The sequence below is a fragment of the Thermoactinomyces intermedius genome, assembly GCF_013912365.1.
Taxonomy (GTDB): domain Bacteria; phylum Bacillota; class Bacilli; order Thermoactinomycetales; family Thermoactinomycetaceae; genus Thermoactinomyces; species Thermoactinomyces intermedius.
In genome coordinates, this window is sequence record NZ_JACETT010000038.1 from 1 (window position 1) to 57283 (window position 57283).

The following is a 57283-nucleotide window of genomic DNA, read 5'->3' on the forward strand; positions in this document are numbered from 1 at the left end:
ATAATATTTATTATGATTCTGCTAAATATTATTATTTAATAAATAAGGATAATAGAAAAGTCCAAAATTTGTGTAAATACGAACAAATGATGTTTTATTGAAAAAGATGTTTTATAATCAGTAAAGAGAATGATGGTTCATTCATTAAAAAATTTTAACCGTTTTCAATAAAGGTAGTGTCCCACATGGCATAGATCTTTGAGTAAAGGAGCGATCATATGACGGTTGCAAAAGGTCTTGAAGGTATCGTGGCGTGTTCTTCCGAGATCAGTTCGATTATTGATGGGGTTTTAACATACCGTGGATATAACATTGATGACCTGGCCGATAACGCAACGTTTGAAGAAGTGGCTTTCTTATTGTGGAAAGGCCATCTTCCGACACGGTCGGAGTTGGACGAGTTAAAGAAAAATTTTGAGGATTATGCAGAGATCCCGGATGTCATTTATGAACAATTGAAAGCGTATCCGAAAGATGTCCACCCCATGGGAGTGTTGCGCACGGCTGTTTCCACATTGGCCCTGTATGATGAGGAAGCCGATGATAATAGTCTGGAAGCAAATCAAAGAAAAGCGATCAAATTAACAGCTAAAATCCCGACCATTATTACAGCCTTTGCCAGAATCCGCCAAGGACTGGAACCGGTTACTCCCAAAAAAGGATTAAGCTTTGCGGCAAACTTCCTGTATATGTTAACGGGCGAAGAACCTTCTGACGTATCGGTGAAAGCGTTTGATAAAGCGCTTGTGCTCCACGCCGACCATGAGCTGAATGCTTCCACGTTTGCCGCCCGGGTGACCACGGGAACGCTTTCTGATATCTATTCGGCGGTGACCACAGCGATCGGAACCTTAAAAGGACCGTTGCATGGCGGTGCCAATGAACGGGTTATGGCCATGTTAGAAGAAATCGGAAGTCCGGATCGCATCGAAACGGTGATCCAAGACAAATTGGACCGCAAAGAAAAAATCATGGGCTTCGGTCATCGTGTCTACAAAAACGGGGATCCGCGCGCCAAACATTTGCGGGAAATGTCCCGTCAATTGTCCAGTCAACACGGGGACAGCAAATGGTATGACATGTCCACCTCCATCGAGAAACTGGTGACGGAGAAGAAGGGACTCAAGCCCAATGTCGATTTCTATTCCGCTTCGGTTTACACTTATCTGGGCATTCCGCGGGATCTTTTCACGCCAATTTTTGCCATGAGCCGCGTGACCGGATGGACCGCTCACATCTTGGAGCAATATCGGGATAACCGTCTCATCCGTCCCCGTGCGGAGTATGTGGGGCTGACCAACCAACGTTATGTTCCGGTTGAAAAACGGTAAAAGGCATTTCTATTCATTCCGGCATCATCCCCATCCCGTGAATGCGGATGGCGGGATGGGGCAGGACCTCCCCACCTCGCAAGATCCACTGAATTTTGTTAAAATAAAATGGTGAAGGCGGACGGGTGGCCGGTTTTTCTCTGAATCGATGCTTGCCAGCACCTGTTCAGTGGGATGTTCGGGCAGGACGGGCCATTTTCTCCTGTCCCTTTTCGGATTATTGTAAAGGAGTGTGAAAGATGGCATTGTTTAAACAGTTAGAAGCGCCAACGAAAGGTGAACCCATTAAAGTACAAAACGGAAAGCTTCAAGTCCCCGACAATCCGATTATTCCTTTCATTGAAGGTGACGGAACCGGTCCCGATATCTGGGCGGCGGCCAAACGGGTTTTGGATGCCGCGGTTGAAAAAGCATATCAAGGAAAAAAAGAAATTGCCTGGTATGAAGTGTATGCCGGCGAAAAAGCTTACAACCAATGGGGAGAGTGGTTGCCGGAAGACACGTTGACGGCCATTCGTGAATATTTGGTTGCCATTAAAGGCCCGTTGACCACACCCGTGGGTGGCGGAATCCGTTCATTGAACGTGGCTTTGCGACAAGAATTGGATTTGTATGTATGCTTGCGTCCGGTTCGTTATTTTGAAGGCGTTCCTTCTCCCGTGAAAAAACCGCAAGATGTGGATATGGTCATCTTCCGGGAAAATTCCGAGGATATTTATGCCGGAATCGAGTGGGAAGCCGGAAGCGAAGAAGTGAAAAAAGTCATCCAATTTTTACAAGAAGAAATGGGCGTGAAAAAAATCCGCTTCCCGGAAACGGCCGGAATCGGGGTCAAACCGGTTTCTTCGGAAGGAACCGAGCGCTTGGTGAAAGCGGCCATCGATTATGCCATTGAACATGGACGGAAAAGTGTCACTTTGGTACATAAAGGAAATATCATGAAGTTTACCGAAGGGGCCTTTAAAAACTGGGGTTATGAAGTAGCCGAGCGTGACTACAAAGATCAGGTGTTCACTTGGGCCGAGTATGACCGCATCAAAGAAGAGAAAGGAACGGAAGCGGCCAACGAAGCGCAAGCCAAAGCCGAAGCGGAAGGAAAAATCATCGTAAAAGATGTGATTGCAGATGCCTTCTTGCAACAAATCCTGACACGTCCTGCCGAATATGATGTCATCGCCACCTTAAACCTGAACGGGGATTACATTTCCGACGCATTGGCGGCACAAGTTGGCGGAATCGGAATTGCGCCGGGAGCCAACATCAACTACAAAACCGGGCACGCCATTTTCGAAGCGACACACGGCACGGCTCCCAAATATGCCGGAATGGATAAAGTCAACCCGGGTTCGGTGATCTTGTCCGGCGTCTTGATGCTGGAACATCTGGGATGGCAAGAAGCAGCGGATCTCATTTACCAATCCATGAGCAAAACCATCAGCAACAAAACCGTTACGTATGACTTTGCCCGCTTAATGGATGGAGCAACGGAAGTCAAATGTTCTGAGTTTGCAGACCACCTGATTCAAAACTTGTAAGATTTGAGGAGGATGCCAAATGGCCATACGACGCAGAAAAATTTCTGTCATCGGTGCGGGATTTACTGGCAGTACAACAGCATTAATGCTTGCACAAAAAGAATTGGGTGACGTTGTACTTGTGGATATCCCAAAAGCGGAAAACCCCACGAAGGGAAAAGCGTTGGACATGTTGGAAGCCAGTCCTGTCCAAGGATTTGACGCCAACATCATCGGAACCAGCAACTATGAAGACACCAAAGATTCGGACTTGGTGATCATCACGGCCGGAGTGGCGCGCAAACCGGGAATGAGCCGGGATGACCTGGTCAACATCAACGCCGGAGTCGTCCGTTCCGTGACGGAACAAGTGGTCAAATATTCCCCGGATTGCATCATCATTGTGTTGACTAACCCGGTGGATGCAATGACCTATGAGGTTTACCGTACCTCCGGTTTCCCGAAACATCGTGTGATCGGACAATCCGGCGTGTTGGACACGGCACGTTTCCGCACTTTTGTTGCCCGGGAATTGAACGTGTCGGTGGAAGACGTCAGCGGATTTGTTTTGGGAGGCCACGGGGACGACATGGTGCCTTTGGTGCGTTACTCCTATGCAGGCGGCATCCCGTTGGAGAAACTGATTCCCAAAGACCGTCTGGATGCCATTGTGGAACGGACACGCAAAGGCGGCGGGGAAATCGTCAACTTGCTGGGGAACGGAAGCGCGTATTATGCGCCGGCCGCTTCGCTGGTCCAAATGGCCGAAGCGATTTTGAAAGACAAAAAACGCATTTTGCCGGCGGTTGCTTATCTGGAAGGCGAGTACGGTTACAACGATTTGTATCTCGGGGTGCCGACCATTTTGGGCGGAAACGGTTTGGAAAAAGTGATCGTTCTCGATTTGACGGAAGAGGAAAAGAAAGCCCTGGACAAATCGGCGGAATCGGTGAAAAGCGTGATGAAAGTTTTACAGCAATAACAAGCGCCTTTGCCCGGAGTCGGACGATGCTCCGGGCATTTTCTTTACCAAAAAACGGCGGTGGGATGCATGAAAAAACGGTGCGGCAGGGAAAACTAGGCATAAACAAGATCATCAAGCTGCCCGCCGGCATGGATAGGTCTTTTTTGAAGTCTTTTTGCTTTTCTATGAATTTTCATTCAAGTATGCTAAAATGAAAGCGGATACATAGGGAGGGGTTCGCTTGGACTTTGGAAAATTAGTGACCACAGGAAAAGGTTGGAACGAAATACAAGTGGGCGACGGGATTCAAGTCAAGAAAAAGGTGATTTTGCGTGATATTTTTGCATATCTGGGAGCGGCAGACGACTGCAATCCCATTTACCTGAAAGAAAGTTATGCGGCTCAGATAAGATACCGCCAGGTGATCGTTCCGTCCGGACTCATTGTCAGTTGGATATCCGCATTGATTTCTTCAGAGCTGCCGGGTCCCGGAAGCGTTGTGAAAGAGATGCGTTTGTCTTTTCCTGAAACCTTTCACCCGGAAAATGAAATTTCTTTTTCACTGACGGTGAAGGACAAGAATCCGGCGGACCGGAACATTACTTTACAGGTTCGGGTCACCGGCGATGAGCGCACCATTGCGGAAGGAGAAATCGATGTATTGCCGCCGCAACCCTTAAATCCCATGATGGACAATCTGTTGGATAATTTTTGATAAAGGACGAAAGCACCTTCTTATGGGAAGGTGCTTTTTTTACTTTTTCTTAACTTTGTTATGTTATGATTTGCTTTGTAAATAAAAGATGAAATAATTTGGAATAATTCATGACGAGAATAAAAGGGGTGAACGGTAATGAGCAAAAAAATCCTAGTGGTGGATGATGAACCGTCCATTGTGAAGTTGGTGCAATTCAATCTGAAGAAAGAAGGGTATCAGGTTGAGGTGGCGTATGACGGGGAAATGGCGTTGGAGATGGCGGATCAATTTCATCCGGATCTGGTGGTGTTGGACTTGATGTTGCCCAAAATGGACGGGTTGGAAGTCTGCCGCAGGCTCAGGCAGGAGAAAAGGCATATTCCCATTTTGATGCTGACGGCCAAAACGGATGAACTGGATAAAGTGCTGGGGCTTGAGCTCGGTGCCGACGATTATATGACCAAACCATTCAGCCCGCGGGAGCTTTTGGCACGTGTCAAAGCCATTTTCCGCCGGATTGAGGTGTTGAGAAAGGAAGCGCAGGAACGCGGGAACCCGTCGGTGATGCGGATCGGGAATTTGCAAATCGATCCGGAAGGATATGTGGTGTTAAGGGATAACCAGGAAATTGATTTAACCCCGAAAGAATTTGAGTTGCTCTTATACCTGGCCTGCCACCGTGGAAAAGTGCTGTCAAGGGATCAATTGCTCAATGCGGTGTGGAATTATGATTATGTCGGCGATTCCCGGATCGTGGATGTTCATGTCAGCCATTTGCGCGACAAGATCGAGGCGGATTCGCGCAACCCCGTCTATATCAAAACCGTTCGCGGAATCGGATATAAATTTGAAGGGCCCAAAGAAAAATGAGATCACTGAGAGCGAAAATCACATGGTCTTTTTTGATTTTGATCGGGTGCTCCGTGCTGGGAACCGGGGTTTTTGTGGCTTTGCTGCTCCGATCTTCCTATTTGGATTCATTAACCGACCGCTTGGAAAAAGAAAGCAAAGTGCTGGCTGAAACCGTGCAATGGACGGATCAGCAAGCATTGAAGAAGCAAAAAGAGTTGTATGAGCGGACGTTGGGAGTGCACGTCGATTTCTTTGACGTCCATGGCAGGCCGCTTGGCAAAGCGTCATTGGATTCAAAAACAGGGCCGCAATTTCCCGAAGTGAAAAATGCATTGGCAAGCGGGAAAGACGGGGGTGTGCGAACCGCGATCCGGGATGATTATTTGCATGCTGCCGTTCCGGTTCAAAAAGGAAAAGAAGTGGTCGGGGCAATCCGGCTGTCTTTGGATATCAAAGTTGTGAATCAGTCACTGCACCAAGTGTGGGTTTCCCTGGTGTTGGGACTTTTGATTGCTTATGCTTTGGCCGCTTTTTTCAGTTCCCGCATTGCCAGCGGAGTCACCCGTCCGTTGGAAGAAATCACCCAAGTGGCGGTCGACATTGCCCGCAAAAATTTTCATCGCCGGGTCCGGCATGAAAGCGGGGATGAGATGGCGCATTTGGGGCAAGCGATCAACCGGATGTCCCACAGTTTGCAAAAACAGATGGAAATGATCCGGAAAAACGAACGCCGGTTAAACAGCATCATCGAATCGATGGAAAGCGGCTTGATCATGATTGATGCTACCGGCAAAGTAAGTCTGGCCAACCGGGCGTTTGAGCGGATGTTCGGGATTCCCGAAAGTGATTTGATCGGCCGTTCTTTTAAGCAATTAACTTATCCTTATGACATTCGCTCGCTCATTACCGAATGTGCCGAAAAAAACATGCGAATCCGTAAAGAAATCCATTTGTACTATCCGGAAGAAAAGATGCTGGAAGCCAACCTGGCACCGATGTGGGTGGAAAAAAACGGAGTCGGCGTGGTAGTGGTTTTTCATGATTTGACCGCCATCCGGCGTCTGGAACAATTGCGCAAAGATTTTGTGGCCAATGTGTCCCATGAATTGAAAACACCGATCACTTCCATCCGGGGATTTGCCGAAACATTGTTGGATGGAGCGATGTCCGATCAGGAAACATGCCGGGAATTTCTTGGGATTATTCATGGAGAGAGTTTGCGGTTGGAACGGCTGATTGGCGATTTGCTGGAATTGACGCAAATCGAATCAAAAAGGATGATTTTGAAATTGGAGCAGGTTCCGGTTAAAAACCTGCTTGAAAATGTGAGCAAGACGGTCAAAGACCGGATCTTCAGCAAAGGGCTTTCCTTTTCCATGGAAATTCCGAAACCTTTTGAGGTGGAAGTGGATCAGGACCGGTTCAGGCAAATTTTGTTGAATCTGCTTTCCAATGCCATGAACTACACTCCACGAGGCGGGTGCATCACCGTCCGGGCCACCGGCGATGACAAAGAATGGACGCTTGTGGTTCGCGATACGGGAATCGGCATTCCGGCCGAAGATTTGCCGCGCATTTTTGAACGCTTTTACCGGGTGGACAAAGCCAGATCCCGCGATTCGGGAGGCACCGGGCTGGGATTGGCCATTGTGAAACATTTGGTGGAAGTGCACCAAGGGAAGATTGATGTGGAAAGCCAGGTGGGACAAGGCACGACATTCCGGTTGACTTTTCCCCTGCACCTGAAGGAGGACGAAATCGTGTGAATCAAAACAGCTGTGAGAGATTAACAGAATCTTAACAGCTGTTTTATTTGTATATAAAAGAAAAAGATTAAAGTTCAAAGTGTTAAACGGAATCATTCCTGACGGTAGGGGGACTTTTACCATGCTGAAAAAAGGATTTTTACTTGCAGGTGTTTTGCTTTTCGCCCTCGGAACTTTGACCGGTTGTGGAGGCAACGGCCAAGGCGAGGGCAACGGACAGTTGTCCGGCACGTTGACCGTGGTGGGTTCCACCGCCATGCAACCGCTCGTCGATGAAGCGGGCAATGCCTTTACCGCCAAGAATCCCGGCGTGCAAGTCAATGTTCAGGGCGGTGGAAGCGGAGCGGGATTCAGTGCGGTCATGAATGATACGGCCGATATCGGAAATTCCGATGTCTTCGCTGAAGAAAAAGAAAAAATCGATCCCAATCAAGTCGTTGATCATAAAGTGTTCGTTGTCGGGATTGCACCGGTTGTCCATCCGGATATCGGGGTCGGTGATGTGACCCGGCAACAACTGATTGATATTTTCACAGGCAAAATCAAAAACTGGAAAGAGCTTGGCGGAAAAGATCAGCCGATTGTCCTGGTGAACCGTCCGGCCAGCTCCGGGACACGGGCGGCCTTCACCAAATACGGATTAAACGAAAATCAGGAATTCCGCGGTGAAGGCGGCATTGAGGAAGAATCATCCGGAACGGTTCGCAAAATCGTCTCGGAAACGCCCGGAGCCATCGGATATCTCGCCTTCTCTTACGTGGATGATTCGGTGCGGGCATTGAAAGTGGATGGTGTCGAGCCAACCAATGAAAATGTGTACACCAATCAATGGAAAATCTGGGCGTATGAACACATGTACACCCATAAAAACGGCAAAAACAAAGAGTTGGAAGAAGCTTTCATCCAATATATCCAGTCCGATGAAGTGCAAAACGGATTGGTGAAAAAACTGGGGTATATCCCCATCAGCGAAATGAAGGTGGAGCGGGACGTTGAAGGCAAGGTGACACCGATCCAATCATAAATTTCCGGCATCCTGACGGGACAGGGGTTTGCAAACTCTGTCCCTTTCATTGGACAGGAAGGAGATGGAAGATGGAACAAGTTGCTTCCGCAAACCGTTCGCTGAAAGAAGAACTGATTCAGCCCGAACGGAAAATGTTGAGAATTGAAAAACGAGGAAAAATCATCACGCTTCTTTGTGCGTGGATTTTAATCGTGACCTTATTTTCGCTCATCTGGTTTATTGCTTCCAAAGGAATTGCCCCGTTTTTCCGAAACGAAATCACCTTGTCTGAATTTTTTTCATTGCAATGGGGTCCCGCCATTTCACCGGAGCAAGGCGGCCCTTTTTACGGAGTGCTTACTTTTGTGGCCGGTTCGCTGGCGGTTGCCGCGGGTGCGGTGATCATCAGTGCCCCGCTCGGGATCGGTGCAGCCATCTTTATGACGGAAATTGCGCCGGGTTGGGGGAGGAAAATTTTGCAGCCGGTCACTGAAATGTTGGTGGGAATTCCGTCTGTCGTTTACGGATTCATCGGCCTGACGGTCATTGTTCCATGGATACGCAGCGTGGCCGGCGGTTTGGGATTCGGCTTGTTATCCGGAATGCTGGTTTTGGCCGTGATGATTTTGCCCACCATCATCAGTGTCGGGGCAGATGCCATTCAAGCCGTCCCCAAAATGGTTCGGGAAGGCTCTTATGCACTGGGGGCCACCCGCTGGCAAACCATTTCCCGGCTGGTGGTTCGTTCGGCGATGCCCGGATTGATGACCGGAGTGGTTTTGGGAATGGCCCGGGCGTTCGGGGAAGCCTTGGCGGTCCAAATGGTGATCGGAAATGCCCCCAATTTGCCGGTCAGCTTCACCACCCCCATCAGCACCCTGACCAGTGTGATCACTTTAAACATGGGAAATACCGTCCAAGGAACAACCGAACATGATGTGCTGTGGTCGATGGCACTGATTTTGCTTCTCATGACCCTGATTTTTATTTTTTTGATCCGTTTTATTTCCCGAAGGAGAGAAGATTGACATGAACGCAAAAGTTACCGACCGGATCGCAACCGCGATCTTTTATGCGATCGCCGTTTTGATCGTCGGAATGTTGCTCGGACTGATCGGTTTTATATTGATGCGCGGTTTGAAAGTGGTGGATTGGGCGTTTATCACCGAAGCGCCGGGTTCGGTTTTGACCGGTGGCGGAGGTGTCGGGCCGCAGTTGTTCAATTCCTTTTATCTTCTGGTGTTGACGATGTTGATCACCATCCCGTTGGGGCTGGGTGGCGGCATTTACATGGCGGAGTATGCCAAACCCGGCAAACTGACCGGTTTCATACGCCTGAGTATCGAAGTGTTGTCTTCCCTTCCTTCGATTGTGGTCGGTCTTTTCGGCTTGTTGGTGTTTGTCCAATACACCGGATGGGGATATTCGCTTCTGGCGGGGGCGCTGGCTTTGTCCGTCTTTAACCTGCCTTTGATGGTGCGGATTGTGGAACAGTCTTTGGCCTCGGTTCCCCGGGAGCAGAAGGAAGCCAGTCTGGCTCTCGGAGTGACGCATTGGCAAACGATTTGCAGAGTGTTGCTTCCTGCTGCATTGCCGGGGATCATCACCGGGACCATTTTGGCCTCGGGCCGTGTGTTTGGGGAAGCCGCCGCTTTGTTGTTTACCGCGGGAATGACTTCGCCTCCGCTGGATTTTACCCATTGGGATGTCACCTCACCGGCTTCACCGATCAATCCGTTCCGTCCGGCATCAACGCTGGCGGTTCATATTTGGAAAGTCAATGCCGAAGGGATCATTCCTGATGCCAAGGAAGTGGCTGCCGGGGCTTCTGCTTTGCTGGTGATCGCTGTTTTGATTTTCAATCTGCTTGCCCGTTGGTTGGGGCGGTGGATTCATGCACGCCTTACATCCAGTCGATAAGGGGGAATGCGGGATGTTACAAACGGTCGGGTTGCCTGTGAAGGAAAAGAAAAAACAGGGCCGGCAACCGGAAACGAAAAACCGGGTGGTTCAGTTGGAAACCGTCGGTTTGAACGTTTATTACGGCGAAAATCATGCGGTGAAAGATGTGAATCTCCCTTTCCATCAACATCATGTCACGGCATTGATCGGCCCTTCAGGATGCGGGAAGTCCACCTTTTTGCGATGCTTAAACCGGATGAATGACACGATTCCGGGCGCCCGTGTGGAAGGAAAAATTTTGGTGGAGGGCATTGACATCAACGACTCGGGGATCCATGCCAATGCCTTGCGGCGCCGGATCGGGATGGTGTTTCAACGCCCCAACCCGTTTCACAAATCGATTTATGAAAACATTGCTTTTGCTCCCCGGATTTACGGAGCCAAGAAAAAAGAGCTGGACGGACTCGTTGAGGACAGCTTGAAGAAAGTCGGGTTGTGGGAGGAAGTCAAGGATCGTTTGCATCAGTCTGCCTTGACGCTTTCCGGCGGACAGCAACAACGGTTGTGCATTGCCAGAGCCATTGCCATGAAACCGAAAATCCTTTTGCTGGATGAGCCCACTTCCGCGCTGGATCCGGTATCCACGGCCAAAATCGAGGAGTTGGTCCGGGAATTAAAAGAAGAGTTCACCATTGTCATGGTGACCCACAACATGCAGCAGGCTGTCCGGGTTTCCGATTATACGGCTTATTTTTATATGGGGCGTTTGATTGAATGGAATGAGACCCGAGAGCTGTTTACCCGGCCCGGGAAGAAAGAGACCGGGGATTATTTGACCGGACGATTTGGTTGAAGGAAGGGGAGTCAAATGGCGGACAAAATCTCCATTAAACAATTCAATCTCTTTTATGGGGAGAAGCAGGCGTTGAAAAACATTCAATTCAATATCAGGAAAAACAAAGTCACAGCATTGATCGGTCCCTCCGGGTGCGGGAAGTCCACCTTGCTCCGGAGCATCAACCGGATGAACGACATGATTCCGGGGGTGAAGACTTCCGGCCGGATTTTGATCGACGGGAAAAACATTTATGAACCGGAAGTGGACTTGGTGCAACTCCGGAAAAAAGTGGGGATGGTTTTTCAACAACCCAACCCTTTCCCCGTTTCCATTTACGATAATGTGGCGTACGGGCCCCGTGTTCACGGGGTGAAAGAAAAAAAGAAGCTGGATGAGATTGTGGAACGGACATTGACGCAAGCCCATTTATGGGAGGAAGTGAAGGACCGGCTTCACCGGTCGGCCATGGGGTTGTCGGGAGGACAGCAACAGCGTTTGGTGATTGCCCGCGTGTTGGCGGTGGAGCCGGATATCATTTTGATGGATGAACCGGCTTCCGCCTTGGATCCGGTTTCCACCGAACGCTTGGAAGAGTTGGTTGTCCAGTTAAAGGAAAATTACACCGTTGTGATGGTCACTCACAATATGCAACAAGCCGCCCGGGTGTCGGATCAAACCGTGTTTTTCTTAAACGGAGAAGTGTTGGAAGCAAATGACACCCGGCAACTGCTTACCCGGCCCCGGGATCGCCGGACGGAAGAATATATTCAAGGCCGGTTTGGCTGAGGAAAGGAGAGGGTCCTTCTTGGCCCGCCCGTTGGATCAAGAATTCCACTTCAGTAAAGCTTGTGCCCAACCTAACTTTAATTCCTTCTGGGATTATATGGATCTTGAAAAACTCGAACACCTGAAAATTCAATATACACAAAAACTGAAGCACATTGCTTGACCTGCAAAAGAGCAGGTTTATTTTTTTTAATTAAAAATGTAAATGCAATTTGTTAAAGATTAGTTAGAAATTCAATTGTCTAGGAGCCGGATATTTTTTAAAATTAATAATTGTTTCTTGTACAATATATCTAAAGAAATAAGAAAGGAGGAAACGGGGTTACGGATTTTCGTACCCGTCGAATGTATGGGAAAACATTTTGTTCGGTTTCTCCTTTTGTTTATGATCATCACGGTGGGAAAAAGGTTCCTGGGTTCATGCCCTTGTTCATGCTGACGGGGGTTTTGATGTTCCTGAAATCAATGATGATTTTAATCAATTTGAGCAAAAGACCCCGGTTCAGAAGGAACAACCCGTTCAGCCTACACCGGTTAAGCAAGAGAAAGGATTTTTCGATTCTGTTACCGAATCATTGTCAAAGGCAGGAGATTGGTTCGGGGACAAAATTTCCGGAGCATGGGAATGGACTAAAGAGAAAGCAGCCGCCTTTTGGGATTGGTTTACTGAAATTTGCTCCAAAATAGCAGAAGTCGTAATTGATACACTGTCTGCAGTTTGGGACTGACTGGATCGTCAAATTTAAGGAATACATAGCGTTTGCCGGTGTCCTGATTTTGGGCATTGTCTTGTGCATCTTTGCCACACCGTTAGGGATTGCCGCACTCAGTGGTATGGCTTTGTCATTTGTGATCAGTATGGCCCTGAATGGTTGGGAAATTAACAAAATGACCTTCTTGGAAGCAGCCATTGGCGGCCTCTTGGGATTGATCGGAGGAGGCATCACGGCAGGAGCTTCCCGGGGATTGGCGAGTGGCATCGGGCAAAAACTGATCATGGGTGCCAAGAATTCCAAAGTTTTAGGTCCTGTTCTTCGCGGAGGACAAAAACTGGTTTCCAAATTGCCGGCACCTCTCCAGAAAATGTTTGGCAAAGGAGGAGCCATCGGAGCCGTCGAGGGTGCCGGAACCAGTGTGGCAGACGATATCCTACATGGGCGGAAGATCAATTGGAAAAATCCCATTTTGGCAGGAGTATTTGGAGCCGGCTCTGTCGCTGTGGTTCACTTTGCCCAACCAGCGATTAATAAAGCCGTTGCATCACTGGAACCGGTACTGGCCAAAACCCCGATTGTCAAAAATGTTTTCAACAAAGTTGGCGATTGTGTTGCGGTTCGGCAAACGGGGGGATATCACGCTTTAATTGATATTCCATTTTCTAATTGTTTTCATGCTCCAGATGGAGTAACTTCAGGTGGAAATTCTTCATCTGCAAAGCCACTCTCTCTGGAACAAAGACGAGAAAATGTAAAACATATAGCAGAATATACAGATTTAAGTAAAGAAGGGTTAAAAGGAAAAGGATATAAACTTAAAAACGGTGCAATTATTAAAGGACAGAAAATAGTGAAGGTAAATTCAATAGAAAAATATAGAAAAGCGGAAGGAAAACTAAGCTTAGAATATGTTGCTAAATTAAGAAAAGAATTAGGAATCCCGTCTTTAAAAGAGGATAACTTGTTAATAGAAAATGATATATTGAAGAGTGGAAATACCGTCGCAGTACTTGAATCGGATGGAGTACAAATTTGGGGAAGAAGTGGATGGGGAATTGCACATGGTCCGCAAAATGGACGGTCTACCACTAATGTGGCTTTCCCACCTAGTATCTTTTTGCTCTTTCTATACTTATATAAATGCCAAAATACATCGCCTTCTGCATGAGTATAGGTTTGTCCATTTGTAGCAAATTTCTCCCGGGAAGTACCTAGTTTTCCTATTTTTCCTTTTGCCCATTCCTTCCTCAATTCTGAATACCCTCCTACATCATCGGTAGGTGGTATATATTGAAAAATTATGAATTAAGTATTCAAAATAAATCAAAAGTAATTTCAAATCCAACTTGGGAAAAAGTTTATGAAGTCTTGGAAAGTCTGGATGGCAAGAAAGTGAGTCAAGCAAGTCTAAAAATAGAAGATGTTGGATTTATGACAGTAGCGGGTGGAGAGTTTATTGAAGAGAAAGGACAAAGGGTATATATTGTTGAGTTCTTTGATGAAAATGGTGATTTTAATACCTTGCTTAACCCAAATGGAGACCCTGATGAATACTTTTTTTTAGCTACAGGTCAAATTGCAACAGATATAGCAGATATTCATCTGGGGGGTTTTCAAGAAGTAGTCCATGCGATGAAGTATTTTTACCAAACGAGAGAGCTTTCCAATGATCTGGATTGGGAATGATTTTTAAATGAAAGCATCACTTATTGAATCTTAATTATGGGATTGATAAAAAACTTTAAGCTGGGAATACGCCTGCTTAAGCCATTATGTATATGGAAGAAAGCAGGCGTATGATTTATAAATAGAACAATTCAATGGATTATTAAGAAATTAGTGCTTGGGATGTGATCCATGGCGATGCCAATAGCTGGGCGGAATGGTGTGGTTATGCTTTCTATTGAGATTGTTGATGATGAAATGATAAACGCGTTTACACAAGAAATTAAAAAAGTAGACGGATACCAAGAAGAATGGGCAGATCGTTTAAAACAATACCTATTGGAAAATTATCCGGCAGGCAGTGATAGGAAAATTAGGAGAGAAGAATTGTTGAACTTGATTGCATAAAGATTATGAAGTGGAACATTTCCGCTATATTTTGCGTGATATATGAAGGGGATTTCCCCTTTTAATCGTCCCAATTGCACAAAAGCAATTGAGTAAAAAGACTTTTTTGATGATTTCCAAAGCCAATACTCTGAAGTCTTTCACGACTTCCAAAGCCGAAGTTGAATGAATGAAGAATTTTTATTTTAACTCTTTTCTCTCTGGAGTCCATGTTGTTGAAGATGGGGGAGCAGGTGGAAATTTCGATTCACAAAGCGCTCAAGGCTTTTGAGTAAAGAGAAGTCACGGTGGCGCAAGAAGTGATCCGGGAAGACCACCATGTCGATGAGATGGAAAAAAATCGATGATACCGTGGTCAAACTGATTGCAACCCAACAACCGGTGGCCACCGATCTCAGAAAGATACTCATGGCGATGAAGATTGCATCCGACTTGGAAAGAATCGCGGACCATGCCACCAATATTGCCGAAAGTGTTGTATATATGGAAACCGGTAAACAAATGGATTTGAATTAACAGTTTTTTTCGGCCTCTTTGCGGGATTTTTCGAAGCCGGAAGGGACCGGAAAAAGCAAGAAGGACAGGCAGGGGACGGTGATGTTCCCTGTTTTTTCATTTGTGTTTTGCTCCCGTTGTCCCAAAAATGGTTCAAGGGGGATGTTTTGGAACATTTTGCAGTTTATAATGTCTCATGTCAACGATGAATGGAGGTCATGCATGATGCTTTTTTTAGACATCCCCGAGCCGATGGACGGGAAATTGAGGCAGAAGATTTTGAGAAGGCAAAAATGGAAAAGAGCCGTGAAATGGGGGATCGCCGCTTTTGTTGTCGTGCTCTTATTCATCAATTTCAAATTTTTTATTTCCCCCCATACCAAGGATTTTTTCAAATCCCTCGGGCTGGATCCGGAGGCTTTGAACAGTCCGGAGGTATATGGAGGAGCGATACAGAGTTTGGTGACAGCGCTCACGGTGGTCACAACCTTTTATATTTACAACCGGTCGAAAACGGCTGTCATGAGCCAGAAAGTGTATGATCAAAAGTTTGAGGCATACAGCCGGATTTGGGAGAAGGTGCAGAAGATTGAACAGGAGTTTGAGCGAACGGCCGTCCGGCCGGCTTATCATGATGCACTGGCAAATTTGAAAAGGGAAATCGAGCATTTTTACCAGTTTTGCAGAAGCAAATACCTGGTCGTCTCCCCCACGGTGATGGACCTGTTGGGAAATTGGACGGCAAGTTGCTATTTGGAAGTGACAAGCAAAATCAATATGGGCAGGAGACACTATGGAAATGTCCCTTTGGAGCAGATCACGGAGTGGCATGAATACAGGAAAGCTTCCAAAGCAAGGAAAGTCAGCTTGGAACAGCTGGTGATTGCCATGAAAATGGATCTGGGCTTGTTGGTCTTGGAAGAGGAGATCGATGAGTCGTTTGGCAAGGTTTCCGAAGAAATTAAGGGAACGATCGATGAAATCGAGAAATTCTACCGGAAAACCGGACTGATCGATCCTGAGGAAACCAATCTTTTTGAGCTCAAAAACAAAGTGAAAGAGAAGAACCAAAGGCTTCTCAGGCAACGATTGATGGATGTGTTGAATCCCAGAAAGAGGGCGGAAAGAGGTGCCGGTGAGCGGATGAAAGAGTAGCCGCCGGTTTCAAAAGCATAAACTTGGCGAGGAGGAGATGGACGGATACGGATAAGAAAAAACAGATCGGAGTACTGGTGGACGGTTGTGTTTTTGCCAATGACCAAAATCAAAACGTGGATCTGGATGAGTTTGTGGATGCTTTTCTTGAATGGGTGGAGTCAAAAGGATGGCATTTTGGAGGAGGTGTGAGGCAGGTGGATGAGGATGGGGAGCCTGCAAGCTGCGGGAAAAGAGAGAGCTGAAAAGCCCTCTCTTTTTTTATGAAACTGTCAAGCTGATGATACAAAATAATCTAAAAATACATTGATTTCAAACATAATTGCAATTATACTAAAAGGTAAGAAAGCGTTTGCAAGAAAAGAAAGGGAGGGGATAAAGAGGACGAAGGGAGTCGGATGGGGTTAACCTTTTCTTTTTTGTCTTTAAGTTAAGCGCTTTACTTATTGTAAATCAAGCGTTTTCTGTTTTTTTGTCCACACAACGGATCTTTTCAGGGGATGTTTTTGCAGATTGTGTCAAAAAACAAGCAGAGGAGAGAGACGACTTGTTTTATTTCTCTATTCTGTCTTTCATCTTGGTCATCGCAGCCATCTGGATTTTTGCCTACAAGAGAAGCCGCATCGTTGACAATACCAGCTCCGAAGGGTACTTTCTCGGCGGACGCAGTTTGACGGGAATCACCATCGCCGGTTCCATTCTCATGACCAATTTGTCCACGGAGCAGATTGTGGGGCAAAACGGACAGAGTTACATGGCGGGGATGGAAGTCATGGCTTGGGAAGTCACAGCGGCGGTTGCGATTGTTTTGCTCGCGTTGGTTTTTTTGCCGAAGTATTTGAAGTATGGAGTGGATACCGTATCCGATTTTATTGAGAAACGCTATGACACCACCACCAAACGAATCGTTTCCATCTTGTTTATTTTCACTTATATGATTTCGTTTTTGCCTGTCGTGTTGTATTCCGGCTCTCTGGTGTTTAACAAAATTTTTCGCGTGAATCAGTCCCTGGGCATCGATGCTTTGGCGTCGGTTGCTTTGGTTTCGGCAATGATCGGGATGATCGGGTTGGCCTATCTTTTGATGGGCGGATTATCATTGGGCGCATTCAGCGATTCCTTGTATGGTGTCGGGCTTTTGATCGGGGGCTTGTCCATTCCGGTGTTGGGATTGATCGTCCTGGGGAATGGAAGTTTCACGGACGGATTCCATGTGGTCCGCACCAATACGCCGGAAATGTTGAATGCCATCGGCGCAGTCGATTCAAAAATTGTTCCATGGCCGACGCTTTTTTTCGGGATGTTTTTCAACAATTTGTTTTATTGGTGCACAAACCAGATGATTGTCCAAAAAGCATTTGCCGGAAGAAACCTCAAAGAAGGACAAAAAGGGGTCTTGTATGTCGGTTTCTTTAAAATCATCGGCGCATTGTTCCTTGTTTTCCCGGGGATTATCGCATTTAACTTGTTTGGAAATTCCCTTTCCACCCCGGATGACGCTTATCCCAGTTTGGTGGCAGCGGTTTTGCCCGGGTGGGCCTACGGGATTTTCGGAGCCGTGATCTTCGGGGCGATTTTAAGTTCGTTTGTCGGCGCATTGAATGCCACGGCAACCCTTTTTACATTGGACTTTTACAAGCCGGTTTTCAACCCGAACGCAACGGATCGACAAGTGGCCAGAGCCGGAAAAGCCGTCACCGTCATCGTGGGATTGGTTGCCATCGTCATTGCTCCGTTGATTTCTTTTGCGCCCACCGGATTGTATAACGTTGTGCAACAATTTAACGGCTTGTACAGCATGCCGCTGTTGGCGGTCATTGTCCTGGGGTTTTACTCCAAAAATGTAACCGCTTTCGGAGCGAAAGTGACATTTGCTTTCCATGTTGTGACGTATGCCTTGGCCAGTTTGTTTTTGTCGCACATTCATTATTTGTATGTCTTAAGCGTCCTGTTTTTGGCCGATGTGTTGATCTTATGGTGGATCGGGAAAATCAAACCGGCGGACAAACATTTTGTGCTGCAGGAAGGCAAACACAAAGTGGATTTGACGCCATGGAAACATGCCGGTTGGGTCGGGGCATTGGCGGTGGTGGCGGTGCTGATGACATACTTGGTGTTTTCACCGCTGGGACTGGCCCGGTAAGGCCTTGGGTGAACCGGAGATAAAAAAGGGAGGACTGCATAATTTATGAGCAAAAAAATCACGGTTGGCGTGGTGGGAGCAGGACGGATCGGAAAGTTGCATGTCAGCAATCTGAAAAAGATGGACAATGTCCGGTTAAAAACGGTTTCCGACCTCTTTGCCGACCAGCTGGAAGACTGGTTCCGGGAAAGCGGGGCAGAAAGATTGACAAAAAATTATAAAGAACTGATCCATGATCCGGAACTGGATGCGGTTTTCATCTGTTCCTCCACGGACACTCACGCTGAAATCATCAAAGAAGCTGCCGGTGCGGGCAAACACATTTTTTGCGAGAAACCCGTCAGTTTTTCCGATCAGGAAACATTGGAGGTTTATGAAGCGGTGAAATCCGCGGGAGTGAAATTTCAGCTGGGATTTAACCGGCGGTATGACAGGAACTTTCGCAAGGTAAAGCAATGGGTGGAAAAGAAAGTCATCGGTGATTTGCATGTTTTGAAAATCACCTCCAGAGATCCCAATCCACCTTCTTTGGATTATGTATCGCGTTCCGGGGGCATCTTTATGGATATGACCATCCATGACTTTGATATGGCCCGCTTTATTTCCGGCACGGAAGTGGAAGAAGTTTTTGTGCATGGAGCGGCCTTGGTCAATCCAAAACTGGCCGAATGGGGGGATGTGGACACCGCCGTCATCACGTTGAAATTTGCAAACGGGGCCATGGGCGTGATTGACAACAGCCGCCGGGCGGTTTATGGATATGACCAGAGGCTGGAAGCTTTTGGCTCCAAAGGGGCGGTACATGTGAACAACGAGACGGAATCCAAAGTGGAATGTTGGTCGGAGGAAGGGATAAAAAGTGACAATCTGCTTCACTTTTTCTTGGAGAGGTACAACGAAGCCTTTGACCGGGAAGTCAAAGAATTCATCCGGGCGATTGAAAACGACAGCGACATTCAAACCACATTTAAAGATGGAATCATGGCCCAACGTATCGCCGAGGCTGCAACAGCATCGCTTAAAAGCGGAAAACCTGTCAAAGTGCGAGGATTGGATGAGTGATTTTTTTCTGAATATATCCTGTATTTTCATCATTGTGTAAAAAGTACGGATGCGATATACTCTATTTAGAATAGGTTAAGCGCTTTAATTTGTTATAAAGGAGGGGAAATCGTGTCTCATTTGCTGCTGAAACCCCATGATCCGGATCAACAGGGCAGGATCCATTGTGTGTCACCGGAATCGGCAGGGTGGAAGTATGTGGGACTGGAGGTTTATCGGTTAAAAAAAGGGGACCGGCTGAAAAGAAAAACCGGCACCCATGAAGTTTGCCTGGTGTTGTTGTCAGGAAAAGCCAATGTGAAAACCGGGCAAAAGGAATTTCAGGGCATCGGCAAACGGATGAGTGTTTTTGAAAAAATCCCGCCTTATTCTGTTTATGTTCCCAGTGGAGACCACTATCAGGTGGAAGCATTGACGGATTTGGAATTGGCGGTGTGCTCGGCTCCCGGAAAGGGAACTTTCCCGGCCAGGCTGATTGCCCCGGAAGAGGTCAGGCAGTCCAACCGGGGATCCGGAAAGATGTTCCGCCAAATTCATGACATTCTTCCGGAGGACCGGGAGGCGGACAGCTTGCTTGTGGTGGAAGTGTTCACCCCGGACGGCAACACTTCAAGTTATCCGCCGCATAAACATGATACGGAAAATCTTCCGCATGAATCATACTTGGAGGAAACCTATTATCACAAAATTCATCCGGAAAATGGGTTTGCCTTTCAGCGGGTTTATAATGACGACCGTTCGCTGGATGAAACGATGTGCATCGAAAACGGGGATGTGGTTCTGGTGCCGGAGGGTTACCATCCGGTCACAACGGTGCCGGGGTATGAGTCTTATTACCTCAACGTGATGGCCGGACCGGTCCGGACCTGGAAATTTAAAAATGCTTCGGAACATGAGTGGTTGTTTGAGAAGTTTTAAAGAGGGAAATCATTATTTTTCAAAAGTTAAGCGCTTAAATAACAGTTTGCGGATGCAAGTCTGCTTTTTTCAAAATCGCGAGGTCAGGGGGATCGATGTGGATCAGTTGGATTTCAAAGCCGGCCGTCCCTTGGATCTGATTGCTGTTGGCAGGCTGGCCATCGACTTGAATTCGGACCAGATCAATCAACCGATGGAAAATGTCCGGTCTTTTACCAAGTATGTGGGCGGTTCGCCGGCAAATATTGCAATCGGCGCGGCGCAATTGGGATTGAATGTCGGGTTTGTCGGAAAAGTTTCCAATGACCAGATGGGAAGGTTCATCGTTCGTTTTTTGAAAGAGAAAAATCTGGATACTTCCGGTGTCGTTGTGGACAAGACGGGGGCGGTGACCGGCCTGACGTTTACAGAAATCAAAAGCCCGCAAGACTGCAGCATTTTGATGTACCGGGATAATGTTGCGGATTTGAAACTGGAACCGTCGGAAATATCGGAAGATTATATCCGAAGTGCCAAAGCGATGCTCATTTCCGGCACGGCCCTTGCCGCAAGCCCGTCGCGTGAGGCGGTGTTTATCGCATTGCATTATGCCCGCAAACACGGGGTGATCGTCTTTTTTGACCTGGACTACCGGCCGTATACCTGGAATTCGGAACAAGAGACGGCGATTTATTATCATTTGGCGACGGAAAAAAGTGATGTCATCATCGGCACCCGGGACGAGTTTGACATCATGGAATCATTCGCCAAAGAGAAAAAAACGGATCAAGACACCGCCCGCAAGTGGTTTGATTATCATGCCAAAATCGTGGTCATCAAACACGGCTCCAAGGGATCCGTTGCTTATACAAAAGACGGCCATTCACATACGGGAGGAATTTTTAAAACCAAAGTGCTCAAAACGTTCGGTGCAGGGGACAGTTATGCAGCGGCCTTGATCTACGGCCTGTTGAACGGATGGGATCTTCCGGAGGCGATGGAGTACGGGAGCGCTTCGGCATCGATTGTCATATCCCGGCACAGCTGTTCGGAAGCCATGCCGACGAAGGAAGAGTTGGATGCGTTTCTCCGGACGGCGGAAAAGCTGGATGATTGATCCGGCAAAGGGTCGTATCTGATGAAGTATTTTCATATTTTACTGGAGGTTTTCATATGGCAAATACTGTGGTGAGCACATTGAAAAACTATATCAATGGAGAATGGGTGGAATCCGGTTCGGGAAAACAGGAAGCCGTTTTCAATCCGGCCACGGGGGAAGTCATTGCGTATGTTCCTCTTTCCACCCGGGAAGAAGTTGATCGGGCAGTGAAAGCGGCAAAACAGGCCTTTGAAACCTGGAAAAACGTTGCCGTCCCAAAACGGGCCCGCATCCTGTTCAAATACCAGCAATTGATCGCCGATCATGCGGATGAGTTGGCGGCCTTGATCACGATGGAAAACGGGAAAAATTTGCGCGAAGCCAAAGGGGAAGTGCAGCGGGGGATGGAGAATGTCGAGTTTGCCGCGGGAGCTCCTTCCCTGATGATGGGCGAAAATCTCGCCACCATTGCCAGTGAACTGGAATCGTCGGTGTATCGTTATCCGGTCGGGGTGATCGGGGGGATCACGCCCTTCAATTTTCCGATGATGGTTCCGTGCTGGATGTTTCCGATCGCCATTGCACTCGGCAACACCTTTATTTTAAAGCCGTCCGAGCGGACGCCGCTTACCGCCAACCGTCTGGTGGAACTGGCGGAAGAAGCGGGGGTGCCCAAAGGCGTTCTCAATGTTGTGCACGGGGCACATGAGGTGGTTAACGGCTTGCTGGATCATCCCGATGTTCCCCGCATTTCCTTCGTGGGTTCCCAACCGGTGGCTGAATATGTTTACAAACGGGGGACAGCCAATTTAAAACGGGTTCAGGCGCTGGCCGGCGCCAAAAACCACTCGATCGTTTTAAAAGATGCCGACCTGGAAAATGCCGCCACGCAGATTATCAATGCCGCATTTGGTTCGGCCGGGGAACGATGCATGGCGGCAGCCGTGGTGGCGGTGGAAGAGGCGGTTGCGGACGAATTGATTCAAAAACTGGTGCAAAAGGCGGACGACATCAAGATCGGAAACGGGATGGATGAGAACAGTTTCCTGGGGCCGGTCATTCGTGAACAACACAAAGAACGGACACTGAAATACATTGAAGCAGGTGAAAAAGAAGGGGCCAAATTGATCCGCGACGGGCGGAAAGATCCAAAGGCCCGGGAAAAAGGTTATTTTTTGGGGCCCACCATTTTTGACCACGTCCGTACAGACATGAAGATCTGGAAAGAAGAAATTTTTGCCCCGGTGCTTTCCATTGTCCGTGTCCACGACTTGGATGAAGCCATAAAAATCGCCAACCGGTCGCGCTTTGCCAACGGGGCTTGCCTTTACACCCGGGATGGCGGCGCCGTGCGCAAATTTCGCGAATCGATTGATGCCGGGATGCTCGGCGTCAATATCGGCGTTCCGGCTCCGATGGCGTTTTTCCCGTTTTCCGGTTGGAAAGATTCTTTTTACGGGGATCTGCATGCCAACGGGAAAGACAGTGTGGAATTTTATACCCGCAAAAAAGTGGTGACCAGCCGTTGGGTCTGATCCATACGCAAGTAACGGCAATCAGGGGGGAGAGAAAATGAGACTGACCACGGCACAAGCGTTGGTTAAATTCCTGAACAGTCAATATGTGATGGTGGATGGAAAAGAGGAGAAATTGTTTCACGGGATTTTCACCATTTTTGGTCACGGAAACGTACTCGGTTTGGGACAAGCCCTCGAACAGGATCCGGGGGATTTAAAAGTTTACCAGGGCAGAAATGAGCAAGGAATGGCCCATGCGGCCATCGGGTTTGCGAAACAAAACCGCCGCAGAAAGTTAATCGCCTGTACTTCATCGGTGGGGCCGGGGTCGGCTAATATGGTGACGGCCGCGGCAACGGCCACCGCCAACAACATCCCGCTTCTTCTTTTGCCCGGTGACACCTTTGCCACCCGCCAACCGGATCCGGTCCTGCAGCAGATCGAGCAGCCTTATAATGCCGGTTTGACGACCAATGACGCTTTTCGCCCCGTCAGCAAGTACTGGGACCGGGTGACCCGGCCCGAGCAGCTGATGACCGCCATGCTCCATGCAGTCCGTGTGTTGACGGATCCGGCGGAAACCGGGGCGGTGACGATTGCTTTGCCGCAGGATGTCCAAGCTGAGGCTTATGACTATCCGGAATCTTTTTTCAAAAAGCGTGTTCATACCTTCATCAGGAGAAAACCGGACGAGTTGGAATTGAAACAAGTCGTGGCATTGTTCAAAAACAAGAAAAAGCCGTTGATCATTTGCGGCGGCGGGGTCCGGTACTCCGATGCCGGTGAGTCGCTGGACCGGTTCGCCCGGGCGTTTCGCATTCCCTTTGCCGAGACACAGGCCGGAAAAAGTGCCTTGCCGTCCACCCACCCGCTCAATCTGGGAGGGATCGGTGTCACGGGAAACCTGGCGGCCAACCGCATTGCTAAAGAGGCCGACCTAGTGATCGGGGTGGGAACCCGTTTCACCGATTTTACAACGGGCTCCAAACAGCTGTTCCAAAACCGCCACGTTGATTTTGTCACCCTCAACATTTCAGATTTTCATGCGTCCAAACTGGATGCCGTCAAAATGGTGGCGGATGCAAAGGCCGGGCTGGAAGAGCTTCGGATTACACTGGAAAAAGCCGGTTATCAATCCGGTTACGAGGGGGAAATCGAACAGGCGAAAAAAGATTGGGAGAAGGAGCTTCAACGTCTTTGGTCGACCGATTCTCATGCCGAAAACTACCGGCCGGAAATTTCAGGCCATCTGGATGACAAGCTGTCTGAATACGAAGAAGCTTTTCAATCGGGTTTGACACAGACGGCCGTGTTGGGAAAAGTGAATGAGCGGATCGATGAGGATGCGATCGTGGTCGGTGCATCCGGCAGCTTGCCCGGGGATCTGCAACGCATGTGGGTCAGCACCCGGCCGGATACTTACCACATGGAGTACGGTTATTCATGCATGGGGTATGAAATTGCTGCCGCTTTGGGAGTGAAAATGGCGAGACCGGATCAGGAAGTCTATGCCATGGTTGGCGACGGAAGTTACATGATGCTCCATTCCGAATTGATCACCAGTATACAAGAAGGGCTCAAAATCAATGTCATCCTGTTTGACAATGCGGGTTTTGGCTGCATTAACAATCTGCAAATGAGCAACGGGATGGGGAGTTTTTTGACGGAATTCCGTTTGCGGGACCAAAAATCGAAACGGCTGGACGGGCCTGTCATGAACGTGGATTTTGCCAAAAATGCCGAGGCGTACGGCGCGGTTACCTACACGGTGCGGACCATGGAAGATTTGGAACAGGCGCTGGAAGATTCCAAGCGTCAAAGCGTATCCACCTTGATCGATGTGAAGGTACTTCCCAAAACCATGACAAAGGGTTATGGCAGTTGGTGGCATGTCGGAGTGGCCGAGGTGTCAAAAAAAGAATCCGTCCAAAAAGCTTATCAGGAGCGCCTGAGTGAGTTGGAAAAGGCCAGAAAGTACTGAAGAGACCGGGCATGGACGGACATCGCGGGAGGGATTTATGATGTTTGAGAATGACGCGGTGAAACTGGGGATTTCCCCCATCGGATGGAGCAATGATGACATGCCGGACCTCGGCCGGGAAAACACGTTTGAACAATGTATCAGTGAAATGGCGTTGGCAGGCTTTGCGGGCACCGAAGTGGGACATAAGTATCCGCGCGACACCACATTGCTGAAAAAAATGCTCGGGCTGAGGAATTTGGAAATTGCCGGAGCCTGGTTCAGCGCTTATCTGACCACAGCGCCATATGAACGGACGGAAAAAGCGTTTATCCAACACCGTGATTTTTTGTATGAAATGGGAGCCGAAGTCATCGTGGTTTCCGAACAGGGGCACAGCGTGCAGGGAAAGACCGGGCAACCTGTTTTTGCCGCGAAACCCCGTTTTACCGATGAAGAATGGGACAGGCTGGCTGAGGGACTTAACCGCCTTGGCCGGCTGGCCCGGGAAAAGGGAATGAAAATGGTGTATCATCCCCACATGGGGACAGGGGTGCAAACCACAGAGGAAATCGACCGGTTGATGAGCATGACCGATCAAAACCGGGTGTTCCTTCTCTATGATACCGGACACCTGTATCTTTCCGGCGAAGATCCGGTCGAAGTGTTGAAACGGTATTTGCCCCGGATTAAACATGTCCATTTGAAGGATGTCCGGGATCCGATTGCAGCCAAAGTAAAAGCAGAAAAATTAAGCTTCCTGGACGGGGTCCGCGAAGGGGTGTTTACCGTGCCGGGCGACGGCGGCATTGATTTTACGGATATTTTCAATATATTGTCTGAATCAAACTACCGGGGCTGGCTGCTTGTGGAAGCCGAACAGGATCCGTCCAAAGCCAATCCGTTGGAATATGCGCTGAAAGCCCGGAAGTTCATCAAACAAAAAACCGGTCTGTAAGTGGAGGGCGACCGGTATGGAAAAAACCATTTCGAAAGCGGGAATGCATCATGAAGAAAAGAAAAGTGAAAGTCGGGATCGTGGGGCTTGGCCGGCTGGGTTACCATCATGCGAAAAATCTGGCCTTCCGGATACCCGGTTGCGAACTGATCGCGGTTTGCAGCGTTGTGGAAGAAGAAGTGAAAGAAGTGCAAGAAAAATGGGGCATTCCTTATGGCTATACGGATTATGATGAAATGCTCGGAAACCGGGAAATGGAAGCGGTCTTTATCGCTTCCCCGTCGGCGTTTCATTGTGAACAGATCGAAAAGGCCCTGAAAGCCGGGTTCCACGTATTCAGCGAAAAGCCGATCGGCCTGTCTCCGGCGGAAGCCGAAAGAGTGGAAAAAGCCGTTTCCCGGTATCCGGATCAGGTCTTCATGCCGGGATTTATGCGGCGCTTTGACCGATCTTATTCCGATGCGAAAAAAATGATGGACAGAGGGGAGATTGGGGATCCGGTTTTGATTCGTTGTTACGGGTTGGATCCGGCCGGACAGATGGACAGCTTTTTGAAGTACGCCAAAAATCATGACAGCGGGGGCCTCTTTTTGGATATGGCCGTTCATGATTTTGATCTGGCTTGCTGGTTTTTGAATGCGGAGCCGGAAGAAGTCTGGGCCATCGGGGGGAGTTATGCACGGCCTGAATTCGCCGGATTGGGTGATGCGGAAACGGGAGCAGCGATGGTGCGCTTTTCCGGCAACCGGATGGGCATTTTTGTGGCCGGCCGTAACTGTGCACACGGCTATCATATTGAAACCGAAATCATCGGCACCAAGGGATCTCTCCGGATCGGTACGGTGCCGGAGAAAAATCAGGTGATGATTTTTAACGAAACCGGTGTGGTGAAACAATGCGTCGACGGATTTTTGGAGCGGTTTGAACAAGCTTATCTGAGCGAGGCGGAAGAATTTATCCGGTGCATTTTGGAACATCGCCGGCCGCCCGTTCGCGTTCAGGATGGCATCAAGCCCACTTTGCTTGGTTATGCTTGCAAAAAATCGTTTGAAACAGCTTCTTTGGTTCGGATGAAATCCATTGCACCCGCCGGGAAATAAAGCTTCCTGGATCCGGCCGGGAAAGGGAAAAGATCACGGCAAAAATACAGCCATGTCTTTGAAAAATTATGATATCTTATATCCAAAAGAGATTGTGAAGATTTGAAGTGGGGCAAAGGACATGAAAGTAACCATTTATGATGTGGCGAAAAGAGCCGGCGTTTCCATTGCAACGGTTTCAAAAGTGATCAACAACCAAACCGGCAATATGCGCGATTCAACAAAAAGACGGGTCCAAAAAGCGATGGAAGAGTTGAATTATCATCCGAACATCATGGCTTCGGCGCTCATGGGAAAAGGGACGAAAACCGTGGGGTTGTTGGTGCCGGATATATCCAATCCCTTTTTCTCGGAAATTGCCGGAATCATCGAAAACCGGGCGCATGAACGGGGCTACAGTGTGATTTTGTGCAGTACCGGTGAAAATGAAGAAAAGGAAAAGAAGTATGTGGAACTGTTACAAAACAAACTGATCGACGGTTTTATCATCGGTTCCACCTTCCAAAATAAAAACATCCTGGCCGAATTGATCCAAAACCGGCTGCCGGTGGTGTTGCTGACGCAGGACGACCCGTCCATCGATGCACCGAAAGTGATTGTGGATGACTTTAAAGGCGGCTATGAAGCAACCATTCACCATTTACAAAACGGGCACTGCAAAATTGCCATCATCAGTGAGCAATGGGCCCTTTCCAGCGTGAAACGGACGGAAGGATATTTGCAAGCCCTTAAAACTTACGGCATTGAACCGAAACCGGAGTATATGATCAAAACCAGGGGTTCGATTCCCAACGGGATGAAAGCCTTGGCCGACTTCTTCCGCCTGCCGGATCCGCCGACCGCCATTTTTGCCTGCAATGACCAGTTGGCCATCGGCGTGATTTTGGGGGCCAAAGAAAAAGGAATCCCCATTCCCGGTCAGCTGTCTTTGGTCGGCTTTGATGACACCATTCTGGCAAGGGCCACCTACCCGCGCCTGACCACGGTGGCCCAACCGATCTCCGAACTGGGAAATTCGGCGGTGGATTTGTTGATCGACAAAATCCAAACGGGCCGGTTTCAAAGCCAACGCATTTTGTATAACCCGGAATTGATCATCCGGGAAACAACGGGCAAAAACCCGGCGGTATGAAAGCGGCCGGAACCGTTCAGCCCGGAAGCATTGACGGGAGAGAGCAGTGGACAAAAGGGGAAAACCAGACAAACAAACGGAAAGGGGTGTTGCTGCCCCTTCTTTTTTGTGGAATCCTTTCCCAAAAGGCGCAGATCCAGATCGTTTGTTCGCATATTGTTACCAATTGACTGGAAGGAGGAATTTTGGACATGTTACAATAGGTTTATGTTTGAAAACGTGATGGGAAAAGGTGTGAAGATAGCGTGGATAAATTGATTTTGATCGACGGCAACAGCATCGCGTACCGGGCTTACTATGCGTTGCCGCTTTTATCCAATGCCAGCGGGCAATATACCAATGCGGTGTACGGTTTTACCATGATGCTCATGAAAATCCTGGAAGACGAAAAGCCGACCCACATGCTGGTGGCGTTTGATGCCGGGAAAACCACATTCCGGCACAAAGATTTTCAGGAATACAAGGGAACGCGAAAAGAAACGCCGAACGAGCTGAGGGAGCAATTTCCCCTCATCAAAGAGGTTTTGGATGCTTTTCAAATTCCTTACTTTGAAGAAAGCGGCTATGAAGCGGATGACATTATCGGGACGCTTTCCAAAACGTGTGACCGCAAAGACCTGGATATCCGGATTGTCAGCGGGGATAAAGATTTGCTGCAATTGGTGAATGACCGGGTGCATGTGTTGTTGACCCGAAAAGGCATCACGGAAGTGGAGCACTATGACAGAAAGGCGATCGACGAGAAATACGGATTAAAACCGGAACAAATCATCGACCTCAAAGGCTTGATGGGGGATACTTCGGACAATATCCCTGGAATTCCGGGGGTCGGGGAAAAGACAGCTCTCAAATTGCTCCGTCTCTATCCGTCGGTGGAAGAAGTGATCGAACACGCCGATGAGTTGCCGGGGAAAAAATTGCGCGAAAAAGTGAAAGAACATCAAGCGCAGGCGCTGTTGAGCAAGAAGCTGGCCACCATCTTTACCGATGTTCCCTTGTCCCTGGAATTGGATGATCTGGCTTTGAAAGAGCGGGATGAAGAAAAAATCGTTTCGTTATTTAAGAAGCTGTCGTTTAACACGTTGCTTTCCCGCTTGTCCCCGCAAGAAGGACGGAAGGATGACCGGGATTTGAAAAGCATTTCTTATCACCGGATTGAAACCGGTGAAGCGCTTGGCCCGTGGGAGTCCTTTTTTTCCAAAGGGGATAAGGCGCTCGTGGTTGAAATGACCGAACCGCATCCGATCAAAGGGGAATTTCTGGCCATGGCGGTTTCCGACGGTGAAACCCAGCTGGTTTTGCCGGCCGGGTTGGTGAGGGAAAATCAAATGGTTCGCGATTGGCTTTCCGATTCAAAAAAGACGAAATTTGTCTACGATGCCAAAACGATTCAAACCGCCTTTCAACAACATGCCGGACTTCAGGTGGACGGGATGGCTTTTGATGTGCTGTTGGCGGCTTATTTGCTGGATCCGTCTGATTCGCATCCGGCTTTGTCTGAGATCGTGGAGCGACGGGGGGAAGGTTATTTGCCGTCGGATGAAGAGGTGTATGGAAAAGGGGCCAAACGCCGTCAATTGGTAGGGGATGAGCTGGCAGAACATCTTTCGCGGAAAGCCCGGTTTGTTCACCAGCTCACCCCGGTGCTGAAAGAACAAGTGCAAGAAGTCGGAATGGATGCGCTCATGTATGAAATGGAACTGCCGCTTTCCTCCATTTTGTCCGGCATGGAACAAAGGGGTGTCCGGGTGGACCATGAACGGTTGGATGAGCTGGGCCGGGAATTGAAGGCGTCGATGGACCGGTTGCAGGAAGAAATCCATGACATTGCCGGAGTGCCGTTTAATATCAATTCTCCCAAGCAGCTGGGGGAAATCTTGTTTGAAAAATTGGGGCTGCCCGTGATCAAAAAAACCAAAACGGGTTACTCCACCAGTGCGGATGTTCTGGAAAAATTGGCCCCGCAACATGAAATTGTCGAGAAAATTTTACATTATCGCCAGGTTGGAAAATTGTATTCTACTTATATAGAAGGATTAAAAAAAGAGATTGGGCCGGATGGAAAAATCCACACCCAATTTCAACAAACGGTCACGGCCACCGGCCGGTTGAGTTCGACGGAGCCGAACCTGCAAAACATCCCGATCCGGATGGAGGAAGGCCGAAAAATCCGCCAAGTCTTTGTCCCTTCTCAGGAAGGGTGGTACATGCTGTCTGCGGATTATTCCCAGATTGAACTGAGAATCCTGGCCCATCTGTCCGAAGACCAAAATTTGCAAAAAGCATTCAAAGAAGATAAAGATGTGCACGCCCAAACCGCCATGGATGTTTTCGGTGTCGGGGAAGATGAAGTGACGGATCAAATGCGCAGGCAAGCCAAAGCCGTCAACTTCGGCATTGTGTACGGTATCAGCGGTTACGGCCTGGCTCAAGGGCTGGATATTCCGCAAAAAGAGGCCAAGTTGTTTATTGAGCGTTATTTTGAAACGTATCCCGGTGTCAAACAGTATATGGACAGCACGATTGAAAAGGCCAAAAAAGAAGGTTATGTCACCACCATGTTGGGCCGGCGCCGGTATTTGCCCAAAATCAATGCCCGCAACTTCGGGGAACGGAGTTTTGCCGAACGGACGGCCATGAACACACCGATTCAGGGAACGGCGGCGGATATTATCAAGCATGCGATGGTGAAAGTGGACCGGTTGATGCGCGAAAAAGGGTTGAAAAGCCGGTTGCTTTTGCAAGTGCATGACGAATTGATCTTTGAAGTCCCCGAAGAAGAGTTGACGGTCATGAAAGCATTGGTTCGGAATACGATGGAACAAGCCGTCCGGTTATCGGTGCCGCTGAAAGTGCAAGTGAGTGTCGGGAGCAATTGGTACGAAGCAAAATAGGAGGAGAAACGATTGCCGGAATTACCTGAGGTTGAAACAGTCAGAAAAACTTTGCAAAAATTGGTCGTCGGCAAAGAGATCGAAGATGTGACGATCCGCTTGCCCAGAATCATCAAACGTCCGGATGACACAGAGGCCTTTCGGAGTATGTTGGCCGGGACAACCATCTCCGGGATCGGCCGGCGGGGAAAGTTTTTGAAAATCGTCTGCGATCCGCTGGTGCTGGTTTCCCATCTGCGTATGGAAGGAAAGTATCGTCTGGCGGAACAAGGGGAGCCTTGCGAGAAGCACACTCATGTCATTTTTCACTTTACGGACGGCACCGAGCTTCGCTATCGCGATGTGCGGCAATTTGGCACCATGCACTTGTTTGCATACGGGGAAGAAGATGAGCAGTTGCCGCTGAAGAAACTGGGGCCGGAGCCGCTTACGGATGCGTTTCAGCTTCCCTGGTTTCAGGCGTTACTCGCCAAACGGAAAAGCAATATCAAAGCGGTTCTTTTAAATCAGGAATATATCGCGGGGCTTGGAAATATCTATGTGGACGAATCTTTGTTCCGGGCGGGGATTCATCCGACCCGGACGGCTTCGTCATTAAAGGAAGAAGAAGTGGAACGATTGTACCACAGCATTCAACAAACCCTGAAAGAAGCCATTGAACTGGGAGGGTCTTCTGTCCGTTCTTATTTGAACGGGGAAGGCGAAATGGGAATGTTCCAGATGAAAATCCAGGTTTATGGCCGGAAACACGAACCTTGTCTCAAATGCGGAAGGCCGATTGAACGGTTGGTTGTGGCCGGACGGGGAACGCACGTGTGTTCTCATTGCCAACGGTGACCTCATGGATCGTTCCTTCATAAGATAGGGGTAACAAATGCCTATCTTATGAGGGGGATCAGTGATGTTGCATGGTTGGTTGATCATCGGGCTGGCTTTTGCCGTCAGTTTGGACAGTTTTGGAGTGGGCACAACCTACGGGTTGAGAAAAATTCGTATCCCCCTGGTATCCACCGTCATCATTGCCGGATGTTCCGGCGCCGTGCTTTACATGGGGATGTGCATGGGGAAATTTATTTCTGCGTTGTTTTCCCCCGTATTTACACAGGCACTCGGAGCCGTTTTATTGATCATCCTCGGCTTGTGGATCATTTTGCAGGGGGAAAAGAATTTAAAAGAAACGAATGAGGATGAAATCCGTTCAGAGAGTCCATCCTGTTTATCGATAAAAACCTGGACTTTTCAAATCAAACGGCTTGGCTTGGTGGTTAAGGTGTTAAAAACTCCCGTGATGGCAGATATGGATAATTCCGGATCCATTTCTTCCGCCGAAGCGTTTTTGTTGGGAACGGCTTTGTCCCTGGATGCTTTTGGCGCCGGCATCGGGGCGGCGATGATGGGGTTCCCGCCCGTTCCCACGGCCTTTTCGATTGCGTTGATGAGTGCATTGTTTTTACGGCTGGGGATGTGGATCGGGTTTTCCTGTGCCAAGAATTTAAAAAATCGCTTTTGGGCTTATATGCCGGGGGTTATTTTGATTTTGCTCGGAATGATGCGATTCATGTGAAAAGGCGGTGAAAAACGTTGTTGATGGGATTGACGGGAAGCATCGCAACCGGGAAAAGCACGGTTTCTGAGATGTTTCGCCGAAAGGGAGCCGAAATCATCGATGCCGACCAAATTGCCCGCGAAGTGGTTGAGCCGGGAACCGAAGGGTTGGCGCGGATTGTCCGGGAGTTCGGCCCCGGGATATTGGATGAGGAAGGGAAACTGAATCGCGAACGGTTGGGAGCAAGAATTTTTCAAAACCCTGCCGAACGGGAAAAGTTGAATCGGTTGTTGCATCCGTTGATCGTGGATTCCATGCGTGCCAAAACGGAAAAAATCAAAAAAGAGAAAGATCCGGATTTGTTGATTTGGGATGTCCCGTTGCTGATTGAAGGGAATTTGACGCAATGGGTGGAAGCCGTTATTTTAGTATATACACCGAAAGAAATTCAATTGGAACGATTAATGAAACGAAACGCACTTTCCAAAGAGGAAGCGGAAAAACGGATTCTCGCACAGATGGATATCGAAGAGAAAAAGAAGTATGCCGATTATGTGATTGACAATCGGGGAACTTTGTCAGAGACGGAAAGACAGGTTGATCAGTTATGGAAACAACTAATCTCAAAAAGTGGGTAAAGCCGGCTGTGGATGCACTGCCTCCCAAGCGCACGATTATGATTGCTTTGATCTTGTTGCTGGTGTTTGTCATCGTGGCCATCCCGCTTTTTAACATGATGATCTATCCGTTGAAATACGAAGAATATATTTTTAACAGTGCGATTGAAACCAACGCCGATCCCTTTTTGGTCATGGCGATTATCCGGGTGGAAACCAAATTTCAACCAAAAAGGGAATCGCATGTCGGGGCACAGGGTTTGATGCAAATTATGCCGGATACTGCGGATTTTATCATCAAAAACGGAAACTTTTCACCGGCGCTGAAAGATTATGTGTATGACCCCGCCATCAACATCCAATTGGGAAGCTGGTATATTGCTTACTTGACCAAACGGTATAACGGAAATAAAGTGGCGGTCATGGCCGCATACAATGCCGGGCATGGCCGTGTCGACAAATGGTTGGAGCAAGGGGTTTGGGACGGCACACGGCAAAATGTCACACAAATTCCGGAGAATTTTGGGGAGACCCGTCATTATGTGACCAGGGTCAGTTATTATTATGAGAAGTACAAACAATTGTACCAAGGGGAATTTGAGGAATACAAAAGGGAACAAGAAAAATGAATACGGCTTGAAACCTGTTCCTTTGCGGGAACAGGTTTTTTGTTTCTGCTGGTTGCAAAATGTGACATACTTATTATAATAAAAGTGAATATTAGAGTGTGACAAATGGGAAGGGGTATACCATTATGGCAGTTCGTATCGCAATTAACGGATTTGGGCGCATTGGAAGAATGGTTTTTCGCAAAGCCATGGAAGTTTCGGAAATCGAAGTCGTTGCCGTGAATGCGAGTTATCCGGCCGAAACCTTGGCGCATTTGATTAAGTATGACACAATTCACGGATTATATCATAAAGATGTGACGGTATCCGATCACGGTCTTTGTGTCGACGGACATGAAGTCCGCCTGGTTTCCAACCGCAACCCCGAAGAGTTGCCCTGGCGCGAATTGGATATTGACATTGTGGTGGAAGCGACGGGAAAATTCCGGGATCGCGAAGGGGCGCAAAAACATTTGAACGCCGGCGCCAAAAAAGTGGTGATCACCGCTCCCGGAAAAGATGAAGACATCACGGTTGTCATGGGAGTCAATGAAAGCGATTACGATCCGGACCGGCATCACATCATCTCGAATGCATCCTGCACCACCAACGGCTTGGCACCGGTGGCCAAAGTGTTGCACGAATCGTTCGGGATTGTTCACGGGTTGATGACCACGGTTCACGCCTACACCAATGACCAGAAGAACCTGGATAATCCGCATAAAGATCTGCGCAGGGCCCGCGCTTGTGCGCAATCCATCATTCCGACCAAAACCGGGGCGGCCAAAGCATTGGGATTGGTGATTCCCGAACTGCAAGGGAAGTTGAACGGATTTGCCCTGCGGGTTCCCACACCGAACGTTTCGGTCATTGATTTGGTGGTGGACACGGAAAAACCGGTGACCAAAGAAGAGGTCAATCAAGCGTTGAAACATGCAGCCCAAACCCGTTTCAAAGGGATTTTGGATGTTTGTGAAGCGCCGCTGGTTTCTTCCGATTTCAACGGAAACGAACATTCATCCATCGTGGATGCCTTGTCGACCATGGTCATGGGCAACCGGCAAGTAAAAATCCTTGCTTGGTATGACAATGAGTGGGGTTATTCCTGCCGAGTCGTCGACCTGGCCAAATATGTCGGGGAAAAAATGAAGACGAAAGTGACGGTGTGACGGGATGAAAAGCTTGCGGAAAATGATTCTGCAAGCTTTTTCCTTTTATAGGGAGCTTTGACCGGATGTTTCACCGGATTGTTTATTTAATGAAACAAATGGAATGTATGTTCTCTATTTAAGGTTTTTCTCATTTGAGAAAATAAAATTGTAACAGCTTACAAAGCCTGGTGGACACCGCTGAAGCTGTGACATACCATGAAAGGAAGGTTGAACCATGAGTGTTTACGAATATACCGTTGTCACCAATCAAGGGGAGGAACAATCTCTGAAAGAATATGAAGGGAACGTCCTGTTGATCGTCAATACGGCGACCCGGTGCGGATTTGCCCCGCAATTCAAAGATTTGCAAGAACTGTATGAAAAATATCACGGCCGCGGGTTCTATGTGCTGGGCTTTCCGTGCAACCAATTTGGGAACCAGGAACCGGGAACGGACGAAGAAATCCGTAATTTTTGCGAAATCAACTACCGTGTCACCTTTCCCTTGTTTCAAAAAGTGGATGTGAAGGGGGAAAATCAACATCCGCTTTTCAAATACCTGACCCAATCGGCACAAGGATTGTTGAACAAAGAGATCAAATGGAACTTCACCAAATTCCTGGTTGACCGGCAAGGAAATGTGGTCAAACGCTTTGCCCCGACCACCTCACCCAAAAAGATTGCACCCGAAATCGAAGCCTTGTTGGAACAGAAGTGAGTCCAACCGGTGACAAAATATGGGTTGAAACCTGTCAACAAATATTTAAAATGGAAATATGACATTTGTGCTCAGGATAAGGGTGGTTCGCACACAGACGCAAAAGCAGACGAAGTCAGGAGGAGATGATGAAACTTGAGATGCCCGTTTTGCGGAAATCATGGCAGCCGTGTCCTGGACTCCCGCCCGGTTCATGAAGGAAGGGCGATTCGCCGGCGCAGGGAATGCGAAAAGTGCGAACAGCGCTTCACCACTTTTGAAATGATTGAAGAACAACCACTCATCGTGATCAAAAAAGACGGGAGCCGCGAAGAATTCAGCCGTGAAAAGCTGCTTCGCGGCCTGATTCGTGCCTGCGAAAAAAGGCCGGTTCCGCTGGCCAGGCTGGAAGACCTTGTCGTGGATATTGAAAGAAAGTTGCGGCAATGCGGAGCGGCAGAAGTCCCGTCCAAGGAAATCGGTGAAATGGTGATGGAGCGGCTGGTTGACATTGATGAAGTTTCGTATGTGCGGTTTGCCTCTGTCTACCGGCAGTTTAAAGATATCAACGTTTTTGTCAATGAGTTGGAAGAACTGTTGCAACGGTCGAAAATGGCTTTTGATAAAGAAAAAAAACGAGGGTCTGAGTAAGAATTGGTGGGAAATGGGATTTGATGATCCGGCAGGCTCGTATGTTACAATGATATTCCCGAATGCTAGCGAAAGCGAAGTGCAGAGGAGGCCAAACCATGGCTATGTTTTGGAAAGACGCGGGTTGGCGTTGCCGCACCCATCGTCCGATCCATCATGCAGATCTCGTTGGACTGATTCATCTGTATCAACCCATCGTCGGAGCTTCTGCCATCTCATTATACATGACGCTGGCCTGTCAAGTTCCCCTTCACCGTGCCGGTGTTTCCAAGTTGTATGCTCATTCGTATTTATTGCAGTTATGTTCCTTTACGTTTGATCAACTGTTGGAAGCCAGACATTTGCTGGAAGGTGTCGGACTGATCAATACGTATGAGATCGAAGAGGAAGAAGATCATGTTTATTATGAATATGAAATGCTCCCCCCGCTGACGCCGGCAAAGTTTTTTCAAAGTGATATTTTAAGTGTCACGCTTTACAATGCATTGGGCAAAGAAAGATACATTGCCGTAAAAGACTGGCTGACCGGGGATGACCGTTTTCAACCCGGCCGGAAGGAAGAAAAAAAGAAAAACATCACCCGTTCGTTCCAGGATGTGTTTGACAGCATTTCGCCGGCAGAACTGGCCAAACAAGCTGAACGGGAAAAAGAAGTGACCGGGCCGGTGGCCAAAATCGACGAAAGCCTGCATCAAGGAAAAAGGCCGGATTTTATGCAGGACGACATTGATTTTTCCATGCTGCAGTTGCGCTTGTCGCACTTATTGGGAAAAGATGTTTGGACGGAGGATTTAAAAAAAGAAATCAGAGAACTTGGTTTTTTGTATCAGCTGGATGAATGGGCGATTTTAAAAGCGTTGCAAAATCCTTATGTGACCAGTCACGGACAAATCCGTCTGGACCGCTTGCGTTCTTTTGTCCGCAGTGAATATTGCATGCAGTTTGGCAGTACGCCCGTGGTGGCAAAGAAGGCGGATGCGTTGGCGGCCAAAGAGGAGAAAAAGATGCCGCCGGATCGGGAAAAGCCGCTTTCTGAAGAAGAAAAGCACATTCGGCAATTGGCGCAAATTTCCCCCATGCAACTTTTGGCTTTTTACCAGAAAGGGGCGCGAATCCCGGCCAGCGATGTGGAAATCGTGGAGTCGTTGATTCGCCACTACGGATTGCCGCCGGGGGTGGTCAATGTGCTCTTGGAATATGTCTTGTTGAAATATGATTATAAACTGCCGCGAAATTTGGTGGAAAAAATTGCGGGCCATTGGAAACGGCTGGGCATTTCCACGGTGGAAGAGGCCGTGGAGCAGGCGAAAAAAGAAGAATGGGAAACGAAAAAGAAAAAGCAGCAGCCGCGTTCTTTCCAACCGAAAAATCCCCGCAACAAGCCGGAAGCATTGCCCCAAACATTGCAAATGCAAATGGAGCAATCCCAACGGGCAAAATCCGGACAAGCGACAAAAGATGAATGGGCAGACCAGCAAGAACAGATTCGCGCGAAACTTCGGTTGATGAATGAGCGTTTTGTGGCCGGCAACAAGGAGAAAAAAAACACCCCCTGAACATCATCAGACGGTGGCAGGGGGTGTCTTGAACAAAAAAATTTCCTGATTCATCTTGCGTGTTTGATGCTTGCGTGGTATAATATCATTTGTCGTCAACAATTTGTTACATAAGGTTCGGTAGCTCAGTCGGTAGAGCAGAGGACTGAAAATCCTCGTGTCGGCGGTTCGATTCCGTCCCGAACCACCAATTTTTTGCCGGGGTGGCGGAATTGGCAGACGCACAGGACTTAAAATCCTGCGGTGGGTGTACCACCGTGTCGGTTCGAGTCCGACCCTCGGCACCACAACATAAAAAAATCCTCCTGTTTTCATCGGGTGAATTCACATCGCCTGAAAACAGGAGGATTTTTTGTGCAGTATTCCCGCCCCATCCGTTTTGATTTGTGATACGATGGACATGATTGGGTTGGCGGTCGATCTGACTCTTTAGGAGGTTGAATAGATATGTCGAAGATTGATTCCATCATCGAAAGGGCGCTTGCCGGAGAACGCTTGGGGTTTGAAGACGGGCTGGCCCTGTGGGAAAGTGACGAGATTGAAAAAATGGGATGGGCTGCGGACCAGATCATGAAAAAATGGCATCCGGAGCCGGTCACAACGTTTGTCATCGGTCGCAATATCAACTATACCAATATTTGTGACACATATTGCCGGTTTTGTGCGTTTTACCGCCGGCCGGGGTCGGAAGAAGGGTATGTCCTGCCGAATGAAGTGATCTTCCAAAAAATCCAGGAAACCGTGGATGTGGGCGGGACGGAAATCCTGATGCAAGGCGGAACCAATCCGGATTTGCCGTTTGAATATTACACGAATCTGTTACGGGAAATTAAAAAACGCTTTCCCGATATCACCATGCATTCTTTTTCGCCTGCTGAAATCATGAAAATGAAAGAAGTATCCGGCCTTTCCCTGGAAGAAGTGATCCGCCGGTTGCATGAAGCGGGGCTGGATTCTTTGCCCGGCGGCGGAGCGGAAATTCTGGATGATGAAATTCGCCGGAAAATCAGCCGGTTGAAAGGTTCCTGGCGCGATTGGATGGATGTCATGCAAACGGCCCATCGTGTGGGGATGCACACCACGGCTACCATGGTGATCGGTTTTGGCGAAACGAATGAACACCGGGTGAATCATTTGCTCCGGATCCGGCAGGCCCAAGACGAGACCAAAGGATTCCTCGCTTTCATCGTATGGACGTTCCAGCCGGACAACACCAATTTGAAACGGGAAAAACTGCCACCTGAAGAATATTTGAAAGCGGTGGCGATTTCCCGGTTGATGCTGGACAACATCCCCAACCTCCAATCTTCCTGGGTGACCATGGGACCGGAAATCGGGAAAAAATCACTGCACTTCGGATGCAATGACTTTGGAAGCACCATGATCGAAGAAAACGTGGTTTCGGCTGCCGGCACCACTCATAAAGTAAACAACCACCTCATTTTGCGCCTGATCCGGGAAGCCGGGAAAATTCCGGCGCAACGGAACACGAAATATGAGATCTTGCGTGTTTTTAAAGAGGGCGAGTATACTGAAAAAGATTTCGTGATGCAAAACTGATTGTGGTCTTGGACGAAGTGGCATTCCGGTTCCCGGGGTGCCATTTCATAATTTAAGAAAATAAATAGATTTTACTTTATATATTTGCTATTTTAAATATGGGATCAAAAAGGTTTTTTTATGGCAAATCCTTCATTTGCCCTCAGATACAGAGAGATAGGAGGAGAGGGTTTGACAGGAAAAACACATTTTGCCATCGGCGTGGCATCGGGTGTCGGACTGGCCGTGGCTTCCGGAAATCCGGATGATGTAGGGGAACTTGCTTTAACCATTGTTTTGGCGGGAATTGCTTCTTTGCTCCCGGATATCGATGAAGACGGCAGCCTGATTAACAACTTTCTGTTCCCTTCGCTGAGCAGGACCTACCGGTCATTTGCGCTGGCCGCTTTGGGAGTGGTCATGATTCTGCTGTTTTTCATCAAAAGCCTGCCTCTTTGGGTGTTGCTGTTGGGGATTTTTGCCGCCAGCGTCGCTTATGCCCCTCACCGGTCGGTAACCCATTCGCTACTGACCTGTGCCTACGTCACTTGGATGTTTTACACGATTCAACCGTGGATGGCCGTACCGGTGTTGGTTGGTTATTTGTCCCATCTTTTTGCGGATACGTTAACCAGTGCGGGAGTTCCTTATTTGTGGCCTCATAAAAAGAAATTTTCCATGAAAGCTTTTGGAATCAAGGTGAAAACGGGCGGGAGCGAAGAAAAACTGATCGGAAGGCTGTCCGTTTTGTTGGCTGCGCTGGGGTTTGTTTATTTGATCGGACTGATTCTTTATAACGAAGTAAAAATGGCCGGATGGTTCTGAAGAGAAGGCTTGGTTTTTTGACCAAGTCTTTTTTGTTTTTCGTTGGTCCTTTTGTTTTTTTGTATACCGTTATTGGTTGCAACATATATTGGTATGGAAAGGAGTTGCCTCAGTTGATCCTTGGATGGGAGGGGAGACGGTTGAAATATCTGATTTCGTTTGATCAGAGAGATGAGCCATTTCGTTCCTGTTTGCAAGACTTGCGCGAGGGCATCCGCTCCGTCTGCCCGGCTTTTGACATGAAAGAGATGGGAATGGGAGAGCGTTATGTCATCCTCATCCGGTTGAAACAGTGGATGGATGAGAAACAAAGGGATCGGATGGCATGGCAAGTGGGCAAAATCCTGACCCGTTACATTTGTGACCATCTGGAACCAAAATGGATTAACAAAATGATCCAATCCAGCCACCATTATTTCACTAAGAAAGAAATCGGGCAGATACAGCAACAGGTGTTGGAGCAATTGGAGACCAGCGCGTGGGAATGCCAACAGGTGATATACCGCAGCCGGCGGGAGAAATTGGAGAAACAGATCGCCGGTTTTTTGAAAGAAAATCATCACATTGCTTTGGACGGTTTTGTATCCTTTCGCTTGAAGACTTACCGGAAAACGCTGATGGCTTGTGTGGAGGAAGCTATTCAAGCTTACCGTTTGAAAAGGCAATACCATGAATTTATTGAATTGTTGCGCATGTTTATCGAGTCCCGGCCCCCGAAAATCGGGCTGGTGCATGTCATCCATGACAACCAACAATTTCATGTGCTGAAAGCGGACGGCACCCCGGTTTTGGACAAAGATCTGGAGCCGGTTTTTATGGAAATGGCCGATCAAACGGCATCTCAAAAAGATCACCTGATGAGCATTTTGTTAAGCATGACGCCGGAGCGGATCATCATCCATACCACCAGCCCGGATGAAAATGTGATCAAAACCTTGATGCAAATTTTTGAAGGAAGAGTGATGACTTGTGACGGCTGCAGCCAATGTCAGCCATCCGCCCGGCCGTTTTTGGAAGATGCTTGACGAACCGGTGACGAAATGAGTATAATACATAAAAAATTTTATCCAAAAGCGATGATGAGGACACGGGCATCTCCGACGGTTTCAGAGAGTGGGGGTCAGCGGCTGGAAGCCTCCATAACCCAATCGGAAAGTGCTTACCACCTCAGAGCTGCAACAAGGAACGCATCATGGATGCCAGTAATTGTTGCCGGGACTTCGCCGTTATTGAGATGAGAGAACCTTAAACAGCCTGATCCGGCTGTTTCAGGTTGAAGAAGGGTGGAACCGCGACGACCAGCTCGTCCCTTTGAGGGAGGGGCTTTTTTTATTGATATGAAAAAAAGGAGAGATGGAAATGAGCATCAGTGTCAAATTCCCGGACGGTTCCGTTCGTGAGTATGAATCGTCCGTCACGGTGGGGGAGATTGCCGGCTCCATCAGCCGGAGCTTGTCCAAAAAAGCCGTTGCCGGCAAAATCAACGGCCAAGTGGTGGATTTGTCCAGAGAAGTGCCGGACGGCGCCGAAATCCAAGTGTTGACTTTGGACGATGAAGAAGGCTTGGAAGTATACCGCCACAGCACGGCTCACCTGATGGCACAGGCGTTGAAACGATTGTATCCGGATGTGAAACTGGGGATCGGCCCGGTGATTGAAGACGGATTTTATTATGACGTGGATTTGCCGGTTCGTTTGACGCCGGAGGATCTGCCCAAGATCGAAGAAGAGATGAGAAAAATCGTCAAAGAAAATTTGCCGATTGAGCGAAAAGTCGTTTCCCGGGAGGAAGCCATCCGGATTTATGAAGAAACAGGCGATCATCTGAAATTGGAGATCATTCGTGACCTGCCGGAAGATGCAGTGATCACCATGTATCATCAAGGCGAGTTTTTTGATCTGTGTCGTGGTCCCCATCTGCCGTCCACCGGAAAAATCAAAGCGTTTAAATTATTAAGCATCGCCGGGGCTTATTGGCGCGGGGATTCGGACAACCAGATGCTGCAGAGGATTTACGGGACGGCCTGGCCGAAACAATCCCAGTTGGAGGAGCATTTAAACTTCCTGGAAGAAGCGAAAAAGCGGGATCACCGGAAACTGGGAAGGGAACTCGGCTTATACATGTTCTCGGAGGAAGCACCCGGCATGCCGTTTTATTTGCCGAACGGGATGATTTTGCGCAATGAATTGGAACAATACTCGCGTGATCTGCAAATCAAAGCCGGTTACAAAGAAGTCCGCACCCCGCTCATCATGAACCAGCGCTTGTGGGAACAATCGGGACACTGGGATCATTACAAGGAAAACATGTACTTTACCAATGTGGATGAATCCGCTTTTGCCGTCAAACCGATGAACTGTCCCGGACATATGCTGATATTTAAACATGATATCCGCTCATACCGGGATTTGCCGCTTCGCCTGGCTGAATTCGGGCAAGTGCATCGCCACGAGTTGTCGGGAGCTTTAAACGGCATGCTCCGGGTCCGGACGTTCACCCAGGATGATGCGCATATCTTTGTGCGGCCGGATCAGATCGAAGAAGAAGTGACCGCCGCGCTTCAACTGGTGGATCAGATTTACAGCACCTTTGGTTTCCCCTATTCCATCGAGCTTTCCACCCGTCCCGAAGATTCGATGGGTTCGGATGAACTGTGGGAAAAAGCGGAATCTGCGCTGCAAAGTGTATTGGATAAGTCCGGCATCGAATACCGGATCAATGAAGGAGACGGTGCGTTTTACGGTCCGAAGATCGATTTCCATATCCGGGATGCTTTGAAGCGGAGCCATCAATGCGCCACCATCCAATTGGATTTTCAAATGCCGGAGAAATTTGATCTCTCCTATGTCGGGGAGGACAATGAACGGCATCGTCCGGTGGTGATTCACCGGGCCATTTACGGGTCGATTGACCGCTTTATCGGGATTTTGGTCGAGCACTATGGCGGTGCTTTCCCGTTATGGCTGGCTCCGGTTCAGGCCAAAGTGATTCCGATTTCCCGCGCGTTTAATGACTACGCCGAACAAGTGACGGCCCGGTTGCGGGAGGCGGGAATCCGTGCGGAGCTGGACGGCCGTGATGAAAAAGTTGGTTATAAAATCCGGGAAGCCCAAGTGCAAAAAGTTCCCTACATGCTGGTGATCGGTGAAAAAGAAATGAATGCGAATGCCGTGGCTGTCCGGAAGCGGACCGAAGGAGATCTCGGCGCCAAGCCGCTGGATGAAGTGATTGAACAATTGGTTGCGGAAATCAAAGAGAAAAAATGACGATGAAAAAAGCACCCCGTTTGGTGAAGGGGTGCTTTTTTCAATAATAAGGGGAAATCATCAAATAAACCAGCACACCGGTGATGCTGACATACAGCCAGATCGGCATGGTCCAGCGTGCGATTTTCCGGTGTCTTTCCACCTGCATCTTCAAGCCGCGAACCATCGTGAAAAGAGCGAGAAACACGGTGGGGGCGGCCAAAACGATATGGGTGATCAAGATGAAGTAATAGATGATTTTGAGCCATCCTTCCCCGCCGTAAGAAGTGGAAGGCGCCAACGAATGATAAACCAGATAAGTGATCAAAAAAAGAGCGGTCGACCCGAAGGCGGCAAAGATAAAACGGCGGTGCATGCGTATATTTTTTTTCTTGATGAAATATAATGCGGTAATGAGGAACACTGTCGTAAAGCTGTTGAAAATTGCGTTTAACATGGGCAAAAACGTTAAATCCACATGATCGAACCCTTGGTATTTCGGCATGAAAAAGAGGACGACGATAATGGCGTTGATGATGATGGTCAAGGTGACGATCCATGCCGTGGTTTTCTTTTCGTCCGCCGGAATTTGCCTGGTTTGGTCAGCCATGGTTTCACCCTTTCATTGCAATGAACTTACCTTCAGTATACATTTTTTTACTGACAAACTCCTGTAAAAAAGGTGACAAAACGGACAAAACTTTTTCCTTTATTTTCCGTTTGACGGATCCCGGGAAAAAGAATATATTCAAATTGGCCGTTTTGGATCGTGCGTCACGTTTGACACGGGTTTTGTTTCTGTGATAGTATATTTTTGTCATGCAAGAAGAAGCGCCCGCTTCTCACCTGATCAACGCGGAGTTGGCAGGTTCCGATGCAACTGATTTTCCTGTGGATATTGGAAGCAAAGTGTGGGCGTTTTCTGCGCTTACACTTTTTTATTTTTCAATTTTTTTCCGGAGGTGGCAGGTATCAGCAAGGAACATCAGCACCAAGTCAATGAGTCGATTCGTGCTCGGGAAGTTCGCCTGATCGGCGTTGACGGTACGCAATTGGGAATCAAACCCATTCGGGAGGCTTTGCAGCTTGCACAAGAAGCCAATCTGGATCTCGTGAATGTTGCCCCGCAGGCAAAACCGCCGGTTTGCCGTATCATGGATTACGGAAAGTACCGTTATGAACAAAGCAAACGTGAAAAAGAAGCACGCAAGAATCAAAAAACGATTCAAATCAAAGAGGTGCGCCTCAGCCCGACGATTGAAGAGAACGACATCAAAACCAAATTGAGCAATGTGAAAAAATTCCTCAAAAAAGGAAACAAAGTGAAGCTGACCATTCGATTCCGCGGCCGGGAAATCACTCACCAGGAATTGGGACGCAGTATTTTGGACCGGATGGCCAAGGAAGTGGAAGACCTTTCGGAAATCGAACGGGCTCCGAAATTGGAAGGCCGTCAGATGATCATGATTTTAGCACCGAAACAGTAGAAGGAGGACAATGTTATGCCAAAAATGAAAACCAAAAAAGCTGCGGCAAAGCGCTTTAAGAAAACCGGAACCGGCAAAGTGAAACGCTCCCATGCGTATACAAGCCACTTGTTCGAGGCAAAAAGCCCGAAGCGCAAACGCAAATTGCGTAAAAGTGCAATCATGCACTCCGGTGATGAAAAACGGATCAGACAGTTGATTTCCTATCTGTAAGAAACGCCTAAAGAAAGAGACTTCAGGAGGGATTTATTGTGGCAAGAGTGAAAGGTGGTACCGTGACGCGTGCACGTCGCAAAAAGGTACTGAAATTGGCTAGAGGTTATTTTGGTTCCAAACATGCGTTGTTCCGTACGGCAAAACAACAAGTCATGAAATCGTTGATGTATGCATACCGTGACCGCCGCCAACGTAAGCGTGATTTCCGCAAATTGTGGATTACACGCATTAATGCGGCCGCACGCATGAACGGCATGTCTTATAACAAATTCATCCATGGCCTGAAAGTGGCAGGCGTGGACATCAACCGGAAAGTTCTTGCGGAATTGGCCGTGACGGACCAAAAAGCGTTTGCCGAATTGGTCAATGTTGCCAAAAAAGCAAAATAATGGACCGATCGATGGAGAAAACCCCCGGCATCCGGGGGTTTTTTAAATGACTTTCTGCAACAGGGAAAGCAAGGTTTGCAACTCTTCCGTGGACAAGTTTTCAAATTTTTTCCGAAAGTATTCGGATTTTTGGTCGGCAAGTTTTTGAATCAGTTCCTTGCCTTGATCGGTCAGATGCAGTTCGACCACGCGTTTGTCCAATTGGGACCGTTGCCGGTACACCAGATTTTTTTTCTCCAACTGATCCGCCACATGAGTGATGTGGCTGACGGACACATCAAATTCCTGTGCCAGCGCGGTAATGATTTGAGGGCTTTTATTGAGTTTTTTGAGCACGCCGAATTCAGCCCCGTTAATTTGATCTCCCCAAATTTCCGTTAAATCTTTACGGATTTGCCGTAAAATGAGGCGAAACACTTGTTCCAATTCCATTGACATTTCAATTCTGTCCAACATCACTTTCTCCTTCTTCGGATTCCCCATTTTGTTTTATGAAGTGAAATATTAGTCATGATTATAAACCATTCTCTTTCAATTTTACAACATAAATTTCTGTTGTTTTTGTTTTTTTCGTTCTTTTTTATTCGTGACAACCGTCCCGTTTTGTTATAAACTGATATGAAAAATCAAAAAAGGGGGATAACAATGCGAAGTGACAAAATTAAAAAAGGCATCGACCGGGCGCCGCACCGCGCATTGTTGCGGGCTGCCGGTTTGAAAGATGAAGATTTTGACAAGCCTTTTATCGGCATATGCAATTCATTTGTTGAAATCATTCCGGGGCATATGCATTTAAATAAATTTGCCGAAGTGGTGAAAGAAGCCGTCCGGGAGGCGGGCGGAGTTCCTTTTGAATTTAATGCGATCGGTGTGGATGACGGCATTGCCATGGGGCATATCGGCATGCGTTACTCGCTGCCCAGCCGGGAAATCATTGCCGATTCGGTGGAGACGGTGGCGTTGGCCCATTGGTTTGACGGTCTCATTTGTATTCCCAATTGTGACAAAATTACGCCCGGCATGATGATGGGGGCGTTAAGGGTGAACATCCCAACCATATTCGTCAGCGGCGGACCGATGCGGGCCGGGGTGACGCCGCAGGGAGAAAAAGTGGATCTGGTTTCGGTTTTTGAAGGAGTGGGGGCTTACCACGCCGGAAAAATGGACGAGCGGGAATTGCAAACGTTGGAACAGTTTGGATGCCCGAGCTGCGGGTCTTGTTCCGGGATGTTTACGGCCAATTCGATGAACTGTCTGGCGGAAGCTTTGGGGTTGGCTTTGCCGGGAAACGGAAGCATCCTTGCCGGCACGGAGGAACGAAATGAATTGGCGCGAAAAGCGGCCCGGCAAATTCTCCGTTTAATCGAAGCAGACCTGAAGCCGCGGGACATTGTCACCAAGGAAGCGGTGGATAATGCCCTGGTGTTGGACATGGCCATGGGAGGTTCCACCAATACGATCCTTCATACCATGGCGATTGCGCACGAAGCCGGAATTGATTATCCGCTGGAGTCCATCAATGAACTTTCGAAAAAAGTCCCGTACTTATGTAAAGTCAGCCCGGCGGGAAATTGGCATATGGAAGATGTGGACCGGGCGGGAGGCATTTCGGCCATTCTTCATGAGTTGAGCCAAATCGGGGGATTGCTGAATCTGGACCGTCCGACGGTGACCTTGAAAACGCTGGGCGAAAATATTGCAGAAGCAAAAGTCAAAGACCGTGCGGTCATTCGATCGATTGACAATCCATACAGTGAAACGGGAGGACTGCAAATTTTATACGGAAACCTGGCTCCCGACGGTGCAGTGATTAAAACCGGGGCGGTGGATCCTTCCATTCGCCGGTTTAAGGGAAAAGCCATTGTGTTTGATTCCCAGGATTCGGCCATTGCCGGAATTGCCATGGGAAAAGTGAAGCCCGGACATGTTGTGGTCATCCGGTATGAAGGACCCAAAGGCGGCCCGGGCATGCCGGAAATGTTGTCCCCGACTTCCGCCATCATGGGAATGGGGCTCGGAAAAGAAGTGGCGTTGATCACCGACGGCCGTTTTTCCGGGGCGACAAGGGGAATTTGCATCGGTCATATTTCCCCCGAGGCGGCAGAAGGAGGCCCCATCGGATGGGTTGAGCCGGGGGATGAAATTGAAATTGATTTGGATCGGGGAACGCTGGAGCTTTTGATTTCCGATGAGGAGATGGAAAAAAGGAAAGCGGCATGGAAAGTACCTTCCATCGAAGTGGAGGGACGTTTTTTAAGGCGTTACGCCCATATGGTGACATCGGCCAACACCGGGGCCGTTTTAAAAAAAGTATAGGAATTTTTAACGGGTTGAATCACTTTCTGAAAAAAGAAGTGATTCAACTTATTTAAAAAATTTGCAAACGATTACAAATTTGTAATGAAATTTCCCGGAAAAACCGGTTGACACCCTGTGAAGAGGGTGATTATAATAGCATCTAAATAGTCGAAATTGTAATTCTCAAAAAACTTCATTGCTGATGTTTCTTGAATTTCTGCCGTTTTTCAAGCGGCTGTTTTAAAACAACAACAAGCCTGATAATTCAGTATATTGAGACGATGAAGAGGAATGAACATAAGCGAGTGAGTTACAGAGAGTCCGGATTTTGCTGAGACCGGAACCATGAGCTTATGATTCTCTCACCTCGGAGTCGGGTGGCCAAAGATGCAATGCGTTTGCATCGAGTAGTACATTCCCGGTTGTCCCGTTATCGACAGGGTACAGGCCAAGTGTCTTGTCTGTACCCATTGAGACCGGCTTTGCGAAAAGTCGGTAAAATTGGGTGGTACCACGAACCTGATTCGTCCCAATGACGGCATGCACTTGTCGTGTGGGGTGAATCGGGTTTTTTTATTTACATCCAAAAAGGAGGAACAAGAGTTGGCTCCCCAAGTGGAAACCAGAACGATGGAGGCAGTTGAGTCAGAAGCAGAGAAGAGGGAACTGACTGGATCCGAGATTTTGCTTCGCAGTTTGATCCGGGAAGGAGTAGAGGTGATATTCGGTTATCCGGGCGGAGCAGTACTGCCGATCTATGACACGTTATATCACGAAAAAGTTCAACATCTGCTCGCTCGCCACGAGCAAGGAGCCATTCATGCCGCTGACGGATACGCGCGAGCAACCGGAAAGCCCGGGGTGGTCATTGCCACATCGGGACCGGGTGCAACCAACCTTGTCACAGGCATTGCAACAGCCATGATGGATTCCGTTCCTTTGGTTTGCATCACAGGGAATGTGGCCCAGGATTTGCTGGGGACGGATGCTTTCCAGGAAGCAGACATTACGGGAATCACGATGCCGATCACCAAGCATAACTATTTGGTCCGGGATGTTTCCCAATTGCCGAGAATCGTGAAAGAGGCGTTCAAAATTGCCACAACGGGGCGCCCCGGACCGGTGCTGATTGACATTCCGAAGGACGTTTCCAATGCGAAAACAACGTTTTCCTATCCGGAAGAAGTCAACATCCCCGGTTTAAAAATTCCTGAAGAGCCTGAGCAAGCCCGGATTGAGCAACTTTACGATGCCATTTCCGAAGCCGGGAAACCATTAATTTTGGCCGGAGGTGGCGTGGTGACATCCGGTGCGGCCGACGAGTTGAGAGAGTTAGCTGAGAAAGCGGAGATTCCGGTGACCACAACCTTGATGGGAATCGGGGGATTTCCCGGCACTCATCCGTATTGGTTGGGAATGCCGGGGATGCATGGAACGTACACCGCCAATCATGCTTTGTTGGAGTGTGATTTGCTGATCGGCATCGGTGTTCGTTTTGATGACCGGGTCACCATGGGGCGCATCGACACATTTGCAAAACGGGCCAAAATCGTGCATATCGACATCGATCCGGCGGAGATCGGAAAAAATGTGGAGACATGGATCCCGCTGGTCGGAGATGTCAAAACCGTTTTGCAACAGGTGAACCGAAAAGTGCCGCGGAGCGATTCAAAAGCGTGGATGGAGCAGTTGAATTTTTGGAAGAAAGAATATCCGTTGACTTATCGCGACGACGGCCGTTCATTAAAACCCCAGTGGGTGATTGAAGAAATTTACCGATCGACCAAAGGGGAAGCGATCATTACCACGGATGTGGGACAACATCAAATGTGGGTTGCACAGTTTTACCGGTTCCACCATCCCCGCTCGCTGCTGAGTTCGGGCGGTCTTGGCACGATGGGATTCGGTTTTCCGGCAGCCATCGGGGCCCAATTGGGGGTGCCGGACCGCCCGGTGATCGCCGTGACGGGTGACGGGGGATTTCAAATGACCTCCCAGGAACTGGCGCTTCTTCCCCTTTTGAATCTTCCGGTGAAAATCGCCATCATCAACAATCAGTGTTTGGGGATGGTCCGGCAATGGCAGGAAGTGTTTTATGAGCAACGTTATTGCGATGTTGACCTTTCGGGCGGTCCGGACTTTGTCAAACTGGCGGATGCTTACGGAATCAAGGCCTGGCGGGCCAAAACCAGGGAAGAAGCCGTCTCCGCCTGGAAAGAGGCCCTGAACCATCCCGGACCGGCGTTGGTCGATTTCTGGGTCGAAGCGGGGGAAAATGTTTATCCGATGGTGGCTCCGGGATCGAGTCTGGATGAGATGGTGATGGGAGATGAGTTGAGATGAGAAGAGTTTTATCCGTGTTGGTCAACAATCAACCCCGGGTCTTGGCGCGAGTGGCCAGTATGATCGGGCAGAGGAACTTCAACATTGAAAGCATCAGTGTGGGGGAGACTGAAAACCCGGCCTACTCCCGCATGGTGATCGTCACGAGGGGAAACCCGTCGACCATTGCGCAAATTTCGAAACAATTAAACAAATTGATCGACGTGATCCAAGTGGAGCAGTTGGAAAAAGACCAGTCGGTCGAACGGGAACTTCTCCTGATCAAAGTGGCGGCACCGCCGTCGGTCAGAGCCGAGATCACCGGCGTGATCGAACCTTTTCGGGCCAATATCGTGGACGTCGGCCGGCAATCGCTGGTGATCCAGGTGACGGGCGACCCGGTCAAACTGGAAGCCGTGATTGAACTGCTTCGTCCCTACGGGATTCAGGAAGTGGCCCGAACCGGGGTGACGGCGATTTCCAGAGGCAGTGTGTCTGAAAACCAAATGGTTTCACTTTAACTTAAGGAGGAATGAAAGAATGGCGAAAATGTATTATGAACAAGATGCGGATTTGGCTTTGTTGCAAGGAAAAACGGTGGCGGTGATCGGATACGGAAGCCAGGGGCATGCCCAGGCACAAAACTTGCGGGACAGCGGAGTGAACGTGGTGATCGGACTCCGGAAGGGGAAATCCTGGGAACAGGCGGCCGCGGACGGATTTGAAGTGCTGGAGGTGGATGAAGCCGTCAAACGTGCCGACGTCGTGCAGGTGCTGATTCCCGACGAGCTGCAGAAAAAGGTGTATGAAGAACAGATTGCCCCTTATTTGCAACCGGGAAATGTATTGATGTTCTCACACGGATTCAATATTCATTTTAAGCAAATTGTTCCGCCCGAAGAGGTGGATGTCATCCTGGTTGCCCCCAAATCGCCGGGCCATCTGTTAAGGAGAGTTTTTGAAGAAGGATTTGGTGTTCCGTCCTTGATCGCGGTTTATCAGGATGCAAGCGGAAGGGCCAAAGACATTGCCTTGGCTTACTGTAAAGGTATCGGTTCCACCAAAGCCGGCGTGATTGAAACCACCTTCAAGGAAGAAACCGAAACCGATCTGTTCGGGGAACAAGCCGTTTTGTGCGGCGGGGTCAGCCGCCTGGTCCAAAGCGGGTTCGAAACCCTGGTGGAAGCCGGATACCAACCGGAAATCGCTTATTTTGAATGTTTGCATGAATTGAAATTGATTGTCGATTTGATGTATGAAGGCGGTTTGAGCCAGATGCGCTACTCGGTCAGCGACACAGCCGAGTACGGCGATTATGTCAGCGGAAAACGGGTGGTTGGAGAACCCAGCCGGGAAGCCATGAAAGAAATCTTGAAAGAAATTCAAGACGGTACCTTTGCCCGCCGTTGGATCCAAGAGAATGAGAATGGACGCAAAGAGTTTGCAGAGTTGAGAAGAGCCGGGAAAGAGCATCCGATTGAGCAAGTGGGTAGTCAGTTGAGAAAGTTGATGGTCTGGACGAAAGCTGAGCCTGTGAAACAATAAATGAGTTTAAAGGAGAGGAAGCGGGTATGCGTACAGTCATGATTTTTGATACGACATTGCGCGATGGAGAGCAGTCCCCGGGTGTCAATTTGAGCACCCAGGAGAAAGTGGAGATTGCGATTCAGTTGGAAAAGTTAGGGGTGAATGTGATTGAAGCCGGATTTGCCGCTTCCTCCAAAGGTGACCTGAATGCCGTCAAAGAAGTGGCGCAAGTGGTGAAAAATGCCTCCGTCTGCAGTTTGTCCCGGGCGGTGAAAAGGGACATCGACCTTGCAAAGGAAGCGTTGCAAGCGGCGGAATCCCCATATCTCCATCTATTTCTGGCAACCTCTCCGATCCATCGGGAATACAAGTTGCAGATGAGCAAAGAACAGGTGAAAACCAGGATCCGTGAGGCAATCACCTATGCAAAAAAGTATTTTTCACAAATTGAGTTCTCGGCAGAAGATGCGGGAAGAACCGAAATCGACTTTTTGTGCGAAGTGGTGGACACCGCCATTTCTGCAGGGGCCACGGTGATCAACCTGCCGGACACGGTCGGTTATCTGACACCGCAAGAATATGCGAAGATGTTTCGCGAAGTGATCAACCGGGTGCCGCGGGCGGATCAAGTGCGGTTGAGCGCTCACTGCCACGATGATTTGGGGATGGCTGTGGCCAACAGTCTGGCAGCGATTGAGGCCGGTGTGTCCCAAGTGGAATGCACCATCAACGGGATTGGTGAAAGAGCGGGAAATGCCGCTTTGGAGGAAATCGCCATGGCGGTAAAAACAAGAGAAGCTTATTACCAAGTGCAAACGACACTCAATTTAAAAGAAATTCACCGGACCAGCCGGATGGTAAGCAAATTGACCGGGATGCCGGTTCCGGGAAACAAAGCGGTGGTGGGAACCAATGCGTTTGCCCATGAGTCGGGCATTCATCAGGATGGCATGCTGAAACACCGCGAGACTTATGAAATCATGACTCCGGAAAGCGTCGGGTTAAATGAAAGCCGTCTGGTGTTGGGCAAACATTCCGGCCGCCATGCCTTCAAAACAAAAATGGTGGAATTGGGATTTGAGCTGAAAGAGGAGCAAGTCAATCCGTTGTTTGAACGTTTTAAAGAGTTTGCCGACCGCAAAAAAGAAATCACCGATGATGATTTGATTGCATTGGTGGAAGAAAAACTGGTGCATGCACAGGACTTTTATGTGATGGAATCGTTGCAGGTCACCTGCGGCAATCAGTCTCTTCCCACGGCAAGCATTAAGATCAAAAGAGAAAGTGATGGCAAAACCTTTTTTGAAGCTGCATGCGGAAACGGGTCGGTGGATGCCATTTTTAAAGCCATTGACCGGGTTGCACAAGAGAAAGTGTCTTTGGAGGATTATCGGATCCATTCAGTGACGCAAGGGAAAGATGCGCTGGGTGAAGTGAGTGTTCAGTTGAGACAAGGCGAGCTTTATGTCAGAGGAAGAGGTGTGAGCACGGACGTGTTGGAGGCGAGTGCCCGGGCGTATCTGGATGCGATCAACCGTTTGATTCGTCGCAAAGGAGATTATCCTGCCGAGAAAAAAGCAGTGACGACGGTATAAAGGATCAAAAGGAGTGGACAGAGATGAGCGGAGCAAAGAAAAAAGTGGCTGTATTGCCGGGAGACGGAATCGGGCCGGAGATTGTCGAAGAGGCTGTGAAGGTTTTGCATCAAGTGGAACGGATGTATGGTTGTACCTTTGAATTTCAATACAGCTTGGTGGGGGGAACGGCCATCGACCGGGTGGGCATCCCCCTCCCCGATGAAACGTTGCAATTATGTAAGGAATCGGATGCGGTTTTGCTCGGGGCGGTCGGGGGACCCCAATGGGACCGGTATCCGGCTGAACTTCGTCCGGAGAAAGCTTTGCTGACGCTGAGAAAAGAACTCGGTTTGTTTTCCAATTTGCGCCCGGTCATGGTGTTTGAAGGGTTAAACACCCATTCTTCCTTGCGGTTCGACGTGGTGAAAGACGTGGATCTCATCGTGGTTCGCGAATTAACCGGCGGTATTTATTTTGGAGAGAAGACCCGTTCGCAAACGTTAAAGGGCGAAGTGGCCACCGATCTGCTGGTGTACCATGAATACGAAATTGAACGAATTGTCCGGCAAGCATTTGAGATTGCCAGAAAGCGGCGGAAAAAGGTGACATCCGTGGATAAAGCCAATGTACTGGAAAGTTCCCGGTTATGGCGGAAGGTGACTGAAAAAGTGGCTGAAGAATACCCGGATGTCACTTTGGAACACATGCTGGTGGACAATTGCGCCATGCAATTGATTCTGCGCCCGTCTTCTTTCGATGTGCTGGTGACGGAAAACATGTTTGGCGATATTTTAAGTGATGAATCCGCCATTCTTTCCGGTTCCATCGGTTTGTTACCGTCGGCCAGCCTGGGTGAGGATTCCTTTGGTTTGTATGAACCGGTTCATGGTTCCGCCCCCGACATTGCCGGGCAGGGAGTGGCCAATCCGGCGGCGACGATATTGTCCGCTGCATTGATGTTGAAATTTTCGTTTGGTCTCCACCAAGCGGCTGAGGCAGTGGAACAGGCCGTGCGAAACGTTCTTGCCAACGGATACCGGACGCCGGATTTGGCCAAACCGGATACGATGGCGGTGGATACGGAGGAATTTGGCGATTTGGTTGTGGAAGAACTGAAGCGGTGTTTTCCGGTGTTGTCCAAAGCGAATTAAAAAAATGAAAGTGAAAAAAGCCGGCCTGTAGGAAGGCCGGCTTTTTTTAAATGGAATTTCGTCATTTCGATTTGCCGTCCAACCAAGACATGGGCGGAATCTCGGCAGGTTCCCGGTACAGATCGTTTGCCAGACGGTCTTTGATGCCGAGGCGATTGGCATTTAAGTCTTTGTAACTGAAAAAAATGCTTCCTTTTGCAAACGCGTTTTGCCGGATCATTTTGATCTGGTTGGGGATTTCTTCCGGGTTGTCCCAAGCTTCGTTATCGTTGCCGATCTTGTAGGCGGCATGTCCAATATATAAATGAATGTTTCTTCCCGCCACTTCGCCGGACCACCATGCAAGTAACTTGGCATAGTCGGCGGCCGGATGGCCGATGTTCCAGTAAATTTGCGGGGCGATGTAATCAAGCCATCCCTGCCGGATCCATGTGCGCGAATCGGCATATACCGTGAAATAGCTTTCGGATCCGTTCGTGTCGGAACCGGTCGGATCGCTTGATTTGTTTTTCCAGATGCCAAACGGGGAAATGCCGAACTTCACACCCGGTTTCTCGCTTTTGATGGCCTGGCTGACCCGCTGAACGAGGGTGTTGACATTATGCCGCCGCCAGTCTCCTTTGTCCGGAAAATTTTTCCCGTAAGTTTGATAGGTTTCATCATCCGGGAAGTCTTGTCCCTGAACAGGATACGGGTAAAAATAATCATCGAAATGAACGGCATCAATGTCATAATTGCGGACCACTTCCATGATGCTGTCCACAATATGATCTTGGACAGCGGGGATTCCCGGATCGTACCACAGTTTTCCCCCGTAAGAAACCACCCAATCCGGGTTTTTTCGCGCCGGGTGGTCCGGAACCAATTGATCCAGTCGTGTGTCCATGCTCACCCGGTAGGGATTGAACCAGGCGTGAAACTCAAGATTTCGTGCATGGGCCTCTTGAATCATAAAGGCCAGCGGGTCATAGCCGGGGGATTTCCCTTGTTCCCCGGTCAGATATTTTGACCACGGATTCCATCGGGAGGGATAAAAAGCGTCCGCAGTCGGACGGATTTGCACCACCACCGCGTTTAATCCCATTTTTTTGGATTCTTCCAATATCCGGATAAACTCGTTTTTTTGTTCTTCCGCACTCAGATACGGGCTGGACGGCCAGTCGATGTTCGTGACACTGGCGATCCAAACCCCCCGGAATTCAATTTGACCGGAAGTACGGGCTTCCACCGCCGGATACCATGTGAAAGCGATCATCAAAGATGAAAGCAATAACGGGACCCATCGCTTCACAATCCATCTCCTCTCATTCGATTGATAATGTTTCGCAAATTTATTATATCAAAATATTCAGACGCCTCGTCTTGAAATCTCTGAAAGGCGAAATAAAAAAACAAGCGAGAGTCACGTTCGCTTGTCCAAAAAAAGTCCAATCAGGTTTTTGCCTTGATGGAAGCTTGTTTTATTTCGGGTTTGCTTCCAAATCGATCCAATCAAAGAGAGAGGATAAAGGTTTGCCTGTGATCTGATCATTATAATCGGACGGAAAACCGTCAATGCTGATATGGACGATTTGATCTTGCGTTTCCACACGTTGTTTTTGCAGTTTCATGGAAGGCATGACCAAATGGGCAATATTTTTTTGGTCCAATTTAATGGAATGCGGTGTAAACCGGAATGTGTAGTAATGGGTGTATGCATCCGGGTGATTCAGAAATAAAATGTATTTTTGGTTATTCTCCGGTTGGGTGTAAAGAGGATGGATGATTTCAATTTTATTGCCATCATTGGTTTGCAATTGAAGCTTGTGGGCAATGCCGATTTCGATGTTCTTTTGATCCAGTTCTCCTTTGAGCACCCGGTCGACTTGAAATTTGTACACTTGCACTTCATGATAGGTGTTTTCGGAAGGAAGTGCCGGATTTTTCGGATTCCGCGCCCCGTTTTCCACCCGGTCCATTCCTTTGTACTCGCCGAGGACGATGACGGGGGCTTGATCAATCATGGCCGGCAAATTGTTTGCCATGGCCAAATCGACATGCATGCCCATGTTCACTTCCTCTTTTTTGTCACCGGGCATACAGCCGGCAGCTAAGAGAAGAAAGACGGTTGTAAACAGAAAAGAGATTTTTTTCCACTTCAATGAAAATCCTCCTTTAAGCCAGGAAGTTTCACTCATATAAATTGTTTACCCCGTTGATGTCGTCGGTCTGCGGGGTATATGTTTGAAACCGGTCCCGTTCCGTATTCATCAGGGATGTCCAATTGGTATGCGCCAAACCGAGAACGTGCCCGATTTCATGACCCAGGACGCTTTGCCCGAATTGGGAGTCATTATTGGACTCATAGTATGTATTCATTTTTGCCACCCAGGAATTGATGCAGGAACCCACGCCGGTCTGCCAGTAAGAATAGCCGAAATACCCATCCGTGCTGGAGTAATAAGAATCGACTACTCCGGTTGCGGAGGAATCGCCTTGTACGAAACGGCGTTTGTCTTGAGCTTCATTCCAGCTTTGAATCGCTTTTTTGGAAGCTTCCTGATGTTCTTTCGTGATGTGTCCGCCCCAGCGATAGTATACATAATAATAATCACATAATTTGTCACCCGTAAAGCTGTATGCGAAAGTCATGGAAGGAAATATCCACACACACAAAGGGGTGATGAGGAAAAGAATGAGTGCTTTCTTTTTCAACTTGTTTCCCTCCTAATGTGGAATGCCCAGCTGCTGCAATCATCTACTAAGTTATAATACTTTTATACTTTTGTCTAACGCATTAATCCTATATTTTTTAAATCAAAAGTATATCCATTAAAAGAAAACCCAGCCCTGAAGGACTGGCTATGGGAGGATTTGTTATTTTTTACAGTCGCAATCCGGGCATTTGCAATCCGGGGTTCCGCATTTATCGCACTTTGAGAGGATGAGCGAAGGCATTGGCGCACCTCCTTCACGGAAAGTGGAAGTGAGATTGGAAGAGATTTGAGCGTTCTCTATCCAATTATATAATAATATTATTATAT

The 57283-nt window shown here is 48.5% G+C and carries 53 protein-coding genes, 2 tRNA genes and 1 other annotated feature; of the genes, 50 read left to right on the forward strand and 5 right to left on the reverse strand.

Annotated elements, in window-relative coordinates; genetic code table 11:
- Positions 1 to 218 precede the first annotated feature (218 nt).
- The 41 genes from citZ to thrS all read left to right on the forward strand — a co-directional run bounded on the left by citZ (position 219) and on the right by thrS (position 43314).
- Entirely contained in the window at positions 219 to 1331 is a 1113-nt protein-coding gene (gene citZ / locus H1R82_RS09300; protein ID WP_181732466.1) for a citrate synthase, read from the forward strand.
- Between the two features lie 239 nt (positions 1332 to 1570).
- Complete coding sequence (icd, locus tag H1R82_RS09305; protein WP_181732465.1) at positions 1571 to 2866, forward strand: NADP-dependent isocitrate dehydrogenase; 1296 nt, start codon at positions 1571 to 1573, stop codon at positions 2864 to 2866.
- Between the two features lie 19 nt (positions 2867 to 2885).
- Positions 2886 to 3827: a malate dehydrogenase gene (gene mdh, locus H1R82_RS09310; RefSeq protein ID WP_181732464.1), complete on the forward strand. Its 942-nt coding sequence runs from the start codon at positions 2886 to 2888 to the stop codon at positions 3825 to 3827.
- Positions 3828 to 4050: 223 nt separating this feature from the next.
- Positions 4051 to 4524 carry an FAS1-like dehydratase domain-containing protein gene (locus H1R82_RS09315; RefSeq protein WP_181732463.1) on the forward strand — a complete coding sequence of 158 codons (474 nt, stop codon included), beginning with the start codon at positions 4051 to 4053 and terminating at the stop codon, positions 4522 to 4524.
- A 138-nt stretch (positions 4525 to 4662) separates the two neighbouring features.
- Positions 4663 to 5376, forward strand: a complete 714-nt coding sequence (locus H1R82_RS09320) for a response regulator transcription factor (RefSeq protein ID WP_181732462.1) — start codon at positions 4663 to 4665, stop codon at positions 5374 to 5376.
- Positions 5373 to 7124 (forward strand): two-component system histidine kinase PnpS, encoded by a 1752-nt coding sequence (pnpS, locus tag H1R82_RS09325; RefSeq protein WP_181732461.1) that lies wholly within the window; start codon positions 5373 to 5375, stop codon positions 7122 to 7124. Before H1R82_RS09320 ends, pnpS begins: the two co-directional genes overlap by 4 nt.
- 121 nt (positions 7125 to 7245) lie before the next feature.
- The gene (locus tag H1R82_RS09330) at positions 7246 to 8148 is read left to right on the forward strand and encodes a phosphate ABC transporter substrate-binding protein PstS family protein (protein WP_181732460.1); all 903 of its coding nucleotides are present in this window, start codon (positions 7246 to 7248) and stop codon (positions 8146 to 8148) included.
- Between the two features lie 71 nt (positions 8149 to 8219).
- Positions 8220 to 9158 (forward strand): phosphate ABC transporter permease subunit PstC, encoded by a 939-nt coding sequence (gene pstC / locus H1R82_RS09335; RefSeq protein ID WP_181732459.1) that lies wholly within the window; start codon positions 8220 to 8222, stop codon positions 9156 to 9158.
- A 1-nt stretch (position 9159) separates the two neighbouring features.
- Positions 9160 to 10050, forward strand: coding sequence for a phosphate ABC transporter permease PstA (pstA, locus tag H1R82_RS09340; protein WP_181732458.1), 891 nt, complete (start codon positions 9160 to 9162; stop codon positions 10048 to 10050).
- 13 nt (positions 10051 to 10063) lie between these two features.
- Positions 10064 to 10885 (forward strand): phosphate ABC transporter ATP-binding protein PstB, encoded by an 822-nt coding sequence (pstB, locus tag H1R82_RS09345; RefSeq protein ID WP_181732457.1) that lies wholly within the window; start codon positions 10064 to 10066, stop codon positions 10883 to 10885.
- 15 nt (positions 10886 to 10900) lie between these two features.
- Positions 10901 to 11656, forward strand: coding sequence for a phosphate ABC transporter ATP-binding protein PstB (pstB, locus tag H1R82_RS09350; protein WP_181732456.1), 756 nt, complete (start codon positions 10901 to 10903; stop codon positions 11654 to 11656).
- A gap of 777 nt (positions 11657 to 12433) precedes the next feature.
- Entirely contained in the window at positions 12434 to 13540 is a 1107-nt protein-coding gene (locus H1R82_RS09355; RefSeq protein ID WP_181821648.1) for a hypothetical protein, read from the forward strand.
- A gap of 122 nt (positions 13541 to 13662) precedes the next feature.
- Entirely contained in the window at positions 13663 to 14058 is a 396-nt protein-coding gene (locus H1R82_RS09360) for a hypothetical protein (protein ID WP_181732008.1), read from the forward strand.
- Between the two features lie 171 nt (positions 14059 to 14229).
- On the forward strand, positions 14230 to 14445 hold the full coding sequence (locus tag H1R82_RS09365; protein WP_181732007.1) for a hypothetical protein: 216 nt from the start codon (positions 14230 to 14232) through the stop codon (positions 14443 to 14445).
- Positions 14446 to 14763: 318 nt separating this feature from the next.
- Entirely contained in the window at positions 14764 to 14961 is a 198-nt protein-coding gene (locus tag H1R82_RS09370) for a phosphate signaling complex PhoU family protein (protein WP_181732006.1), read from the forward strand.
- Between the two features lie 201 nt (positions 14962 to 15162).
- Positions 15163 to 16095 (forward strand): type 2 periplasmic-binding domain-containing protein, encoded by a 933-nt coding sequence (locus H1R82_RS09375; protein WP_181732005.1) that lies wholly within the window; start codon positions 15163 to 15165, stop codon positions 16093 to 16095.
- 23 nt (positions 16096 to 16118) lie between these two features.
- Entirely contained in the window at positions 16119 to 16340 is a 222-nt protein-coding gene (locus H1R82_RS09380) for a hypothetical protein (RefSeq protein WP_220215022.1), read from the forward strand.
- Between the two features lie 302 nt (positions 16341 to 16642).
- The gene (locus tag H1R82_RS09385; protein WP_181732004.1) at positions 16643 to 18238 is read left to right on the forward strand and encodes a solute:sodium symporter family transporter; all 1596 of its coding nucleotides are present in this window, start codon (positions 16643 to 16645) and stop codon (positions 18236 to 18238) included.
- A 45-nt stretch (positions 18239 to 18283) separates the two neighbouring features.
- Positions 18284 to 19300 (forward strand): inositol 2-dehydrogenase, encoded by a 1017-nt coding sequence (gene iolG, locus H1R82_RS09390; protein ID WP_181732003.1) that lies wholly within the window; start codon positions 18284 to 18286, stop codon positions 19298 to 19300.
- A gap of 111 nt (positions 19301 to 19411) precedes the next feature.
- Complete coding sequence (gene iolB / locus H1R82_RS09395) at positions 19412 to 20218, forward strand: 5-deoxy-glucuronate isomerase (RefSeq protein WP_181732002.1); 807 nt, start codon at positions 19412 to 19414, stop codon at positions 20216 to 20218.
- Positions 20219 to 20315: 97 nt separating this feature from the next.
- Positions 20316 to 21314, forward strand: a complete 999-nt coding sequence (iolC, locus tag H1R82_RS09400; RefSeq protein ID WP_181732001.1) for a 5-dehydro-2-deoxygluconokinase — start codon at positions 20316 to 20318, stop codon at positions 21312 to 21314.
- A gap of 56 nt (positions 21315 to 21370) precedes the next feature.
- Positions 21371 to 22831: a CoA-acylating methylmalonate-semialdehyde dehydrogenase gene (locus H1R82_RS09405; protein WP_049719787.1), complete on the forward strand. Its 1461-nt coding sequence runs from the start codon at positions 21371 to 21373 to the stop codon at positions 22829 to 22831.
- 37 nt (positions 22832 to 22868) lie between these two features.
- Entirely contained in the window at positions 22869 to 24794 is a 1926-nt protein-coding gene (iolD, locus tag H1R82_RS09410; RefSeq protein WP_181732000.1) for a 3D-(3,5/4)-trihydroxycyclohexane-1,2-dione acylhydrolase (decyclizing), read from the forward strand.
- A 40-nt stretch (positions 24795 to 24834) separates the two neighbouring features.
- A complete protein-coding gene (gene iolE, locus H1R82_RS09415) occupies positions 24835 to 25731 on the forward strand; it encodes a myo-inosose-2 dehydratase (RefSeq protein ID WP_181731999.1) in 897 nt (298 codons plus the stop codon).
- Between the two features lie 50 nt (positions 25732 to 25781).
- Positions 25782 to 26831: a Gfo/Idh/MocA family oxidoreductase gene (locus tag H1R82_RS09420; protein ID WP_049719790.1), complete on the forward strand. Its 1050-nt coding sequence runs from the start codon at positions 25782 to 25784 to the stop codon at positions 26829 to 26831.
- 121 nt (positions 26832 to 26952) lie between these two features.
- Entirely contained in the window at positions 26953 to 27963 is a 1011-nt protein-coding gene (locus H1R82_RS09425; RefSeq protein ID WP_181731998.1) for a LacI family DNA-binding transcriptional regulator, read from the forward strand.
- A 245-nt stretch (positions 27964 to 28208) separates the two neighbouring features.
- Complete coding sequence (gene polA, locus H1R82_RS09430; RefSeq protein ID WP_181731997.1) at positions 28209 to 30857, forward strand: DNA polymerase I; 2649 nt, start codon at positions 28209 to 28211, stop codon at positions 30855 to 30857.
- Between the two features lie 12 nt (positions 30858 to 30869).
- Positions 30870 to 31694 (forward strand): DNA-formamidopyrimidine glycosylase, encoded by an 825-nt coding sequence (mutM, locus tag H1R82_RS09435; protein WP_181731996.1) that lies wholly within the window; start codon positions 30870 to 30872, stop codon positions 31692 to 31694.
- A gap of 64 nt (positions 31695 to 31758) precedes the next feature.
- Positions 31759 to 32421: a sporulation membrane protein YtaF gene (ytaF, locus tag H1R82_RS09440; protein ID WP_181731995.1), complete on the forward strand. Its 663-nt coding sequence runs from the start codon at positions 31759 to 31761 to the stop codon at positions 32419 to 32421.
- Between the two features lie 23 nt (positions 32422 to 32444).
- On the forward strand, positions 32445 to 33041 hold the full coding sequence (coaE, locus tag H1R82_RS09445) for a dephospho-CoA kinase (protein ID WP_309544814.1): 597 nt from the start codon (positions 32445 to 32447) through the stop codon (positions 33039 to 33041).
- Positions 33011 to 33649 (forward strand): lytic transglycosylase domain-containing protein, encoded by a 639-nt coding sequence (locus H1R82_RS09450; RefSeq protein ID WP_181731993.1) that lies wholly within the window; start codon positions 33011 to 33013, stop codon positions 33647 to 33649. The genes coaE and H1R82_RS09450 overlap by 31 nt, the downstream gene beginning before the upstream one ends.
- Before the next feature lie 125 nt (positions 33650 to 33774).
- Complete coding sequence (locus tag H1R82_RS09455) at positions 33775 to 34797, forward strand: glyceraldehyde-3-phosphate dehydrogenase (RefSeq protein WP_181731992.1); 1023 nt, start codon at positions 33775 to 33777, stop codon at positions 34795 to 34797.
- A 217-nt stretch (positions 34798 to 35014) separates the two neighbouring features.
- Positions 35015 to 35497, forward strand: a complete 483-nt coding sequence (locus H1R82_RS09460; protein WP_181731991.1) for a glutathione peroxidase — start codon at positions 35015 to 35017, stop codon at positions 35495 to 35497.
- Positions 35498 to 35632: 135 nt separating this feature from the next.
- The gene (gene nrdR / locus H1R82_RS09465; RefSeq protein WP_181731990.1) at positions 35633 to 36127 is read left to right on the forward strand and encodes a transcriptional regulator NrdR; all 495 of its coding nucleotides are present in this window, start codon (positions 35633 to 35635) and stop codon (positions 36125 to 36127) included.
- A 98-nt stretch (positions 36128 to 36225) separates the two neighbouring features.
- A complete protein-coding gene (locus H1R82_RS09470) occupies positions 36226 to 37683 on the forward strand; it encodes a replication initiation and membrane attachment family protein (RefSeq protein WP_181731989.1) in 1458 nt (485 codons plus the stop codon).
- A gap of 114 nt (positions 37684 to 37797) precedes the next feature.
- Positions 37798 to 37873 (forward strand) — tRNA-Phe (locus H1R82_RS09475).
- Between the two features lie 7 nt (positions 37874 to 37880).
- Positions 37881 to 37970, forward strand: a tRNA-Leu gene (locus H1R82_RS09480).
- A gap of 160 nt (positions 37971 to 38130) precedes the next feature.
- Positions 38131 to 39243 (forward strand): cyclic dehypoxanthinyl futalosine synthase, encoded by a 1113-nt coding sequence (gene mqnC / locus H1R82_RS09485; RefSeq protein WP_181731988.1) that lies wholly within the window; start codon positions 38131 to 38133, stop codon positions 39241 to 39243.
- A gap of 171 nt (positions 39244 to 39414) precedes the next feature.
- Positions 39415 to 40047, forward strand: coding sequence for a metal-dependent hydrolase (locus tag H1R82_RS09490; protein ID WP_181731987.1), 633 nt, complete (start codon positions 39415 to 39417; stop codon positions 40045 to 40047).
- A gap of 140 nt (positions 40048 to 40187) precedes the next feature.
- The gene (gene ytxC, locus H1R82_RS09495; protein ID WP_181731986.1) at positions 40188 to 41072 is read left to right on the forward strand and encodes a putative sporulation protein YtxC; all 885 of its coding nucleotides are present in this window, start codon (positions 40188 to 40190) and stop codon (positions 41070 to 41072) included.
- Between the two features lie 334 nt (positions 41073 to 41406).
- Entirely contained in the window at positions 41407 to 43314 is a 1908-nt protein-coding gene (thrS, locus tag H1R82_RS09500; RefSeq protein ID WP_181731985.1) for a threonine--tRNA ligase, read from the forward strand.
- Positions 43315 to 43354: 40 nt separating this feature from the next.
- On the opposite strand, the gene H1R82_RS09505 is transcribed toward thrS, so the two are convergent.
- Positions 43355 to 43903, reverse strand: coding sequence for a DUF420 domain-containing protein (locus H1R82_RS09505; protein WP_181731984.1), 549 nt, complete (start codon positions 43901 to 43903; stop codon positions 43355 to 43357).
- A 207-nt stretch (positions 43904 to 44110) separates the two neighbouring features.
- Positions 44111 to 44239, forward strand: a sequence feature (ribosomal protein L20 leader region).
- Between the two features lie 16 nt (positions 44240 to 44255).
- Here H1R82_RS09505 and infC point away from each other — a divergent pair.
- The 3 genes from infC to rplT are packed head-to-tail and all read left to right on the forward strand — an operon-like array spanning position 44256 to position 45385.
- Positions 44256 to 44780, forward strand: a complete 525-nt coding sequence (gene infC, locus H1R82_RS09510; RefSeq protein ID WP_181732024.1) for a translation initiation factor IF-3 — start codon at positions 44256 to 44258, stop codon at positions 44778 to 44780.
- A 15-nt stretch (positions 44781 to 44795) separates the two neighbouring features.
- Positions 44796 to 44993: a 50S ribosomal protein L35 gene (gene rpmI / locus H1R82_RS09515; RefSeq protein ID WP_037993415.1), complete on the forward strand. Its 198-nt coding sequence runs from the start codon at positions 44796 to 44798 to the stop codon at positions 44991 to 44993.
- A gap of 38 nt (positions 44994 to 45031) precedes the next feature.
- Positions 45032 to 45385 (forward strand): 50S ribosomal protein L20, encoded by a 354-nt coding sequence (gene rplT / locus H1R82_RS09520; protein ID WP_181731983.1) that lies wholly within the window; start codon positions 45032 to 45034, stop codon positions 45383 to 45385.
- A 42-nt stretch (positions 45386 to 45427) separates the two neighbouring features.
- On the opposite strand, the gene H1R82_RS09525 is transcribed toward rplT, so the two are convergent.
- Positions 45428 to 45841, reverse strand: a complete 414-nt coding sequence (locus tag H1R82_RS09525; RefSeq protein ID WP_181731982.1) for a MarR family winged helix-turn-helix transcriptional regulator — start codon at positions 45839 to 45841, stop codon at positions 45428 to 45430.
- Positions 45842 to 46030: 189 nt separating this feature from the next.
- Between H1R82_RS09525 and ilvD the strand changes: the two genes are divergently transcribed.
- The 6 genes from ilvD (at position 46031) to leuB (ending at position 54260) form a co-directional block, all read left to right on the forward strand.
- Positions 46031 to 47701, forward strand: a complete 1671-nt coding sequence (gene ilvD, locus H1R82_RS09530; protein ID WP_181731981.1) for a dihydroxy-acid dehydratase — start codon at positions 46031 to 46033, stop codon at positions 47699 to 47701.
- A 612-nt stretch (positions 47702 to 48313) separates the two neighbouring features.
- A complete protein-coding gene (gene ilvB / locus H1R82_RS09535; protein ID WP_181732023.1) occupies positions 48314 to 50026 on the forward strand; it encodes a biosynthetic-type acetolactate synthase large subunit in 1713 nt (570 codons plus the stop codon).
- Entirely contained in the window at positions 50023 to 50526 is a 504-nt protein-coding gene (ilvN, locus tag H1R82_RS09540) for an acetolactate synthase small subunit (protein ID WP_181731980.1), read from the forward strand. Before ilvB ends, ilvN begins: the two co-directional genes overlap by 4 nt.
- Positions 50527 to 50545: 19 nt before the next feature.
- Positions 50546 to 51550 carry a ketol-acid reductoisomerase gene (gene ilvC, locus H1R82_RS09545; protein ID WP_181731979.1) on the forward strand — a complete coding sequence of 335 codons (1005 nt, stop codon included), beginning with the start codon at positions 50546 to 50548 and terminating at the stop codon, positions 51548 to 51550.
- A gap of 26 nt (positions 51551 to 51576) precedes the next feature.
- Entirely contained in the window at positions 51577 to 53127 is a 1551-nt protein-coding gene (locus tag H1R82_RS09550; RefSeq protein WP_181731978.1) for a 2-isopropylmalate synthase, read from the forward strand.
- A gap of 23 nt (positions 53128 to 53150) precedes the next feature.
- The gene (leuB, locus tag H1R82_RS09555; RefSeq protein WP_181731977.1) at positions 53151 to 54260 is read left to right on the forward strand and encodes a 3-isopropylmalate dehydrogenase; all 1110 of its coding nucleotides are present in this window, start codon (positions 53151 to 53153) and stop codon (positions 54258 to 54260) included.
- 61 nt (positions 54261 to 54321) lie between these two features.
- Here the strand turns inward: leuB and H1R82_RS09560 are convergent, their stop codons facing one another.
- The 3 genes from H1R82_RS09560 to H1R82_RS09570 form a co-directional block, all read right to left on the reverse strand.
- Positions 54322 to 55551 carry a glycoside hydrolase family 10-like protein gene (locus H1R82_RS09560; protein ID WP_374189125.1) on the reverse strand — a complete coding sequence of 410 codons (1230 nt, stop codon included), beginning with the start codon at positions 55549 to 55551 and terminating at the stop codon, positions 54322 to 54324.
- 169 nt (positions 55552 to 55720) lie between these two features.
- Positions 55721 to 56401, reverse strand: coding sequence for a hypothetical protein (locus H1R82_RS09565; protein WP_181731976.1), 681 nt, complete (start codon positions 56399 to 56401; stop codon positions 55721 to 55723).
- Between the two features lie 28 nt (positions 56402 to 56429).
- Positions 56430 to 56954, reverse strand: coding sequence for a matrixin family metalloprotease (locus tag H1R82_RS09570; protein ID WP_181731975.1), 525 nt, complete (start codon positions 56952 to 56954; stop codon positions 56430 to 56432).
- Positions 56955 to 57283 lie beyond the last annotated feature (329 nt).

What these genes read in the sequence shown, in the direction of transcription:
- citZ (WP_181732466.1), top strand. Translation starts at nt 219, where the DNA reads ATGACGGTTGCAAAAGGTCTTGAAGGTATCGTGGCGTGTTCTTCCGAG.
- icd (WP_181732465.1), top strand. Translation starts at nt 1,571, where the DNA reads ATGGCATTGTTTAAACAGTTAGAAGCGCCAACGAAAGGTGAACCCATT.
- mdh (WP_181732464.1), top strand. Translation starts at nt 2,886, where the DNA reads ATGGCCATACGACGCAGAAAAATTTCTGTCATCGGTGCGGGATTTACT.
- H1R82_RS09320 (WP_181732462.1), top strand. Translation starts at nt 4,663, where the DNA reads ATGAGCAAAAAAATCCTAGTGGTGGATGATGAACCGTCCATTGTGAAG.
- pnpS (WP_181732461.1), top strand. Translation starts at nt 5,373, where the DNA reads ATGAGATCACTGAGAGCGAAAATCACATGGTCTTTTTTGATTTTGATC.
- H1R82_RS09330 (WP_181732460.1), top strand. Translation starts at nt 7,246, where the DNA reads ATGCTGAAAAAAGGATTTTTACTTGCAGGTGTTTTGCTTTTCGCCCTC.
- pstC (WP_181732459.1), top strand. Translation starts at nt 8,220, where the DNA reads ATGGAACAAGTTGCTTCCGCAAACCGTTCGCTGAAAGAAGAACTGATT.
- pstA (WP_181732458.1), top strand. Translation starts at nt 9,160, where the DNA reads ATGAACGCAAAAGTTACCGACCGGATCGCAACCGCGATCTTTTATGCG.
- pstB (WP_181732457.1), top strand. Translation starts at nt 10,064, where the DNA reads ATGTTACAAACGGTCGGGTTGCCTGTGAAGGAAAAGAAAAAACAGGGC.
- pstB (WP_181732456.1), top strand. Translation starts at nt 10,901, where the DNA reads ATGGCGGACAAAATCTCCATTAAACAATTCAATCTCTTTTATGGGGAG.
- H1R82_RS09365 (WP_181732007.1), top strand. Translation starts at nt 14,230, where the DNA reads ATGGCGATGCCAATAGCTGGGCGGAATGGTGTGGTTATGCTTTCTATT.
- H1R82_RS09370 (WP_181732006.1), top strand. Translation starts at nt 14,764, where the DNA reads ATGTCGATGAGATGGAAAAAAATCGATGATACCGTGGTCAAACTGATT.
- H1R82_RS09375 (WP_181732005.1), top strand. Translation starts at nt 15,163, where the DNA reads ATGATGCTTTTTTTAGACATCCCCGAGCCGATGGACGGGAAATTGAGG.
- iolG (WP_181732003.1), top strand. Translation starts at nt 18,284, where the DNA reads ATGAGCAAAAAAATCACGGTTGGCGTGGTGGGAGCAGGACGGATCGGA.
- H1R82_RS09405 (WP_049719787.1), top strand. Translation starts at nt 21,371, where the DNA reads ATGGCAAATACTGTGGTGAGCACATTGAAAAACTATATCAATGGAGAA.
- iolD (WP_181732000.1), top strand. Translation starts at nt 22,869, where the DNA reads ATGAGACTGACCACGGCACAAGCGTTGGTTAAATTCCTGAACAGTCAA.
- iolE (WP_181731999.1), top strand. Translation starts at nt 24,835, where the DNA reads ATGTTTGAGAATGACGCGGTGAAACTGGGGATTTCCCCCATCGGATGG.
- H1R82_RS09420 (WP_049719790.1), top strand. Translation starts at nt 25,782, where the DNA reads ATGAAGAAAAGAAAAGTGAAAGTCGGGATCGTGGGGCTTGGCCGGCTG.
- H1R82_RS09425 (WP_181731998.1), top strand. Translation starts at nt 26,953, where the DNA reads ATGAAAGTAACCATTTATGATGTGGCGAAAAGAGCCGGCGTTTCCATT.
- ytaF (WP_181731995.1), top strand. Translation starts at nt 31,759, where the DNA reads ATGTTGCATGGTTGGTTGATCATCGGGCTGGCTTTTGCCGTCAGTTTG.
- coaE (WP_309544814.1), top strand. Translation starts at nt 32,445, where the DNA reads ATGGGATTGACGGGAAGCATCGCAACCGGGAAAAGCACGGTTTCTGAG.
- H1R82_RS09450 (WP_181731993.1), top strand. Translation starts at nt 33,011, where the DNA reads ATGGAAACAACTAATCTCAAAAAGTGGGTAAAGCCGGCTGTGGATGCA.
- H1R82_RS09455 (WP_181731992.1), top strand. Translation starts at nt 33,775, where the DNA reads ATGGCAGTTCGTATCGCAATTAACGGATTTGGGCGCATTGGAAGAATG.
- H1R82_RS09460 (WP_181731991.1), top strand. Translation starts at nt 35,015, where the DNA reads ATGAGTGTTTACGAATATACCGTTGTCACCAATCAAGGGGAGGAACAA.
- H1R82_RS09470 (WP_181731989.1), top strand. Translation starts at nt 36,226, where the DNA reads ATGGCTATGTTTTGGAAAGACGCGGGTTGGCGTTGCCGCACCCATCGT.
- mqnC (WP_181731988.1), top strand. Translation starts at nt 38,131, where the DNA reads ATGTCGAAGATTGATTCCATCATCGAAAGGGCGCTTGCCGGAGAACGC.
- thrS (WP_181731985.1), top strand. Translation starts at nt 41,407, where the DNA reads ATGAGCATCAGTGTCAAATTCCCGGACGGTTCCGTTCGTGAGTATGAA.
- H1R82_RS09505 (WP_181731984.1), bottom strand. Translation starts at nt 43,903, where the DNA reads ATGGCTGACCAAACCAGGCAAATTCCGGCGGACGAAAAGAAAACCACG.
- rpmI (WP_037993415.1), top strand. Translation starts at nt 44,796, where the DNA reads ATGCCAAAAATGAAAACCAAAAAAGCTGCGGCAAAGCGCTTTAAGAAA.
- H1R82_RS09525 (WP_181731982.1), bottom strand. Translation starts at nt 45,841, where the DNA reads ATGTTGGACAGAATTGAAATGTCAATGGAATTGGAACAAGTGTTTCGC.
- ilvD (WP_181731981.1), top strand. Translation starts at nt 46,031, where the DNA reads ATGCGAAGTGACAAAATTAAAAAAGGCATCGACCGGGCGCCGCACCGC.
- ilvB (WP_181732023.1), top strand. Translation starts at nt 48,314, where the DNA reads ATGGAGGCAGTTGAGTCAGAAGCAGAGAAGAGGGAACTGACTGGATCC.
- ilvN (WP_181731980.1), top strand. Translation starts at nt 50,023, where the DNA reads ATGAGAAGAGTTTTATCCGTGTTGGTCAACAATCAACCCCGGGTCTTG.
- ilvC (WP_181731979.1), top strand. Translation starts at nt 50,546, where the DNA reads ATGGCGAAAATGTATTATGAACAAGATGCGGATTTGGCTTTGTTGCAA.
- H1R82_RS09550 (WP_181731978.1), top strand. Translation starts at nt 51,577, where the DNA reads ATGCGTACAGTCATGATTTTTGATACGACATTGCGCGATGGAGAGCAG.
- leuB (WP_181731977.1), top strand. Translation starts at nt 53,151, where the DNA reads ATGAGCGGAGCAAAGAAAAAAGTGGCTGTATTGCCGGGAGACGGAATC.